The sequence below is a fragment of the Pedobacter gandavensis genome, from assembly GCF_014172405.1.
GTDB lineage: Bacteria > Bacteroidota > Bacteroidia > Sphingobacteriales > Sphingobacteriaceae > Pedobacter > Pedobacter gandavensis.
Genome location: NZ_WNXC01000002.1, coordinates 403,701 through 461,371, shown reverse-complemented (window position 1 = coordinate 461,371; position 57,671 = coordinate 403,701). Strand labels below are relative to the sequence as shown.

45 protein-coding genes and 3 tRNA genes (2 of these 48 cut by a window edge) are annotated in these 57,671 nt (G+C 38.9%); 27 read left to right on the top strand and 21 right to left on the bottom strand.

The genetic code is table 11. The features are described from left to right. Window positions 1-635 carry the 3' portion of a glucose-1-phosphate adenylyltransferase gene (locus tag GM920_RS09920; RefSeq protein ID WP_182956453.1) on the top strand. The gene continues 637 nt to the left of window position 1, outside the view, so 635 of the gene's 1,272 nt are visible here — the last part of the coding sequence; the start codon falls outside the window, past its left edge; its stop codon occupies window positions 633-635. 60 nt (window positions 636-695) lie between these two features. Here the strand turns inward: GM920_RS09920 and GM920_RS09915 are convergent, their stop codons facing one another. Next, window positions 696-2,057, bottom strand: a complete 1,362-nt coding sequence (locus GM920_RS09915; protein ID WP_182956450.1) for a sensor histidine kinase — start codon at window positions 2,055-2,057, stop codon at window positions 696-698. Further along, window positions 2,054-3,424 carry a sigma-54-dependent transcriptional regulator gene (locus GM920_RS09910; RefSeq protein WP_182956447.1) on the bottom strand — a complete coding sequence of 457 codons (1,371 nt, stop codon included), beginning with the start codon at window positions 3,422-3,424 and terminating at the stop codon, window positions 2,054-2,056. The genes GM920_RS09915 and GM920_RS09910 overlap by 4 nt, the downstream gene beginning before the upstream one ends. 241 nt (window positions 3,425-3,665) lie before the next feature. On the opposite strand from GM920_RS09910, the gene GM920_RS09905 reads away from it, so the two are divergent. The 15 genes from GM920_RS09905 (at window position 3,666) to GM920_RS09835 (ending at window position 24,931) form a co-directional block, all read left to right on the top strand. Next, window positions 3,666-4,910, top strand: coding sequence for an efflux RND transporter periplasmic adaptor subunit (locus tag GM920_RS09905; RefSeq protein WP_182956444.1), 1,245 nt, complete (start codon window positions 3,666-3,668; stop codon window positions 4,908-4,910). Between the two features lie 125 nt (window positions 4,911-5,035). Continuing rightward, window positions 5,036-5,734, top strand: a complete 699-nt coding sequence (locus GM920_RS09900; protein WP_062547310.1) for an ABC transporter ATP-binding protein — start codon at window positions 5,036-5,038, stop codon at window positions 5,732-5,734. Window positions 5,735-5,749: 15 nt separating this feature from the next. Beyond that, the gene (locus tag GM920_RS09895) at window positions 5,750-8,101 is read left to right on the top strand and encodes an ABC transporter permease (RefSeq protein ID WP_182956441.1); all 2,352 of its coding nucleotides are present in this window, start codon (window positions 5,750-5,752) and stop codon (window positions 8,099-8,101) included. Between the two features lie 17 nt (window positions 8,102-8,118). Next, complete coding sequence (locus GM920_RS09890; RefSeq protein ID WP_182956439.1) at window positions 8,119-10,482, top strand: ABC transporter permease; 2,364 nt, start codon at window positions 8,119-8,121, stop codon at window positions 10,480-10,482. An 18-nt stretch (window positions 10,483-10,500) separates the two neighbouring features. Further along, entirely contained in the window at window positions 10,501-12,927 is a 2,427-nt protein-coding gene (locus GM920_RS09885) for an ABC transporter permease (protein WP_182956436.1), read from the top strand. Window positions 12,928-12,941: 14 nt separating this feature from the next. Further along, window positions 12,942-15,401: an ABC transporter permease gene (locus tag GM920_RS09880; RefSeq protein ID WP_182956433.1), complete on the top strand. Its 2,460-nt coding sequence runs from the start codon at window positions 12,942-12,944 to the stop codon at window positions 15,399-15,401. A gap of 72 nt (window positions 15,402-15,473) precedes the next feature. Beyond that, window positions 15,474-16,163: an ABC transporter ATP-binding protein gene (locus GM920_RS09875; protein ID WP_182956430.1), complete on the top strand. Its 690-nt coding sequence runs from the start codon at window positions 15,474-15,476 to the stop codon at window positions 16,161-16,163. A gap of 51 nt (window positions 16,164-16,214) precedes the next feature. Further along, window positions 16,215-18,587, top strand: coding sequence for an ABC transporter permease (locus GM920_RS09870; RefSeq protein ID WP_182956427.1), 2,373 nt, complete (start codon window positions 16,215-16,217; stop codon window positions 18,585-18,587). 30 nt (window positions 18,588-18,617) lie between these two features. Then, a complete protein-coding gene (locus tag GM920_RS09865) occupies window positions 18,618-19,415 on the top strand; it encodes an ABC transporter substrate-binding protein (RefSeq protein WP_182956424.1) in 798 nt (265 codons plus the stop codon). Window positions 19,416-19,599: 184 nt separating this feature from the next. Continuing rightward, window positions 19,600-19,681 (top strand) — tRNA-Leu (locus tag GM920_RS09860). 332 nt (window positions 19,682-20,013) lie between these two features. Further along, window positions 20,014-20,095: transfer RNA gene (locus GM920_RS09855), tRNA-Leu, on the top strand. A 370-nt stretch (window positions 20,096-20,465) separates the two neighbouring features. After that, window positions 20,466-21,812: a trigger factor gene (tig, locus tag GM920_RS09850; protein ID WP_182956421.1), complete on the top strand. Its 1,347-nt coding sequence runs from the start codon at window positions 20,466-20,468 to the stop codon at window positions 21,810-21,812. Between the two features lie 227 nt (window positions 21,813-22,039). Then, window positions 22,040-22,750 (top strand): ATP-dependent Clp endopeptidase proteolytic subunit ClpP, encoded by a 711-nt coding sequence (clpP, locus tag GM920_RS09845; protein ID WP_182956418.1) that lies wholly within the window; start codon window positions 22,040-22,042, stop codon window positions 22,748-22,750. After that, on the top strand, window positions 22,734-23,975 hold the full coding sequence (gene clpX, locus GM920_RS09840; RefSeq protein ID WP_182956415.1) for an ATP-dependent Clp protease ATP-binding subunit ClpX: 1,242 nt from the start codon (window positions 22,734-22,736) through the stop codon (window positions 23,973-23,975). Before clpP ends, clpX begins: the two co-directional genes overlap by 17 nt. A gap of 92 nt (window positions 23,976-24,067) precedes the next feature. Continuing rightward, entirely contained in the window at window positions 24,068-24,931 is an 864-nt protein-coding gene (locus GM920_RS09835; RefSeq protein WP_182956412.1) for an AMP nucleosidase, read from the top strand. Here GM920_RS09835 and GM920_RS09830 read toward each other — a convergent pair. The 5 genes from GM920_RS09830 to sppA all read right to left on the bottom strand — a co-directional run bounded on the left by GM920_RS09830 (window position 24,928) and on the right by sppA (window position 30,738). Then, window positions 24,928-25,431: a SixA phosphatase family protein gene (locus GM920_RS09830; RefSeq protein WP_182956408.1), complete on the bottom strand. Its 504-nt coding sequence runs from the start codon at window positions 25,429-25,431 to the stop codon at window positions 24,928-24,930. The genes GM920_RS09835 and GM920_RS09830 overlap by 4 nt on opposite strands. Beyond that, the gene (locus GM920_RS09825) at window positions 25,391-26,455 is read right to left on the bottom strand and encodes a glycosyltransferase family 9 protein (protein WP_182956405.1); all 1,065 of its coding nucleotides are present in this window, start codon (window positions 26,453-26,455) and stop codon (window positions 25,391-25,393) included. The genes GM920_RS09830 and GM920_RS09825 overlap by 41 nt, the downstream gene beginning before the upstream one ends. Window positions 26,456-26,458: 3 nt before the next feature. Then, entirely contained in the window at window positions 26,459-27,061 is a 603-nt protein-coding gene (locus GM920_RS09820) for a DUF4254 domain-containing protein (RefSeq protein WP_182956402.1), read from the bottom strand. Window positions 27,062-27,080: 19 nt separating this feature from the next. After that, complete coding sequence (locus tag GM920_RS09815) at window positions 27,081-28,757, bottom strand: DNA polymerase/3'-5' exonuclease PolX (RefSeq protein WP_182956399.1); 1,677 nt, start codon at window positions 28,755-28,757, stop codon at window positions 27,081-27,083. A gap of 205 nt (window positions 28,758-28,962) precedes the next feature. Further along, window positions 28,963-30,738, bottom strand: a complete 1,776-nt coding sequence (sppA, locus tag GM920_RS09810; RefSeq protein ID WP_182956396.1) for a signal peptide peptidase SppA — start codon at window positions 30,736-30,738, stop codon at window positions 28,963-28,965. 58 nt (window positions 30,739-30,796) lie between these two features. On the opposite strand from sppA, the gene folK reads away from it, so the two are divergent. Beyond that, the gene (gene folK, locus GM920_RS09805) at window positions 30,797-31,291 is read left to right on the top strand and encodes a 2-amino-4-hydroxy-6-hydroxymethyldihydropteridine diphosphokinase (protein WP_182956393.1); all 495 of its coding nucleotides are present in this window, start codon (window positions 30,797-30,799) and stop codon (window positions 31,289-31,291) included. Between the two features lie 17 nt (window positions 31,292-31,308). After that, a complete protein-coding gene (locus GM920_RS09800) occupies window positions 31,309-31,686 on the top strand; it encodes an Hpt domain-containing protein (protein ID WP_182956390.1) in 378 nt (125 codons plus the stop codon). Here GM920_RS09800 and pssA read toward each other — a convergent pair. Both pssA and rho read right to left on the bottom strand, forming a co-directional pair. Further along, entirely contained in the window at window positions 31,670-32,386 is a 717-nt protein-coding gene (pssA, locus tag GM920_RS09795) for a CDP-diacylglycerol--serine O-phosphatidyltransferase (RefSeq protein ID WP_182956387.1), read from the bottom strand. The genes GM920_RS09800 and pssA overlap by 17 nt on opposite strands. A gap of 6 nt (window positions 32,387-32,392) precedes the next feature. Beyond that, window positions 32,393-34,057, bottom strand: a complete 1,665-nt coding sequence (gene rho, locus GM920_RS09790; RefSeq protein ID WP_182956385.1) for a transcription termination factor Rho — start codon at window positions 34,055-34,057, stop codon at window positions 32,393-32,395. Between the two features lie 272 nt (window positions 34,058-34,329). Here rho and pyrF point away from each other — a divergent pair, with 272 nt between their 5' ends. From pyrF to GM920_RS09770, 4 genes are read left to right on the top strand one after another with little or no spacing between them, the layout of a single operon-like run. Continuing rightward, entirely contained in the window at window positions 34,330-35,160 is an 831-nt protein-coding gene (pyrF, locus tag GM920_RS09785; protein WP_182956382.1) for an orotidine-5'-phosphate decarboxylase, read from the top strand. Next, window positions 35,157-36,047 carry a DMT family transporter gene (locus GM920_RS09780; RefSeq protein ID WP_182956380.1) on the top strand — a complete coding sequence of 297 codons (891 nt, stop codon included), beginning with the start codon at window positions 35,157-35,159 and terminating at the stop codon, window positions 36,045-36,047. The genes pyrF and GM920_RS09780 overlap by 4 nt, the downstream gene beginning before the upstream one ends. A 50-nt stretch (window positions 36,048-36,097) precedes the next feature. Next, entirely contained in the window at window positions 36,098-37,378 is a 1,281-nt protein-coding gene (locus tag GM920_RS09775; RefSeq protein WP_182956377.1) for a DUF2851 family protein, read from the top strand. 1 nt (window position 37,379) lies between these two features. Further along, window positions 37,380-37,601 (top strand): PspC domain-containing protein, encoded by a 222-nt coding sequence (locus GM920_RS09770; RefSeq protein ID WP_182956375.1) that lies wholly within the window; start codon window positions 37,380-37,382, stop codon window positions 37,599-37,601. A 61-nt stretch (window positions 37,602-37,662) separates the two neighbouring features. Here GM920_RS09770 and GM920_RS09765 read toward each other — a convergent pair whose 3' ends face one another. Continuing rightward, window positions 37,663-38,313 (bottom strand): ankyrin repeat domain-containing protein, encoded by a 651-nt coding sequence (locus GM920_RS09765; protein WP_182956372.1) that lies wholly within the window; start codon window positions 38,311-38,313, stop codon window positions 37,663-37,665. Window positions 38,314-38,632: 319 nt separating this feature from the next. Here GM920_RS09765 and GM920_RS09760 point away from each other — a divergent pair, with 319 nt between their 5' ends. The 5 genes from GM920_RS09760 (at window position 38,633) to GM920_RS09740 (ending at window position 44,248) form a co-directional block, all read left to right on the top strand. Beyond that, window positions 38,633-41,332, top strand: coding sequence for an FtsK/SpoIIIE family DNA translocase (locus GM920_RS09760; RefSeq protein WP_182956370.1), 2,700 nt, complete (start codon window positions 38,633-38,635; stop codon window positions 41,330-41,332). Window positions 41,333-41,349: 17 nt separating this feature from the next. Further along, window positions 41,350-42,000 carry a LolA family protein gene (locus GM920_RS09755; protein ID WP_182956367.1) on the top strand — a complete coding sequence of 217 codons (651 nt, stop codon included), beginning with the start codon at window positions 41,350-41,352 and terminating at the stop codon, window positions 41,998-42,000. Window positions 42,001-42,038: 38 nt separating this feature from the next. Beyond that, complete coding sequence (locus tag GM920_RS09750) at window positions 42,039-42,803, top strand: MBL fold metallo-hydrolase (RefSeq protein ID WP_182956364.1); 765 nt, start codon at window positions 42,039-42,041, stop codon at window positions 42,801-42,803. Between the two features lie 21 nt (window positions 42,804-42,824). After that, window positions 42,825-42,908, top strand: a tRNA-Leu gene (locus GM920_RS09745). A gap of 149 nt (window positions 42,909-43,057) precedes the next feature. Further along, window positions 43,058-44,248: a site-specific integrase gene (locus tag GM920_RS09740; protein ID WP_182956361.1), complete on the top strand. Its 1,191-nt coding sequence runs from the start codon at window positions 43,058-43,060 to the stop codon at window positions 44,246-44,248. Here the strand turns inward: GM920_RS09740 and GM920_RS09735 are convergent. The 11 genes from GM920_RS09735 to GM920_RS09685 all read right to left on the bottom strand — a co-directional run. Further along, on the bottom strand, window positions 44,245-44,736 hold the full coding sequence (locus tag GM920_RS09735) for a hypothetical protein (protein WP_182956359.1): 492 nt from the start codon (window positions 44,734-44,736) through the stop codon (window positions 44,245-44,247). The genes GM920_RS09740 and GM920_RS09735 overlap by 4 nt on opposite strands. 20 nt (window positions 44,737-44,756) lie before the next feature. Continuing rightward, window positions 44,757-45,203, bottom strand: coding sequence for a hypothetical protein (locus GM920_RS09730; protein WP_182956356.1), 447 nt, complete (start codon window positions 45,201-45,203; stop codon window positions 44,757-44,759). Between the two features lie 140 nt (window positions 45,204-45,343). Next, the gene (locus tag GM920_RS09725; protein WP_182956354.1) at window positions 45,344-45,766 is read right to left on the bottom strand and encodes a hypothetical protein; all 423 of its coding nucleotides are present in this window, start codon (window positions 45,764-45,766) and stop codon (window positions 45,344-45,346) included. A 2-nt stretch (window positions 45,767-45,768) separates the two neighbouring features. Continuing rightward, window positions 45,769-49,653: a phage tail tape measure protein gene (locus GM920_RS09720; RefSeq protein WP_182956351.1), complete on the bottom strand. Its 3,885-nt coding sequence runs from the start codon at window positions 49,651-49,653 to the stop codon at window positions 45,769-45,771. Window positions 49,654-49,715: 62 nt separating this feature from the next. After that, on the bottom strand, window positions 49,716-51,587 hold the full coding sequence (locus GM920_RS09715; protein WP_182956348.1) for a hypothetical protein: 1,872 nt from the start codon (window positions 51,585-51,587) through the stop codon (window positions 49,716-49,718). Window positions 51,588-51,598: 11 nt separating this feature from the next. After that, on the bottom strand, window positions 51,599-52,018 hold the full coding sequence (locus tag GM920_RS09710) for a hypothetical protein (RefSeq protein ID WP_182956345.1): 420 nt from the start codon (window positions 52,016-52,018) through the stop codon (window positions 51,599-51,601). Window positions 52,019-52,020: 2 nt separating this feature from the next. After that, a complete protein-coding gene (locus tag GM920_RS09705; RefSeq protein WP_182956343.1) occupies window positions 52,021-52,422 on the bottom strand; it encodes a hypothetical protein in 402 nt (133 codons plus the stop codon). Then, window positions 52,412-53,716 (bottom strand): hypothetical protein, encoded by a 1,305-nt coding sequence (locus GM920_RS09700; protein ID WP_182956340.1) that lies wholly within the window; start codon window positions 53,714-53,716, stop codon window positions 52,412-52,414. Before GM920_RS09700 ends, GM920_RS09705 begins: the two co-directional genes overlap by 11 nt. Further along, window positions 53,716-57,072: a hypothetical protein gene (locus GM920_RS09695; RefSeq protein WP_182956337.1), complete on the bottom strand. Its 3,357-nt coding sequence runs from the start codon at window positions 57,070-57,072 to the stop codon at window positions 53,716-53,718. Before GM920_RS09695 ends, GM920_RS09700 begins: the two co-directional genes overlap by 1 nt. A gap of 64 nt (window positions 57,073-57,136) precedes the next feature. Further along, the gene (locus GM920_RS09690) at window positions 57,137-57,628 is read right to left on the bottom strand and encodes a hypothetical protein (protein WP_182956335.1); all 492 of its coding nucleotides are present in this window, start codon (window positions 57,626-57,628) and stop codon (window positions 57,137-57,139) included. 3 nt (window positions 57,629-57,631) lie between these two features. Continuing rightward, window positions 57,632-57,671, bottom strand: partial view of a hypothetical protein gene (locus GM920_RS09685; protein WP_182956333.1) — the end only. 806 nt of this gene lie beyond the right edge of the window; 40 of the gene's 846 nt are visible here — the last part of the coding sequence; the start codon falls outside the window, past its right edge; it ends in the stop codon at window positions 57,632-57,634.

Here is a 57,671-nt window from a genome sequence, read left to right as displayed (position 1 = left end):
ACAGGGATCTGTTGATCAAAATCTTTGCAGAAAATGCAGATGAGAAGGATTTTGGGAAAGAAATTATCCCAAGGTTATTAAAGTCTAATCATGTATTGAGCTACCAGTATGAAGGATATTGGACAGATATCGGAAATATATCATCTTTCTTTGAAGCCAATCTGGGGCTCACAGATGACCTGCCTAAATTCAATCTTTTTGATAGTAAACACAGCATTTTTACCCGTGCACGTATGTTACCACCTTCTAAAATATTAGGTACCACACTGGATAAAACCATCATTGCCGAAGGCTGTATTTTACATGCCAAATGTATCAAACATTCAGTGATTGGTATTCGTGCAAGGATTGGTAAAGGAACCACGATAGACAGCTGTTATATCATGGGAAGTGATAAATATCAGGTACTGGAAGATTTGGAAAAAGACCTGGAGCATAAAAGACCATGGATTGGAATCGGAGACAATTGTACCATTACCAATGCCATTCTGGATAAGAATTGTAGGGTGGGTAATGAGGTACAGATCATCGGTGGAGCACATCTTCCAGACAGTGACCATTCCTTATATACCGTTAAGGATGGTATTGTAGTTGTGAAAAAAGGAGCAATAATTCCTGATGGTACTGTGATTTAGAATTTAAATAATCCAATAAAAAAAAGCTTTGCAAGGTTATGTTGCCTTACAAAGCTTTTTTTATTGATACCTGAAAACTAAAGAGAATACCGTCTTCTCAAAAGGAATCGAGTTGACTTCTAAGTTTCCATGGTGCATCTTCATGATGTTTCTAGTGATGGTAAGCCCAATGCCCGACCCGTTTTTTCTGGTGGTAAAGAAGGGAACAAAAATCTTTTCGATCAATTCACTATCAACTCCTTTTCCATTATCACTCACTTCGAGATAGAGTTTATTTTGATCCAATCGGTAGTTGATTTCTATGACTGGGTGTTCTACGCCTTCCAAAGCGTATATGCTATTGGTAACCAGGTTAATTAATGCCTGTTCTACCAATTTTAAATCTATTTGAATGGTGATTTTGGACGAAGTTTGTTCCACTTTAAGCATGATGTTTCTGCCATTGGCAAAAGGTTGCATCAATACTTTAATGTGTTGTAGGATTTCTCCGATGGTATGATATTCCAGATCTGGGGTGGGTAACTCTGCAATTAAACGGTAATCCTTTACAAAGTCTAACAATCCTTCAGATCTTCTTTTTATGGTCTTTATGGCAGGTTTTAAATCTTCAAGATCCTCAGAATTCAATGATTGTTTGTCAGCAATCATACTGTTTACCGTATCTGATAAAGAGCTGATTGGTGTAATAGAATTCAGGATCTCATGGGAGATTACGCCGATCAGGCGATTCCAGGCTTCAGATTCCTTTTGCTCAATCTCATCCTTGATGTTCTGGAAAGAAATGATGGTGTAATCCGTCAGATAAAGGTTTAAAGGGATTACTTCTGTAGAAAGTTGGATGAGTTTATCCTGGATTTTTAGCTCCATAAAACGCTTGCCACCCTTACCAATATTTTCTATTTCCTGAGCAAACTGTGGACTATGTTGCGCCAATCGGTGCCAATACTTATAGGATGGGATACCCAGTAAGCTGGTGGCAGCCTGATTGAAAAATACGATTTCAGCCTGTCTGGAATCTTGTTCATTATCTTTCACTACAATCACGCCCACTGGCACTTGCTCCAGAATAGTTTTGATGAGTTGGAACATAGAATCTTTTTCCAGTTGCATATCCTTTTGAGTTTGAATGATGTCGTTGAAAGATTCATAAAGCTCCGGAAAACTCCCTTTTGTGGCTTTATTACGGAAGTTTAAAGTACTATCCCTGGTTTTTACTGCCAGAATAAAGCGTTTGATGTCTTCCCGGATTTGGTTGATGTAGAAATACAGGTTCATCAACGCAGCAATTAAAAGAATAGCCAATCCCGAAATGGTAAACCAGAGCGCTGTGTTTTTGATCAAATAATATAATAAAATTCCCAGAATATTGATGATTACCAATCGGTAGAGAAGGCGGAAGGTAAAGCGGTTATAAAAGGTCATAGGTCAAACTTTTCTATGCGTCGGTAAAGCGCGGCCCGGGTAAGACCCAGTTCCAATGCAGCCCTGGATATATTTCCTTTGTGCTTATCGATTGCCTTTTGAACCATCAATTTTTCCATTTCTTCCAATCCCATTTCCGGTTGAATTACTGGAGTTCCGCCAAATTTCTGCGGACTTAACTGTAAATCATGGGCAGATATTTCCATCCCATCAGCCATAATTACCGCACGTTCAATTACGTGTTGTAGTTCACGCACATTTCCCGGCCAGTGGTATCCTAATAATAGGCTCTCTGCTTTTGGTTCAAACTTGTAAAGATTTTTATGGTATTTGGCGCTGAAGCTATGTAGAAAGTGATTGGCCAATAGTGTAATGTCCTCGCCTCGCTCTGACAATCCAGGTAGTAATAACTCTACGGTATTGATACGGAATAGTAAATCTTGTCGGAAAGTCCCCTTGGCTACCATTTCATTTAAAGGCATATTGGTAGCGGTAATTAGTCGGACGTTAACTTTCCTTTCTTTGCTTTCTCCAAGTCTGGTAACCGTTCTGTTTTGCAGTACGCTCAATAGTTTTGCCTGTAATGGCTGAGATAAATTCCCGATCTCATCGAGAAATATTGTTCCGCCTTCGGCGAGTTCAAATCTACCAGGTTTATCTTCTTTGGCATCTGTAAAAGCACCTTTCGCATAGCCAAAGAGTTCACTTTCAAAGAGGTTCTCATTGAGAGAGCCTAAGTCTACGTGCATAAAGATCGCGTTCTTTCTTAAGGAATGCTTATGAAGTTCGTAAGCGAATACTTGTTTTCCTGTTCCATTTTCGCCAAGTATCAAGACATTGGCATCAGTTGGTGCCACCTTTACTAAGGTATTCTGTAAATGTTTGATCGGTGTAGAATTGCCAACGATATGCTCGAATTGTCTAGCTTGGTCTTTTTGCAGCGAAGAATGAATCTTTTCCAGTTTCTTTACCTTTTTATTGGATTGCCTTAATCGGGAGGCAGAAGATAGGGTGGCAAACAGCTTCTCATTTTCCCATGGTTTAAGGATAAAATCAGTTGCACCTTTCTTGATGGCTTGGACAGCAAGTTCTACATTTCCATAGGCTGTCATCAGGATAACCACATAATCTTTATCTATAGATAGGATATGTTCCAGCCAATACAATCCTTCACGGCCATCACTGGCCCCTTTTTGATAATTCATGTCCAGCAAAATCAAATCTACTTCATTATGACTCAGTAGCACATTGATCTCTTTTGGAGATTTGCAGGTGATCACCTGGCTGAAATGTTGTTTTAAGAATAGTCTCGCACTTAGTAAGATGTCATCATCATCGTCAATCACTAAAACATTAGCATCTATCATTATGGTATGAATTTAAGCTTTTCTATATTTTTCTTGCCCTCCATTGGAATCCATAGATTCCTTTCCTACCTCTTTAGGAACAAAAATAAAAGAAACTGTTCGATGCTGTACAGCTACTGTCCGATTATGAACGGTTCTTAATGTTAAATAGAGTTAAGTTGTTGATTTGTAGGTGTATAAAATTGTTTTGGTAGATTGGCACAGCCTTCGCTTATGGCTGAACAATAAGCGTAATACAAAAATGGATAAGATCATAAAGAAAAAACGGTTCAATAAGAAAACGATATTAAGTATTGTAGGTGCGGTGGTTTTAGTGGGCTTGGTAGGTTACGGATATAGTTTGTCATTAAATAAGGTTTACAAAGCCGATGCGGAAAAACTGACTATTAGCCAGGTAACTTTCGGAGATTTTGAAGATGTGGTATTGTTAAATGCCAGTGTTGTTCCTTTGACTTCTGTAATTGTGAGTTCTCCAGAGGGCGGAACTGTAGCCGAGATCTTCACAGAAAACGGAGCATCGGTAGTAAAGGGGACACCTTTATTAAGAATCGCCAATCCAAATGCTTTATCAAGCTATACCTCTAGCGAAACGAGCATCACTGAGCAGATCAATCAATTGAGAAAATTGAGATTAGACCTGGAACAAAATCAACGTGTGATGGGACAGGATATGATGGAAATTGAAGATAAGTTGAGAACAGCAAGCCGTAAATACAAAATCGATAGTGCTTTGTTTAAGAAAAATGTGATCACCAGAGAGGAATTCAATACTTCAAATCAGGATTATGAATACTATCAGGGTAGGAGAGGGATTTTGCGACAAGCCATCAAACAGGAAAACCAGGGTAGGATTATGCAGTTGAAACAAATTGACATTTCTATCGGAAGAATGAATGAAAGTCTGGAAACAATCAGACAAAATATAGAAAATATGACTATTAAGGCGCCTGTAGCCGGTCGTCTCTCCTCTTACGATCCGGTTATAGGTAAGTCTTATAGTCCTAATGAAATGTTGGGGAAAATTGACGTACTGCAAGGGTATAAATTACAAGCCAGTGTAGACGAATATTATGTAAATAGGGTGAAAGAAGGACAGACTGCCAGTGTAGAATTCAATGGGAATACTTATAAATTGTTAGTGAGGAAAGTAATCCCTGAGGTTACTGCCGGCCAGTTTCAAGTGGAACTCGTATTTGATGGTAAATCACCTGAAGACCTGAGAAGAGGTTTATCTATGCAAGTGAAACTGACCCTTTCTGATAACAGTAAATCATTGTTGATCGCACAAGGACAGTTTTTCCAAAGCACCGGAGGTACCTGGGTATTCGTCTTGAAAGATGGTAAAGCCACTAAAAGAAATGTGAAAATTGGCCGTAAAAACCACAAGTATTATGAAGTACTGGAAGGATTACAAAAAGGGGAAGATGTCATCACTTCATCTTACGACCAGTTTAATCAATACGATATCGTTGAAGTAAGTAAATAAAAATGCTGGCTTAAGGCTGGCAGACAAAAGTATAAAAGATTTAAAATTAGGTTTTGTGCCCGTGGACATGCGTTTGCCCGGGTACGAACCTTCCTTGAAAAATGTTAAACTGAAAAAATATAGCCATGATAAAAATCGAAAACCTGGAAAAAGTTTACAAAACTGAAGAAATTGAAACTACTGCTTTAAATGGGATCAACCTGCATGTTAAAGAAGGTGAATTTGTGTCCATTATGGGGCCATCTGGATGTGGAAAATCTACCCTCCTAAATGTGATGGGCTTATTGGACAAACCAGAAAGTGGTAGCTACAAATTCATAGATACGGAATTGTTGAAGCTGAACGACAAAGAACGCTCTAACTTCAGGAAACGTAATATGGGATTCGTTTTTCAGAACTTTAATCTGATTGATGAATTGACAGTTTTCGAAAACATTGAGCTGCCATTAATTTATAATAAAGTAGCTGCACCAGAGCGCAAACGATTGGTGAATGAGATTATCGAAAGGATGAATATTGTGAACAGAAGCGGGCATTTTCCTCAACAACTTTCCGGCGGACAGCAGCAAAGGGTAGCTGTAGCCAGAGCATTGGTTACCAAACCTAAATTGGTACTTGCCGATGAGCCTACCGGGAACCTGGACAGTTCTCATGGTAATGAAGTCATGGAATTGCTTTGTGAACTCAATGAAACAGGAACTACTATTGTCATGGTGACGCACTCTTCTCATGACGCCAGTTTCTCTAACCGCATTATCAATTTAAAAGACGGTCATGTGATCTCGGAGAAAATCAACAAAACCCGTACAGAAGAATTGATTTAAAAATACGACAACCTCATGTTCCGACTCAATCTAAAAATAGCATTACGCAACCTTTGGAAAACCAAAGGCTATACCTTAATGAATATATTTGGCCTTTCCATTGGTCTTGCTGGTTTTCTCATTATCCTTTTATACGCCAATAACGAAAGGAGTTATGATACCTGGAATCCTAATGCAGAAAATGTCTACCGTCTATCTATTAAAGGAGGGCCAGATCAGGATGAATATGCTTCTAGTCCGGCAGAGTTGGCACCTGCATTAAAGGAGATGACTCCTGAAATTGAGGATTATGGCCGTTATTATGTATGGGATACTCGCCAACGTTTGTTGAGTTCAGGGCCAACTGAAATGTATGTTGACCATATCCTTGGGGTAGACAGCAATTGGTTTAATCTTTTTCCTTATAAATTTATTTATGGAGCTGCAAAATCATCGATTGTATCAAAAGATCAGATTGTACTCAGTCAACCAGTAAGTGAAAAGATTTTCGGAAAAACCAATCCAGTGGGGCAGACTTTATTAATCAATACCACTCAACGCTATATTGTCAGCGGAGTCTATGAACTGCCAAATACCCCTGAGCATATCGAAATTGAAGGTTTTGTAAAGAAAAGTTCGACAGGGGATGGTTGGAACAATGGGAATTTTTATACCTACTTAAAAGCCAAGCCTGGAACAGATCCTGTGGAATTTAATAAGAAGCTAAATGCTGCATTTCAAAAATTGCCTATGGTGAAAAAAGAGGCGAGTATGCAGAAAACCACGCTGATCGCTTTACCTGTAACGGAGGTATACCTGCATTCAACTAGCCTGATGGATCCTACTAAAAGAGGAAATCCTAAGATGGTTACTATTCTGGTACTGTTTTCTTCCCTATTACTCATTATTGCCTGTATCAATTTTACCAATTTATCAATTGCACAATCTGTTAAAAGAGCAAAAGAAACTGGCATCCGAAAAGTTTTGGGCGCTGCCAAAGGCAATTTGATCAGGTATTTTTTAACAGAAACTACCATTCAGTGTTTGGTCGCGTTATTGTTGGCCTTAGTTTTTGCAGAAGTATCCCTCCCAATAATGAACCGATTGATGGATATGGATTTGTCTTTATTTACTTACAACAATCCTGGACAACTGGGCCTTCAGATAGGGTTTGTTATGTTATTCGTAATTGTCATTTCTGGTGGATATGCTGCCTTCTTCCTGTCTAGTTATGAGCCTGTAAAGGTGTTGAAGGGGAATTTTTCCAGAGGAACCGGAAGCTTGTGGATGCGTAAAGTATTGATCTCTATCCAATTTATAGTAGCTATTGTTTTCATCATCGCATTGATCATTATTAAACAGCAGGTGAACTATATTAAAAATCAAGATGTGGGCTTTAATAAAGACCATGTGATGGTGTTTAAAATTAGAAAAGGGGAGACTAGATTGAATTTTCAACCGATAAAAGACCGCTTATTGAAAATAGACGGGGTAACTGAGGTGAGTAGGGTAAATTATTATCCGGGTGTTAAAGCGATGCAGGTGATCGGTCGTGAGTTCAACGGTCAGCCAGTACAAAACTTAAGTGTGGTAACTGTTGATTTTGATTATTTCGAAGTAATGGGGATGCCTGCGCTATCAGGTAGGTTGATTTCCAGTAAGTTTAAGACAGACAGTACCGCAGTCATGGTGAATGAGGCTGCAGTTAAAAAATATGGACTGAAGGACTTGATTGGGAAGAAATGGATCAATGACCAGGTCATTGTAGGTGTTGTAAAGGATCATGTTCAAAAGGGGATGGAATTTGCTGCTGAACCCACAGTCTTTATGGTAGAAACTAAAAATTCCAATACTGCTGATCAGGTGATACTGAAGGTTAATGGTCAACATACACAGGAAACAGTAGCTGAGATTAAAAACCTTTGGCAGTCCGTGGAACCTTTTCCATTTCAATATACCTGGCTGGATCAGAGTTTTGCCAATGTCTATATTCAGTATGTTAGGCTCGACAAGATTTTCAACGTGTTTACTTATGTGACACTTGCTTTGGCGATATTGGGTTTGTTTGCATTGGCATCTTTTACGGTACAAGAACGTACCAAAGAAATTGGCGTAAGAAAAGTATTGGGTGCAGAAACGAAAGACATCTTAAAGATGATCAATAAAACTTTTCTGATTCTGGTGCTGACCGCAAATCTGATCGCCATTCCGATCGCTTACATATTGGCAAGTTCCTGGTTGTCAAGTTTTGCCTATCGCAGCACAATGTCTATATGGCCATTCCTTGCCGCGGCATTTGTTTCTGTTTTGGTAACGGTGTTGACGGTTAGTATGCAGGCTTATAAAACGGCCAATGCTAAACCTGTAGATGCGCTTAAATATGAATAATACCTTAATCTAAAGATATGTTCAAGCTAAATTTAAAAATCGCCATACGTAACCTTTGGAAGAACAAAGGTTACACACTCATCAATGTGGGTGGCTTAGCAATTGGCCTCGCCAGCTGCATGCTTTTGTTATTGTATGTAGCCTACGAATGGAGTTATGATAAACATACTACGGGTTACGACCGCACGTATGTGGTGTACACCAACATGAAAAGTGGAGATGGCGCGGTCAGTTATGCCTGGACATCTGGGATTATGGCCCCCTATCTGAGCAGTACCATGCCAGATATCGCCTATGCTTCTCATTCTACCTATCCTCGTGAATATCTATTGAGTAATCAGGATAAGTCCTTTAAAAAATTCGGGGTGTATGCTGATCCATCCTTCCTTAAGATCTTCGATTATCAAATGATTAAGGGAAATAAAGATCAGGCACTGAAATCTCCAAATGGAATAATTCTAACGGAAAGGTTTGCTAAAGTGCTGTTTGGTAATGCAGATCCAATGAATAAAACTCTGAAATTTGGTGGTAAAGAATTGCTTACCGTAGAAGGGGTCATGGAAGATGTTCCCAGCAGTAGCAGTATTCAATTTGATTACCTGATGTCATGGGAGTTGTATAAAAAGATAAATCCTTGGGTGGCTGGAACAGGTTGGGGAAATGGCCATTGTTTAACCGTTATTCAATTGCGTGACAACAGTTCTTTTGAAAAGGTAAACGCTTCCATGAATACTATTTTCAAAAGAAATGATAAGGGGAGTACTGCTGTTGCATTGATTCACCCGCTTTCAAAATGGCATTTATACAGTCATTTTGAAAATGGAAAATCTGTTGGCGGACAGATCGATACCCTAAGAATTTTCTTTATCCTTGCTTTTTGTATTTTACTTATCGCCTGCATTAATTTCATGAACCTTTCTACCGCAAGGTCCGAAAAGAGAGCAAAGGAAGTTGGCGTGAGAAAAGCCATTGGTGCCGCAAGGAAATCATTGATCAGCCAGTTTATTCTGGAGTCCATGTTACTCGCCTTTTTGGGGATGATCGTCGCCTTTATACTCATAGAAATTAGTCTTCCTTATTTTAATGGATTACTAAATAGCTACCTAACCCTCAATTATGCCGACTGGAAATTTTGGGCTGTATTAGTTGGATTGACACTTTTTACCGGTTTTATTGCCGGTAGCTACCCTGCTTTTTACCTATCTTCTTTTGAACCAGTGAAGGTATTAAAGGGCTTTAGCAAGACTGGTGGTGCTTCGTTATCCATCAGGAAAGTATTGGTGATCTTCCAGTTTGTATTCGCCTCCAGTCTAATCATTTGCACCGCTGTCATTTATCAGCAGCTTACTTTTATCCAGAACAAGCCGGTTGGCTATGATAGAAATGGATTGGTGGAAATTCCACTAGAAGGTGTGTTAGAAGATTTCTCAAAAGCCACATTGCTACGCGATAGGTTACTGAAATCAGGAGCAGTTAGCAATGCCAGTCTTTTTAGCCTAAGCCTGACTAGTGGGGGGAACAATACCACTACAGTCGGCTGGCCAGGAAAAGGCCCGAACGAAAGCTTCATTTTCAATTATAGATATGCCAATTCTGATTTTGTAGCTACCCTAGGCTCAACTATGCAGAGCGGGAGGAATTTTTCTCCTCAGTTTAATGATTCAGCAAATACGGTAATCAATGAAGCCGCGGTTAAGGTCATGGGGCTTAAAAAACCAGTCGGTTCGGTGATTCAGATAGATGATCGTCAGTTGACGATAATCGGCGTGATGAAGAATTTTGTGATGGATAATCCTTATCAAACTGCCACACCACTGATCATTAGAAATGGCTTTGCTGGGGAAGGTGTATTGGCTATGCGCTTAAATCCTGCGCAAAATATCAGCACTTCTATAGCTCAAGTGCAGTCCATTATGAAAGAGATCAATCCTGAATACCCAACCTCAGTTACTTTTTTAAGTGATAGCTTTGAAGCGAAGTTTAATAGTGAAAAACTGCTGGGTACGCTGGCCAATTGGTTTGGTGGTTTTGCAGTGTTTATTTCTTGTCTGGGCTTACTTGGACTTACACTATTCATGGCCGAACAACGAAAAAAAGAAATCAGTATACGAAAAGTTTTGGGCGCGAATACCCTCCACATCCTTACTTTACTGAATAAAGATTTTATTAAACTCGTGGTCATTGCCAATCTAATTGCCTTCCCGGTAGCCTATATCGTCATTAATAAATGGCTTTCTAAATATGAATTTCGGGTGGAAATTTCTTTTATCCCATTTGCCATCGCCATCGTTTTATCCTTGCTGATTGCCTTGTTTACGGTTTCCATGCAATCGGTTAAAGTGGCCAAAGCAAACCCAGTTGATGCCCTTAAATACGAATAACTCCCTAATTGATAAGATATGTTCAGACTCAACTTAAAAATCGCGTTGCGCAACCTTTGGAAAAACAAGGTGTATACTGCTATAAATATTGGTGGGCTTGCCATTGCGCTGTCGGCTTTTATTTTGGTGGCAATCTACGTACGTTTTGAGACTAGCTTTGACCATAATGTTCCCAATCATGAGAATATTTACCTACTGGGGAGAACTTTACCGGATCGGAAGACAAATTACACTTCCTTATCCTTAGCTCAAGCGTTAAAAGAAGCGATACCAGAGATTGAAAATGTAGGCAGAAGCAAGAAGACGAATTTTGAGTTCGCGTTTAGCACTCCGGATGGACGTGTTTATGGAAAAGATGTGATTACTATCGATTACACATTGGCCAAAATGTTTCATATTAAACCAGAAGGGGGCCTGGTTAAACCGGAAGGGGAGGCACTCAATGTGTACCTGCCTCAGGAATTTATAACGGCTATGTTTCCGAAAAAAACACCTGTTTTTCCTGCCAAAGTGAGTATTGGACCTTTAGAGGTAAAACAATACGCTGACGTTTCGGGTATTGTCAATCATAACGTTGCACATTCAAATTTGGTTTTTGATGCACTGCTGATTACTGCAGATGTGGGGAAAAATCAGGAGCCAACCGCCTATAATTACTTTACCTATATCCAGGTTAAACCAGGTACGGATATGGCGCAGCTTCAGAAAAAGGTAGCTGCTGTTTATAAAGAAGAGCTGAAAAAGTCGGCAGTGACCGCTGTTGTTAACAGAGGATCTGTGGAGTCAAAGATTGCTAATGAGGTTAACCTGGTGACTAATACAAACAAAGCGGATCAATCAGGTGTATTCTTAGATCCATTGGATAATCTGCACCTAAGACCCATTGCGGGCAATAATACCAATTATAAAGTTGTGATGGCACTGTCGGCACTCACCGTATTGGTAATGGTGATTGCCTGTATCAATTTTACAAACCTGACGATTGCGCAAACGAATAAGAGAGCAAAAGAAGTAGGTGTGAAAAAGGTACTTGGCGCTTATCGTCTGAGCTTGGTTTTTCAGTTTTTAATCGAGATCCTCATGCAATGTCTGGTGGCCTTGATTCTCGCAATTATCCTTGCTGAAATTTCCTTGCCACTATTTAACGATGCCTTTAGTGTATCATTTTCACTCTGGAAAGATAACTATGAACTAGTCTGGCAACTCCCAATAGTGTTATTGATTATTACCCTCATTTCAGGTATTTACCCTGCATTAATCTTGTCAGGGTTTAGGCCAGTAGCAGTATTAAAGGGAAATCTTCAAACCAGCTATAAAACTTTATGGCTTAGGAATGCTTTATTGGTAACACAGTTTACAGTGGCCATTGTATTCATGGCCGGATTACTAATTGTGAGTAGTCAGCTGAAGTATATGCGTACGGAAGATACGGGTTTTAAAGCCGGACAAGTGGTTTACATCAAGAATATCGTGATGTTTGGCCGGCCATATTTTGAAAACTTGAAAGCCAGGATTCTGGAAATGCCAGGTGTTAATTCCTTTACAGTAGCTTCAGATATTCCTGATGGTTCTCGCCCGGGGAGAGTTGATTATGCGATGGAGGGTAAGGACTTAGGGATGGACATTGTTCATGTAGATTTTGATTATTTTGAAACCCTTCGTTTGAACCTTAAGGATGGTCGTTTTTTCTCCAAAACTTATCCCGCAGATGCTGAAAATGGAATCGTGCTCAATGAAGCTGCGGTAGCTGCCTATGGCGTTAAAAACCCTGTAGGAAAAATAATTAGAGGCTGTGATATGGATTACCGTATTGTAGGGGTAGTTAAGGATGCCAAAATGCAGGGCTTTGAAACGGCGGTAGAACCAACAGTTTATGCAATCAAAAGTGATTGTGCAAACGATAAAATGAAGTTTATGGTCAATGTAGATCCGGATCATATGGCAGGGGTATTGGCTGCCTTAAAATCAAACTGGAAGGACCTGAATAAGATGGACGGCGATGATTTTAGGTATGAATTCATGGATGAATTGTATGGTCGCCTGTTTAAAAAGCAAGAACAATTACAAGCTGTTTTTTATGGTGCTGCAATCCTAACGATATTCATCGCGACGCTTGGTCTTTTTGCCTTTTCTGCCTTTACCATTACCAGCAGAATGAAAGAGATCTCTATTAGAAAGGTATTAGGCGCTAGTGATTTTAATATCCTTAGTCTTTTAAATAGTTTCTTTATCAGAATTGTGCTGATTGCCAATCTTATCGGCTGGCCGATTGCTTACATCGCCGCACAAAGGTGGCTGGAAACGTTTGCCTATAGAATAGATCTTCCAATTTTACCATTTTTCATTGCCGGATCAATAAGTATTATTTTGACTTTACTAACCGTTAGTTTTCAGGCGAGAAACGCAGTGAAAACCAATCCTGTTGATGCTTTAAAATATGAATAATAAATCTTTCAACTATGTTTAAACTGAACCTTAAAATCGCGTTAAGAAACCTTTGGAAGTATAAAGGGTATACCGCTATTAATGTAATTGGATTGGCAATTGGGCTGGCCAGTTGTCTGCTGATCTTTCTCTTTTTAAGGTTTCAGACGAGCTTTGATACAAGTTATGAAAAGCAGGATCGTATCTATCGCGTGGTATCTTCCTGGACATATCCTGACGGAGATTTCTTTTCAAATGGGGTGCCTGTTCCTTTGGCCCCGGCCTTGCGTAATGACTTTTCGCAATTGGAACAAGTAGCAGCAGTTCGTAGTACCCGTGGGATAGTTTTAACAAAAGGCACGTATCCTATAGCAAGTTCTGCATCCTCAGGTCAAGGCGAAAAAAATCGTCAAGAAACAAATGGAGGACAAGGAAATACCGATGTCAAAAGAAAAGAACAGCTATTTTATGTGGAACCGCAGTTCTTCGATATTTTCAATATCACTTGGCTATCTGGGAAACCTGCCCAAGCTTTAACCGCTCCCGGAATGATGGTGATGTCTGAAAAGACAGCAGTCAAATATTTTGGGTCTTGGCAAAATGCGATTGGAAAAAGCATAACGTTTGATCAGAATACTGATTTTAAGATCACAGGTGTCTATAAAGATTTTCCTCAAAACAGTAATTTTCCATTTGAACTGGTCGCTTCCTATGCTTCCTTCCCTGGAAAAGATTCCAAGGCATGGGGTAGTGTAACGAACCGTTCGGAGTGTTATGCTTTGCTAAAACCAGGAGTTACCGTTACTGACCTTGACCAACCTTTGAAGCAATTCATTAAGAAATATTATGTCGATAATGGACCCGGAAAAGAGAACCATATTTTTCAGCCAATGTCTGAGGTTCACCATGATGGTCGCTTTAATAATTTTAAATTTACCACCATTTCTTATAAAGAGCTTGCAGGTTTAGCCGTGATTGGTGTTTTTCTATTGATCACTGCTTGTATCAATTTTATTAACCTCGCTACTGCGCAGGCAATTAGCCGTTCTAAAGAGGTAGGTGTGCGTAAAGTAATGGGGAGTAGACGCAGTCAATTGGTGTGGCAGTTTCTGAGTGAGACTACATTAATTACAATAATTGCACTGCTATTGGCTTGTGTGATCACAGAACTAGCCATTCCTGGAATGGAACATTTGATGAATGATAAAGCTGCTTTCCGCTTGTTTTCAGAGCCTGCTGTTTTTGTGTTTATGCTTCTTTTAGTTGTTTTTGTGAGCTTCATGGCTGGGTTTTATCCGGCATTGGTGATTTCTGGATTTAGTCCGGCATTAGCCATTAAAAATAAGATCAGCGCAGCAAGTGCCGGAGGTTTAGGACTGAGAAAAACATTAGTGGTGGTACAGTTTACTATCACTGGAATATTGATCATCACGACACTTGTTGTCGTTAAGCAAATGACCTTCATAAGGGAGAAATCTTTGGGTTTTGACCATACTTCAGTTGCAGTGGTGGATATTCCTTCAGATAGTTTAAACCTGACAAAATTAAATGGGTTTAGAGAACGAATCATGCAGCTGCCAGGGATCAAAGAAAGTAGTTATTTCATTGCCGCTCCAATGTCGAATGGGAATAGTGAGACCAATATGTCTTATGATCATCGCGGAAAAGATGAAGATTTTCAATTGAACATAAAAATGGCAGATGAACATTATCTAAAAACGTTCAACCTGAGGCTTCTCGCGGGAAGAGGTCTGTCAAAAAGTGATACCGTTAAGGAGTATGTTGTCAATGAAAAGTTATTAAAAATGTTGGGCGTGTTGCAGCCAGAGGATGTAATCGGTAAAACAATGAAGGTGAATGGCCGGGAAGCACCAATTGTTGGCGTGATTAAAGATTTCAATAACAACTCGCTAAAAGAGGCGATCTCTCCCTTGGCAATCTTTAGTAACCACAAAAATTATAGCGCTATGGGTTTGAAAATTAATCCTAAGGAGCTCAATAAAACAATGAGTCAGGTAGAGCAGCTGTGGAGCGAAACTTTTCCAAATCATGTTTATGAACAGGAGTTTTTAGACCATACCATTGAAAACTTTTATAGAACCGAACAAGTCATGGGGGTACTCTTCAAAGTATTCGCAGGTGTGATTATTTTTATCTCCTTTATTGGTTTGTTTGGATTAGTCTCTTTTATCGCTACGCAAAGAACAAGGGAAATTGCGATCCGTAAAGTGTTGGGTGCTTCCACAATAGAGCTGGTGAAAATGTTGAATCGTTCCTTTTTGTATATGGTGCTGATCGCGAACGTAGTGGCCTGGCCATTGGCTTATATCATTACTTCCAAATGGTTGAATGGTTTTGAATACCGGACTAACCTAAGCATTTGGCCATTCTTATTGGCCATGGTGTTGTCGGTATTGATTACTTTAATTACAGTAAGTTTAAGATCGCTAAAAGCTGCGAAGACTAACCCAATAGATGCCCTAAAATATGAATAATAATAGCGCTTAAATCCGCTTAAATTGAATCAATATTAACTGTAAATTTTTAAAAATATTAAACTGAATATCATGATCATACTGAAAAATATAGAGAAATACTACGCAAATAAAGGGGTTAAAAGTTATATCCTACGTCATGTGAGCACGGAAATTAAACAAGGTGAATTTGTATCTATCATGGGGCCTTCCGGTGCCGGGAAATCTACTTTGCTCAATATCCTTGGCATGCTGGAAGAACCGACTTATGGCGAATATGAATTCATGGGGGAAGATGTACTCTCCCTAAATGAACGCAAGCGTATTGAACTTTACAGGAACCATATTGGCTTTGTATTTCAAGCTTATCATTTGATTGATGAGATGACTGTAGCAGAAAATATTGAAGCCCCGTTATTGTATAAAAAAGTGAGTGGAGCAGAACGTAAAAGCAGAGTAGCAGATGTGTTGGATCGTTTCAATATGGTGGCTAAAAAAGATTTGTTTCCGAATCAGCTTTCCGGAGGTCAACAACAATTGGTGGGAATTGCCAGAGCTTTAGTGGCACAGCCTTCGATTATTTTAGCTGATGAGCCAACGGGAAATTTGCAATCTGCACAGGCACTTCAAATTATGGATTTGTTTAAGAAGCTGAATGAAGAAGAGGGGATTACGATTATTCAAGTAACACACTCGGAAGTTAATGCTGCTTATGGAAGCCGGATTTTGCATTTATTGGATGGTGTGATCAAAGAAGATATTGCAGTTGAACAAAGTGTTTAATTAGCAAATCAAGCCCCGATTTTTTGTTTCTCACCATTAATCTAAACTTTGATGTTTAAATTGAACTTTAAAATTGCGCTCAGAAATTTATTAAGAAATAAGACCGCGTCACTGATTAACATTAGTGGATTGGCAATTGGGCTCTCGGCTTGTTTGATGTTGTTATTATACGTGGCCTACGAGTGGAATTATGACCGTGGTTATAAAAATGAGATTTACCATCTGATGGTGAATTTTTCCGATAAAAATAAGCAGGTAGAGAATACTGGAGACCAGGTGCCCAATGTTCTGGCAAAAACTTTAAAACAAGAAATACCGGAGATTGAGCATATTGCCAGAATAGTATGGCCTTCAAAGCGGCTCTTGACAAATGGGGAAAATGCTTTTAAAGTGGAGGGGCGATCTGCCGATGCAGAAATTTTGAAGATCTTTGATTACCAATTTATCAGCGGCAGTCCAGATAAAGCTTTTGATGATCCAAACTCAGTTATCCTAACGGAAAGTGCAGCAAAACGATTGTTTGGAAGTACTGATGTGCTGAACAAGGTATTGAAATATGAAAATCAAGTCGATGTAAAGGTAACCGGGGTGATTAAAGACCATGCGGCCAATACCACGTATCAGTTTGATTGCCTGGTTCCCTGGACATTATATGAAAAACTAGATAATTGGGTGGGTAGACCTAATTGGGGGAATTATGCCTTTTATACTTTGCTGACTTTGAAGAATGACGTAAATGTAGCGCAGTTTAATCAAAAAATCGCCAATTTCATTGACAAACATGAACATAGTGATGTGACCGATCCAACTGTTTTTGCTTATCCATTGGTAAACCTTCATTTATACGGAGATTTTGAAAAGGGACATTCCTCCGGAGGAAAAATTGAGCAAGTACATTTTTTTGTGGCTCTGGCTTTAGGGATTTTGATTATCGCTTGTATCAATTTTATGAATCTGGCTACGGCTAGATCTCAAAAGAGAGCAAAAGAAGTAGGTATAAAAAAGACTATCGGTGCGTCCCGGAAATCGTTGATCTGGCAGTTTTTGTTAGAGTCTCTACTACTCACTTTTGTGAGTGTGATCCTCGCTGTGATATTGGTAGAATTGGCATTACCTAAGTTTAATCATTTGATGGATGTTCAATTGGAACTTAGTTACGGGAATCCAATAGCTTGGTTGGCGGCAATAGCTTTGATCTTGTTGACCGGTATATTGGCGGGTAGTTACCCTGCTTTTTTCCTTTCTTCTTTTAATCCGATACAAACGATGAAAAAGTCTGTAAATGGAACAAAAGGGTTCTCCTTAAACTTCAGACAAGTGTTGGTCGTGATTCAGTTTAGTTTTGCAGTGGTGTTAATTGTTGGAACATTAATCGTTTATCAGCAGTTGCAATACATTAAGAATAAACCATTGGGCTATAATGTAAATTCCTTGCTGGAAATGCCTCATGAGGGAAATCTATATCCGAAATATGACCTGTTAAAGGAACGTCTTTTAGCTTCTGGTGCGGTGACGAGCGTTTGTCAAGCCTCTGGAAGTATTTCTACACCTAATTCAAATGGTTCAGGAATGGAGTGGCCAGGGATGGCAGAAGATGGTAAACGAATGTCTTTTAATCAGATTTATACAGGCTATGATTTTTTTAAAACCAATCAGGTACAACTTCTGGAGGGGCGTGATTTTGATCCTAGAATAGCTTCAGATCATACCGCGGTATTGTTGAGCGAAACTGCAATTAAAACCATGGGTTTGAAAGATCCTGTCGGTCAGGTGATTAAACTTTGGGGTGGAGATCGGGCTATTATTGGTGTGTTTAAAGACATTACCTGGGGAGATCCTGCAAAAAGGAATCTACCCATGCTGATCGGTTTTAACCCACAGAATAGCGATGTGATCATTATGCGAATGAACACTAATAATGCTACAGCGGAAAATATGGAAGTGATTAGTCAGATTACTAAGGAAATTAATCCTCAATTTCCTGTAGACTTGAAATTTGTCGATGGTTTAATTGCCGCTAAATTTCAAAATGAGAAGATCCTAGGCATATTGTCTAATTTGTTCGGCGGACTGGCGATCTTTATTTCTTGTTTGGGCTTATTCGGCTTATCTGCTTTTTCTGCGGAACAGCGTACCAAAGAAATTGGTCTGCGTAAAGTACTAGGTGCCTCTGTAAGTGGGCTTGTGAAATTACTGTCGTTGAATTTTGTGAAAATGGTACTGGTCGCTTTGATTATTGCCATGCCAATTGCTTATCTGTTGATGGAAAAATGGTTGTCAAAATTTGATTACCATGTGGCTATAGGTTGGCCAGTTTTTATATTGACAGCAGTTTTGACATTAATGGTTGCTTTTTTAACGGTTAGTTGGCAAGCTTACAGGGCCGCAAAGACAAATCCAGTAGAAGCGTTGAAATACGAATAAATTTTACGGAATGGCGTGTATCTTTGTAGTATGCAGCGCAGTTTCAAAGATCAGCTTAATCGTACCATAAATATTAACTATCCTCCAAAAAGGATCATTTCTCTGGTTCCATCTCAAACAGAATTATTGTTTGAGTTGGGACTGGATCAAGAAGTGATTGGAATCACCAAATTTTGTATTCACCCGGAAGTAAAGTTCAAGGAAAAGACAAAGATTGGAGGTACAAAGAAATTGAATCTGGAGCTGATCAGGAGTCTGAAACCCGATCTGATTATCGGAAATAAAGAAGAAAATGAACAAGCTCAGGTGGAAGAGCTGATGAGCGAATTCCCGGTTTGGATGAGTGATATTCATGACCTGGATGGAGCAAAGCGAACCATTACCGAAATAGGTGAATTAGTAGATAGACAGCCCGAATCAGCCTACCTTAATCACCTCATTACTGCTGGTTTTAATGACTTGCAAACTTTGGCTCTGCAAAATGGACTTCATAAATCGGTGGCCTATCTGATCTGGAAGGGCCCCTATATGTTTGCTGGAAGAAATACTTTCATCAATCAAATGCTAGCCATGAACGGTCTTAATAATGTAGTCAGAGAAAATCGCTATCCCGAAATGGATTTGAAGGCACTAGCCACTTTGAATCCGGATCTGGTATTTTTATCCTCAGAACCTTATCCCTTTAAAGAAAAACATCTGGAAGAAATCCGACTGGCGCTGCCTGATGCGAAGGTCATGCTGGTAGATGGCGAAATGTTCTCCTGGTATGGCAGTAGACTGGTTAAAGCAGTCCAATACTTGTTCCAGTTGCAAAAGGAATTGTATTAATTTTTCAGTTTAGGGGTTAAATCTATTGATTTTTGCTCTTGTTTAAAGTGTATGAAAAAAAGATTTAAAATTAAATCCTGTAAGATCAATAGGTTAGCTAATGTGCCGCTGAATAATTGAAAAAGAGTTTTTAAGTATAAAAACAATATCTATATTTGCAATCCCGAAAGGGAACATCCTAACTGCGGAAGTGGCGTAATTGGTAGCCGCACCAGACTTAGGATCTGGCGCTTCACGGCGTGGGGGTTCGAGTCCCTTCTTCCGCACAAAAAATTAAAAATCAGCCCCGAAAGGGCTGTTTTTTTTTGTTCCAAAATTTGAGTTGTAATTTCAGTAGGGAGCCCTTGCCAGTTATTCTGTTACGGAAGGCCTTCGTGATCCAGAGGAGCTTGTTGCTTTTGAATTATGATATCTAATCGGTTTAATTATATTTTATTTATAGGTGATTGGTTTTTTTTGAGTGGTAAGTGGTTGATTATTTGAAGGTAAAAGAACTTTGTGCCGATGTTGACCAAAAAACATTCATTTTTATTCAAATTATTTAGGTGTTTTTGAAAAACTATTCTATCTTTGCAATCCCGAAAGGGTAATCCTAACTGCGGAAGTGGCGTAATTGGTAGCCGCACCAGACTTAGGATCTGGCGCTTCACGGCGTGGGGGTTCGAGTCCCTTCTTCCGCACAAAAAAGGTGATAAATTGAAAAATTTATCACCTTTTTTATTTTCTACCATATTTTACGATAACCTAAATTATCCTGATCAGTTCCCGTTGTTGATGCTCAAATAATTGCTGCGCAAAAAAAGCTGAGAATCCTGATCTTAAATTTATTTATTTTGCTGTTTTTTTTTGCCTTTGGAGTGCTGAAATTCAGATACTCAGTAGCGTAATATTTTTAATTATAGGCTTTGAAATCAACAAAAAAGAATATATTTGCGCCCTCGAAAGGGAAATTTGAGCGGTGGGTTGGAGTCAATTCTTCCGCAATAAAAGTTCCTCCGCAACACGGGGGATTTTTTGTATATAGACATTAATAATTATTGATTCAGAAAGATGAACATTACACAGGAAAAAATTAACGACTTAAACGCGGTTGTAAAAATTAAGATTTCACCTGAAGATTATACTGAAAAGGTTGATAAATCTATAAGAGAACAAGCTAAAAAATCAAACCTTCCAGGTTTTCGTAAAGGAATGGTTCCTGTTGCACATATTAAGAAAATGTTCGGCAGAAATATTTTAGTGGAAGAAATCAATACCCTATTGAGCGAAACTTTAAGTAAGCACCTTGCTGATAATAAAGTAGAAGTTCTTGGTCAGCCATTACCAATTATGGATGATACAAAAGAATACAAATGGGATGGTACTGATGAATTCGAGTTTGACTATGAAATCGGTCTTGCACCAGCAGTAGAGGTAAAAATCACAGCTAAAGATAAATTTACTCAATACGTAGTTAAAGCAGATGCTGAAACATTAGCTTCACGTATCAAAAATATCAGAAGAAGCTATGGCAAAATGACAAATCCGGAAGTTTCGGCAGAAGATGACGTCCTTTATGCTGATTTAGCACAACTTTCTGCTGATGGTTCAGTTTTTGAAGGTGGCATCACCAGTACAGGATCTATTCGTTTAGATCAGGTTACTGATAAAAAGATTTTAAAAACCTTAGTTGGTTTGAAAAAAGACGATGTAGTGGAATTAGATGTTCAGAAAGCGTTTGACAACAATGAGGTAATCATTGCTAAATTGTTAAACATTCCTGAAGAAGAAGCTAAAGAAGTGAAATCGAAATTCCAGGTAACGGTTAAAAATGTAAACCGTTTAGAGGAGTCTGATTTAAATCAGGAGTTCTTTGATAAATTATTTGGTGAAGGTGTAGTAACTGATGAGGCTGGTTTTACCGCTAAAATTACGGAAGAAATCGAAGGTATGTTCAAGCAAGATGCAGATCGCAAATTGCAAAATGACATTTACACGAAACTTACTGAAAGCGTGAAAATGGAATTACCTGATGAGTTTTTACGTAAGTGGTTAAAAGCAACTAACGAAAAATTAACTGACGCTGAATTGGCTGAGGGGTATGATGATTTCGCTAAAAACCTGAAATGGACTTTAATTGAAAACAAGTTAATTAAAGACAATAGCATTGAAATTAAATATGAGGACGTATTCCAAACTGCTAAACAACGTTTAGATGCACAGTTCAGAATGTACAGCCCAAGCCCAATGCCAGAAGATCAGTTGGCGCAATATACTGCGACTTTCTTGAAAGAGAAAGACAATGCAAACCGTATTTTTGATGAAGTAAAAGCGATTAAAGTTTTTGAATACATCAAATCGGTAGCTACAATTGAAGACAAAGAGATAGCTTATAATAAATTTATCGAAATGAAGTAATTCAGGGGAAACCCAGATACTTTTAAATAGATATTAGAATAAGGCGGCTTTATTAAGGCCGCCTTATTTATATAAAGAGATTATAGAATTTTACAATACCACAATAATTTACCAATTTAGTTTCATTAATTTGGTAACATTAGAAGGTGACAATTAAATATAAATAGACATACTGATGAAACCTGCGAAGCAAGCTTCATTACAATTAAATATAAATAGACATACTGATGAAAATAGACAAAGACGAATTTAGAAAATACGCTGTTAAACACCATCGTATTAATGGTTTAAACGTGGATCGTTTTATTGGTGCGACCAATAACTCTCCAAAAAGTATGACTCCTTATATTATTGAAGAGCGTCAGCTTAACGTGGCACAAATGGATGTTTTTTCACGTTTAATGATGGATCGTATCATATTTTTAGGTGATGCAATCTATGATGGTAACGCGAACATTATACAAGCACAATTACTGTTTTTACAGTCTACCGATAACAATAGAGATATTCAGATTTATATCAATTCACCAGGCGGTTCTGTATATGCAGGATTAGGTATTTATGATACAATGCAATACATCACACCAGATGTGGCTACAATCTGTACCGGTATGGCTGCTTCTATGGGCGCTGTATTATTAGTCGCAGGAGCTAAAGGGAAACGTGCAGCATTGCCACACTCACGTGTGATGATCCACCAACCATCAGGCGGTGCTCAAGGTGTAGCTTCAGATATGGAGATCAACCTGAGAGAAATGTTGAAATTGAAAAAAGAATTATATGATATCATTTCTAACCACTCCGGACAATCTTACGAATGGGTAGAAAAAGCTTCAGACCGTGATTACTGGATGAAAGCTGATGAAGCCAAAGGCTTTGGAATGATTGATGAAGTGCTGGGAGCGAATAACAAAGAAAAAAATGGCGAAACAAAATAAAGAATCCCGTTGCTCTTTTTGTGGATCAAGTAAGCAAGATACTTTAATGCTTATTGAAGGTCTTGATGCCTACATTTGCGATAAATGTGTGACTCAAGCCAATCAGTTACTGGCTCAGGAGCTAGGTAGCAAAAAAGGGAAACCAATGGATACCTCGATTACCTTATTGAAACCAATGGAAATCAAAGCACACATTGACCAATACGTAATTGGTCAGGATGATGCTAAGAAAGTACTTTCTGTAGCGGTGTATAACCACTATAAGAGATTGGGGCAAACGGTAGATCAGGCAGATGAGGTGGAGATTGAGAAATCAAACATCATGTTGGTAGGGGAAACCGGTACCGGAAAAACCTTATTAGCGAAAACCATCGCGAAGATCTTACACGTTCCTTTCTGTATTTGTGATGCTACGGTTTTGACCGAGGCAGGATACGTAGGGGAGGATGTGGAAAGTATCTTAACCCGTTTATTGCAAGCTGCAGATTATGATGTAGCTTCAGCTGAACGCGGTATCGTTTATATCGATGAGGTAGATAAAGTGGCGCGTAAAAGCGATAACCCTTCTATCACTAGAGATGTATCGGGAGAAGGCGTGCAACAGGCTTTATTGAAGATCTTAGAGGGGACAATTGTAAATGTTCCACCTCAGGGCGGACGTAAACATCCGGATCAGAAAATGATTCCTGTAAATACCAATAATATTCTGTTTATCTGTGGTGGTGCTTTCGATGGTATTGAACGTAAAATCGCAAACAGATTGCGTACACAGGCGGTAGGTTATAAAGTGAAAAAGGATGATGAAGAATTAGACTTGAATAACCTTTATAAATACATTACCCCTCAGGATTTAAAATCTTTCGGTTTGATTCCTGAACTAATTGGTCGTGTACCGGTATTGACACACTTGAATCCTTTAGATAAAGCAGCATTACGTAACATCCTGACTGAACCTAAGAATTCTTTGTTCCGTCAGTACGTGAAATTGTTTGAATTTGAAGGTGTAAAGTTGACTTTTGAAGATGATGTTTTAGATTTCATCGTCGATAAAGCAATGGAATATAAACTTGGTGCAAGGGGCTTACGCTCCATTTGCGAGGCAATTATGCTCGACGCCATGTTTGACATTCCTTCCGACCCTAGCATTAAGGAGTTGAGTATTACACTCCACTATGCCCAGGAGAAATTCGAAAAGGCTGATTTTAAAAAGCTGAAAGCTGCTTAAATAATTTAATCCCCGTTTTACGGGGATTTTTTTTAACTTGTTATTTTAGGAGCAATAAAAAATACTATACAACTATACTAGAAAAGAGCGCTATGAATGAAGAATTAGAAATAAACAAAGACGGAGAAGAAGGAAAAAAAGGAAAGAAAAATAAAGAGGTAGAAACTCCTGTGAAATCGGGTTTGAAATCTAAAGGGGATATTGTTAAAAACTGGCTTCCAAGATATACCGGAAGGGCATTGGAAGATTTTGGGCAGTATATTTTGTTGACGAATTTCAGTAAATACGTGCAAATGTTTTCTGAATGGCATGATGGTGCGCCTATTATGGGGCTCGATAAGCCAATGCAAAGTGTAACAGCAGATGGCATCACGATCATCAATTTCGGAATGGGCAGCCCGATGGCAGCCACAATGCTGGACTTACTAACTGCTATTGCGCCTAAAGCAGTGCTGTTTTTAGGGAAATGCGGTGGCTTGAAAAAGAAAAACCAATTGGGTGATTTGATCTTACCAATTGCTGCAATCAGAGGAGAAGGAACATCTAACGATTACCTGCCTGCTGAAGTACCTGCACTACCAGCCTTCGCCCTGCAAAAAGCAATCTCTACGACCATTCGTGATCATTCCAGAGATTATTGGACTGGAACTTGTTATACCACCAACCGCAGGGTTTGGGAGCATGATAAAGCCTTTAAAAAGTATTTGAAGACCTTACGTGCCATGGCAGTAGATATGGAAACGGCTACGATTTTTACGACCGGATTTGCCAATAAAATTCCTACCGGAGCATTGTTACTGGTTTCTGATCAGCCAATGATTCCTGAAGGTGTGAAAACTGCAGAAAGCGACACTTCGGTAACCAGCAATTATGTGGATACGCACTTAAGAATAGGAATTGATTCCTTAAAACAGTTGATTAATAATGGGTTGACAGTTAAACACTTGCATTTTTAGTCCTCATCAGCGCTTTTAGGGAAATCAAAAGCTAATAAATTACCCGTATGGTGGCTTATCTGTTCCCATTTTTCAAATGGAAACTCCATAAGCACTGTACCACAAGTCGGGATATTATAGATGTTCGCATTACTCAGGTAATTCGCGAATTCTGTAAGTCCCGGATTGTGACCAAATAAAGCCACACTATTGTGTTTGTCTGAGAGTTTATTTACCGTACTCAATAAGGCCATTACATTGGCTTCATAAATGGAACTTTCTTCCTGAATCTGGCCCAATGGTTTGTTCCATACTTCTGCAAAATTCCTTGCAGTGGTTAGGGCTCGGATAGCCGGACTACTGACCAAGAGTTGAGGAACAAGGTCTTTCTTTAATATTCTACCCGCCATTTCCGGCGCATTTCTAAGCCCGCGGGCATTTAATGGTCTCTCAAAATCAGAAATATGGCTATTTCCCCAATCAGATTTTCCGTGTCGTATCAATAGAAGTTGTTTGCCCATGAATTAGTTTATTTAAAACACTATTTATAACAGTTGATTCAGTCAAATTGTTCATGCAGGCGAAATCACCGCGGTAGCAAGGAATATTCCCATAAACCGAGCAGGGGCGACAATACAAATCGATTTGTACAGCGTCATTTATCGACTGCCCATAACCTAAAAAGCCAGCGTAAGGATGGGTTGCACCCCAAACAGAGACTACCGGGATGTTTTTCAAAGAAGCAAGATGCATCCCCGAAGAATCCATGCTGAGCATCACATCCAGGTTTGAAATGAAATCCAATTCTTCTTCCAGTTTGATTTTTCTAACCAGAGCCGTGATATTTTTGTGTTTCGCAGCCCAGCTATTGGCAGTTGCTTCTTCTTCCGCTGATCCACCAAAGATAAACAGGTGATGTCCTAGTTCTGCCAGTTCAATGACTACCTTTTCCATTTTGTGCAAAGGATAAACCTTTTGTAAATGTTGAGCAAAAGGGCTTACGCCAATCCATTTTTGTGTTTTCTCTGGAAATAAAATGTTGTTAAGTGGGGCTGGACTGGGTTCTTTTAACGTGTTGGAAAGCGGAAATGGAAAACCCAGTTTGCCGAATACTTTAGCGTAACGGGCAACCGTTAATTCCAAAGGAACCAGGACTTTATCAGCTTTACGCGTTAATGCTGCTTTCTCTTTTCTTCCTTTATCCACGGATACCGATTTGATCCCTTTTAACATAAAAAGAAAACAAAGAATTTTACTCCTCAGGTTACTGTGCAGATCTGCAATTGCGGTGATGTCCTGCTTACTCAATTCCCGGAAAAGCTTTAAAAGGCCGAAAAAGCCTTTATGCGTTCCTTTTGGATCAAAGGGCTGAAAGCTGAGACGTTCCACCTCATTAAAAAAAGGTTTAAAGAATGGTCGGCTTACGACAAGTAGCTGATGTGTGGGGTAGTGTGCTGTGAATTCTTTTAGAATGGGGGCAGTCATAGCGACATCCCCCATTGCTGAGAAACGGATTACTAAGATTTTAGCAGTTTCTTTTGGCATTAATTACTTGTTGTTATAAAGCACAGGGTTCATGCTCGGATCATTATACATTTTCATTTGCTTATAAACTTTCATGTATTTTGCGCCACTTTCAATATCAGCGATCAATTCATCTAAACTAGATGAAAGATCAGTCCTTTGGCTTAACAAAATATTAAGCTTTGTGGTACAGCTGATTTTATGTTCTTCAGAAGCATCGGTACGAAGTGTTTCTTCGTTCATATGATAAATCTTTAAGGCAAGGATTGATAACCTGTCGATTACCCATGCTGGACTTTCAGAATTGATCTTTGCATTTGCTGCTGGTGTGATGTTTTTATATTCTTCCAGAAAGTAGCTGTCGATGTATTCTACTACGTCTGTACGTTCCTGATTAGAAGCATCAATGCGACGTTTCCATTGCAAAGCCACTACCGGATCAATTTCCGGATTACGGATTACATCTTCCATGTGCCATTGGGCAGTATCGATCCAGCATTTCATGTATAACAAATGCGCTAGTGTACCAATAGCGTATGGATTTTCAATAGGTTGATCTATATTGTTGTGAACGTGATAATCATTGATCACGTCCTGAAATATTTTATTACAAAGCTGACTAATCATGGCTCAAAGGTAAGGATAACTATTTTTTATTGTTGAAGTATTCTGAGATATCTTGGAGCGTCATGGCGTTTAAACACTGTTTTGCTTCTAATCCACCTTTTCTACCAATCAGTACTCCATAATGCATGTCGTAAAAACCTTCCATTCTGTGTGCATCTGGATTGATAGCTAATAATACCCCCTTTTCCAGTGCATAGCGATGCCAGCGCCAATCTAAATCTAAACGTAAAGGGTTGGCATTGATCTCAATCACTACTTTATTTGCTGCACAAGCGTCGATCACTTTTGCGTAATCTATTGGATAACCTTTTCTGCTCAATAGTAGTCTGCCAGTAGGGTGTCCTAAAATCGTTGTGTAAGGGTTCTCTATCGCTTTAATCAGTCTGGCTGTGGCCTTCTCTTCATCCATTCTCAAATTGCTGTGTACAGAGGCTACCACAAAGTCGAATGTTTTCAAAATATCATCACTATAGTCTAAAGAACCATCGTTTAAGATGTCACTTTCAATGCCTTTAAAAATTTTGAAAGGGGCAAGTTTAGCATTTAAAGCGTCAATTTCCTGGTGTTGGGCATATAAACGTTGCTCGTTTAATCCGTTGGCATAAAATGCTGACTTTGAGTGGTCGCAAATTCCGAAGTATTCCATTTTCAGGTTGTCCTTACAGTAAGTGGCCATTTGTTCTAATGTATGTACACCGTCGCTCCAGGTGGAGTGGTTGTGTAAACTTCCTTTCAGGTCTTGGTAAGTGATTAGGGTCGGCAGTTTATTTTCTTTAGCCAGCGCTACTTCATTTAATCCTTCTCTAAGTTCCGGTGCTACAAATGACAATCCTGCGGCTTTATAAATGGCTTCTTCTGTTTCAAAAGGACCGTTTCCAGCTATCGAAAGTACTTCTTTAACATGTTGTTCATTCCCGGTCAGCTCAAACCATTTTTGATAGAAATCAGCTTTCGGGCAGATATGTAGTTGTATTTTTAATCCAGATAGCGTCGTAGCATAATAGATGCCATCGGCTTGTGCTTCAAAATTAAGGGTCTCAAAAGAGCCAATTTTCTCCTGAACTTCTTCAGGGGCTGTGGCACCAATCAGGAATGGAACGTATTCAATGATTTCCATGCATCGTCTGTATTCACCGGCAATGCCTAATAATGGTACTCCTGAAATCTGGTTTAACCAAAGCGCAAGGTCTGCAAATAGCTTGTTTACGGTGCTTTCTGCATGGGCATAGAGGAATTTACCCAAGCCGGCCATTCTGAATTCAATGATCTTTTTAATCTCTTCCTGAGTTTTTAATCCGAAACCTTTAGCTTCAATCAATCGGTTTTCATTGCAGGCATAATAAAGTTCGCCGATGTTTTCAATACCAAGGTCTTTCCAAATCACTAAGATTTTTTTTGGTCCGATTCCCTTGATGCCTAACATCTCGACAATACCTTCCGGTGTTTTTTCAAGAATATCTTGTAAATCGGTTATGGTACCTGTTTCCAGAAGTTCCCAGACTTTCGCAGAAATGCTCTTTCCAAGTCCGTCAATCTGTGCGATCTCTTCCAAAGTTTTGCCTTGAATTGCAAAAGGAAGTTTATCAACTTTTAAACCAGCATTGGCTACCGATTTGATTTTAAAAGGGTTCTCATTGTGTAGTTCCATCAATTGAGAAAGCAGTCGCAAGTTGCGTGAAATGGTCTTATTTTCCATGGGGATGCTAAATTAAATAAAAAGCCCCGATTTTCCGATTAAACTAACAATGTGAAGACTTTCTTGCTTTATAATGATCACAATTGTATGACTGAAGTCCTAAAAGTTTGCAAAAAAAAGAGGTCTGAATTTAAGCCTCCTATTTGGTAGCTTAAATTCAGACCTTTTAAACACGGTCAATTTTAACCTGATTGCCTTATCCCGATTAGTTTACGGTGATTTCAAATGGCATTCTGGCTTGTATACCAGATTTTGAGATGGCAGTTTTAATCTGCTGATAAATCAGGTAATTGGCACCAAATTCCTGTTTGGCATAATAGGTTTTTATTTTATCGGTAGAGTTTTCCAATAAGGCTTTGATCGGATCGATCATTTCTGGATATTCTACGATTCTATAGTCAGTGATTTTTGCCTTTTTAGCGGCAGCTTTAATGGCATCTTCGAAGCTACCAGTTCTGTCTGCCAAGCCAATTTTTACCGCATCGGTACCTATCCATACGCGTCCACCTGCAATGCCATCTATATAAGCTTTACTTTTCTTACGTCCATCTGCTACACGGGTAATAAAACTATCGTACACATGATTTACTCCATTCTGAACGATTAGTCTTTCACCAGCAGTCATAGGACGGACAGTACTCATGATATCTGCATATTGGCCGGTTTTCACACCGTCAAATGTAATTCCAAGCTCTGTGTTTAATAACTTCTGGAAGTTAGGAATGATTCCGAACACGCCAATTGAACCGGTAATGGTATTGGGTTGTACGAAGATAGAATCGGCAGCACAAGCGATATAATATCCACCAGATGCAGCGACATTACCAAAAGAAGCGATTACTGGCTTCACCTTTTTGCTCAGCACTACTTCTCTCCAGATCACATCCGAAGCAAGGGCACTACCTCCTGGTGAGTTTACTCTTAAAACAATGGCTTTAATGCTCGTGTCGGTTCTGGCTTTTCTGATTGCTCTTGAAATTCTTTCCGATCCGATCTGATCATTGCTACCTTCTCCGCCCATGATATCACCATTCGCATAGATTACGGCGATTTTTGTTCTATTGGTATTCCCTTTACTTCCCAGAATGACATTTTTTGCATAGTCATTGATCGTGACAGTGGTTAGATTACTGTTTTTACTGGTTCCGCTAAGCGATTTTAACTCATCAAGAATTTCATCCTTATACTTTAATCCATCTACCATTTTATACTTTTCAGCATCTTTTGGCTCTTGAATTTTATAATCGTTGGCAATCTGGAAAAGACTGTCTTTAGAAATGTTTCTGCTTTTTGATATGTCACCAAGGAAGGTGTCATATAACCCGTTTACATAAGCGGTTACTTGCTCACGATTTTTATCACTCATTTTGGTGTCAATGAATGGCTCTACTGCACTTTTATAAGTACCTACACGGATAATTTGTGCTTCAATGCCTAGCTTATCCAGCGCTCCTTTAAAAAAGGCTGTTTGTGAACTCAATCCTTTGAATTCTAATGCGCCTTGTGGATTTAAATATATTTTATCCGCCACTGAGGCTAAGTAATAAGCACCTTGTGTATAGACTTCACTATAGGCTATGATTTTCTTTTTACTGGTTTTAAAGTCGATCAGCGCTTCTCTAATTTCCCTCATATTGGCATAACCAGCATTTGGGGAAGAAACATTCAGGTAAATACATTTGATATTATCGTCATACTTAGCTGACTTAAGGGCTTTGATGACGTCCGTAAAACCGATACTTTTCTTTCCTTCTGAACCCACAATAGGTAAGTCGGATAGGGGATCGCTATAAGTACGTTCGGTAATGGCCTGATCCAGGTTAAGGTAGAGAACAGAATTATTATCGACAATCACCGATTTATCTTCACCGATAGAAGAGATAATACCTATGATAATTGCGATGAACAAGATGAAGAACACCCCTATCGATAAAATAACTCCTACAACAGTTGCAAAAACATACTTAAAAAATTCTTTCATTTGCTGGTTAAATATTTAATTTGTAAATAAAGGTAGAAAAAATGCCTGATGGTTTTATATGGAGTTGGACAGTAAAAGTGTTTATTTGTTACTTGGGAGTAACTTAGGGGATAGAGAAGAGCTACTCAATGATGCCGTTTTGCAGATTGGAAATAAGGTGGGAGAGGTGTTTGCCCAGTCGTCACTTTATGAGACTGCAGCTTGGGGGAAAACCGATCAGCCTTCCTTTATAAATATGGCCCTGGGGCTGAAAACCAAGCTAAGCCCGTTGGAAGTTTTGAACGCTGTATTGGCTATTGAAGCGGAATTAGGAAGGGTGAGGAAGGAGAAGTGGGGAGCTCGCCTGATTGATATTGATGTGATGTTTTACGCGGATGAAATTGTAGATATGGGAGCAGAACTCCAAATTCCGCATCCACAAATGCAGTATCGAAATTTCGTATTAGTTCCCTTAGCAGAGATTGCAGGAGGGTTAATTCATCCGGTTATTGGTAAACGTGTATCAGAAATATTAGCTATATTAGAGGATAATTTAACTGTAACAAAAATTTAATTTATTAGATTTGTTTGATGATCGATCCAAATAAGAACAACGAACCACTTGACTTGACCTATCTAAAAGATATGTCTGGGGATAGCGCCGAATTTATCATAGAAATGTTAGACCTTTTTAAGTCACAAACGCCTGCGTATGTGGCAGATCTGGGGAAGGCGATAGCGGATGAGGATTGGCCAAGAGCTTCAAGCTGCGCACATAAAATCAAACCCACCTTTGCTTATGTAGGACGCGAGGATGCAAAAGATCATATGCAGATGATGGAAAGAAATGCCAGGGAATTGAATAATATTGCAGAATTGCCATTGGCATTTGACGAGCTTTGCGATTTCGCCACAGTCTTATACAGACAATTGGATGAAGCTAAAGCCGATCTTAAGAAACGGCTTTAACTTTTGTCGTTCTATTCTCAATGATGGATAGAACGATATACAATACTAAAATAAGTGGGATCGCCACAAATTTAAAGATCACCAATAACAAGATAGAAGCGATAATAAGGGTATACCTGAAAGTGTTTTCAGAGAAGCCGAAGCTTTTAAATTTTAAAGCGATCAGGGTAATCTCACTAACCAATAAATAGCATGCCAGGGGAATAAAAGCCAGGTATAACAGTACGGTTGTGGTAGAACTGTCGAAATAAAACACATCACTTTCATAGATAAAAGGTACGGATGCGATCACTGCGGAGATGGCCGGAGTAGGTACACCTATAAATTTATCAGTTTGCCTGGTATCCAGGTTGAACTTTGCTAGCCTGTAAGCAGAAAATACCGCTACAAAAAAAGCTAAGTAAGAAAGGATAGGGAAGGCTTCATATCCGAAAAATGACTTTGGTGCCATGTGGAATAGGATCACGGATGGCAATACGCCAAAGCTCACCATATCTGCTAAAGAATCCAGTTCTTTACCCATTGGCCCGCTCACTTTTAACAGGCGTGCGGCAAAACCATCAAAAAAATCGATGAACAGGGAGATCAGGATACACAATGCAGCCGATCTTAGGTCCTGGTTAAATGCGAAAACAATGCCAATACATCCGGTAAACAAGTTCGCGGAGGTAATGGCATTGGGTATTTGTTTTATGATCATTTCCAATTAGCTATTCATAGAAATCAAAAACTCTTCATTGGTTTTCGTATTTCTGATTTGCTGTTGTACAAACTCCATGGCTTCCTGAGCATTCATGTCTGCCAGGTGATTACGTAAGATCCATACACGTTGTAAAGTGTCTCTATCGTGTAGTAAATCGTCTCTACGTGTACTTGATGCCGTGATGTCAATTGCAGGGAAGATACGTTTGTTAGATAATTTACGATCCAACTGTAATTCCATGTTACCGGTACCTTTAAATTCTTCAAAGATTACCTCGTCCATTTTCGAACCGGTATCTGTTAAAGCAGTAGCAAGGATGGTCAATGAACCACCTCTTTCAATGTTACGTGCAGCACCGAAGAAACGTTTAGGTTTGTGTAATGCATTGGCATCCACACCACCGGAAAGGATTTTTCCTGAAGCAGGAGCAGTCGTGTTGTAAGCTCTGGCCAATCTGGTGATTGAATCCAATAAGATCACCACATCATGACCACATTCTACCAGACGTTTTGCTTTTTCTAAAACAATGTTGGCAATTTTAACGTGTCTTTCTGCAGGCTCATCAAAAGTAGAAGCAATTACTTCCGCTCTTACGCTTCTTGCCATGTCCGTAACCTCTTCTGGGCGTTCATCGATCAATAAAATGATCAGGTAAACTTCCGGGTGGTTTTTAGCAATCGCATTTGCAACTTCTTTCAGTAAATTGGTTTTACCGGTTTTTGGTTGCGCTACAATCAGACCACGTTGTCCTTTACCAATTGGAGTAAATAAGTCGATGATTCTGGTTGAGTAGTTATTACTTTCTGTGAACAGATTTAATCTTTCTGTAGGGAATAGTGGTGTCAGGTAATCGAAAGGAACACGGTCCCTTACATCAGCAGGTAAACGTCCGTTGATGGTTTCTACCCTTACCAATGGGAAATATTTCTCGCCTTCCTTTGGAGGACGGATACTTCCTTTTACCGTATCACCAGTTTTCAAACCAAATAATTTGATCTGAGATTGAGATACATAAATATCATCCGGAGAAGATAGGTAATTGTAATCCGCAGATCTTAAGAAGCCATAACCATCAGGCATAATCTCTAATACACCTTCGTTGGTGATGGTATTGTCGAAATCCAGGTTAGAATAACTGTTTTCGCTTTGTTTCTGATTGGCGTGTTGGTTAGGTGCTTTCTGTGGCCTATTGTCTTCTCTTACCGGGCGTTGTTTTTTAACTTCCGTTTGAGGGGTTGCTGCCGTTTCAGTTTTTACTTCCGCAGTAACTGGTGTAGAAGCTTGTTCTGTAGCAGTTTCTGGAGCGTTAGTGATTTTCTCTTCTGCTACTACCGGGGCCGGAGCCTGAACCTGAGCCGGCTCATTGTCAAATAATGCAGCCCTGTTAAAGTTATTGTTCTTGCTTTCTTCTTCCTCTTTAGGCGTTATTCTGATCCTTTTTCTGGTAGATTTTTCAGCAGAGCTGTCTTTTACAGCTTTTACCTTTGGCGCTTTTGCAGGTACATCACTTTCAACAGATGCAACAGTTGGTTGTTGCTCCGTTATTTGGGAGATGATTTCAACCAGTTCAGCTTTACGCAACTCATCGGCATTTAGGATACCTTGAGTTTTAGCTATCTCCCGCAATTCAGCGGTGAGCTTTTCATTTAATTCTGTTTTGTTAAACATTATATGGGTGTAGAGAATATTTTAAATAAAAGTGTTTATCCAATTGAACAGAGCAAAAAATGCATTTATAAAAGATGGTATGGAACAATATTTTATGGGATTTTCTGGAATGATCAGATAAACTATAGAGAATTATGCCACAATTGTATGTATTTGTAAATTAATCTCCAAGAAAAACTTTCAAATGTTTATAAAAATTACATTGAAAAGTTTAAAAACACGACTGAAATCAGTACTAAATTTGGCATCTTTGCACTCAAAATTACGCATAGATGAATAAAAAACAGCTATTTGAGCAGATCCAGATAAAAAAATCTTTTTTGTGTGTTGGCCTTGATCCGGTATTAGAAAATATCCCTCCGCACCTTCTAAAATACGAAAATCCGGTTTTAGAATTCAATAAGCAGATTATTGATGCCACCAAAGATTTGTGCGTGGCTTATAAACCGAACACTGCTTTTTATGAGTGTATGGGATTGAAAGGTTGGGAGACATTGATTAAAACCTGGCAATATATGCCCGAAGATATTTTCAGTATCGCAGATGCGAAAAGAGGAGATATTGGCAATACTTCTGCGATGTATGCGGATGCTTTTTTTAATGAGGCAAAGTCGGATATGAGTTTTGACTCCGTTACCGTTGCCCCATATATGGGTAAAGATTCGGTTAGCCCATTCTTAAATTACAAAGATAAATGGGTGATTTTGTTAGCACTAACTTCAAATGCCGGTCATAGTGACTTTCAATTGCACAAAACTCCAGAAGGAAAATTATACGAAGAAGTGATTCGCATCTCTTCTCAATGGGCAGATAGCGAACAAATGATGTATGTAGTTGGTGCAACCAGAGGTCTGGAGTTTCAAAACATCAGGAGACTGGCACCAGATAATTTCTTATTGGTTCCAGGTGTTGGTGCACAAGGTGGAAGTTTAGCCGATGTCTGCGAGTTTGGTTTAAATAAAGAATGTGGGCTATTGGTAAATTCTTCCAGAGGAATTATTTATGCAAGTAAAGGCGAGGATTTTGCCGAACGTGCAAGGGAAGAGGCGTTGAAATTGCAGCAGGAAATGGAAGCAATTCTGTTGGCAGCTAAATTGATATGACCCAAAAAACAGATTTAAAGCTTATTGGAGCGTTATTGGTAGTCGCCATTGTTTGGGGGACTACCTATCTCAGTATTCGTGTAGCCGTTGAAACGATTCCTGCCTGGTTTGTAGCTGCAATGCGGCAAACTATGGCTTCTTTGATCCTAATGGTGATTTTAAGCTATAGAAAAGAATTGGCCTGGAAGGGTTGGGCCTACCTTAGAAGGCAAATTATGCTTTCTACTTTAATGGTAGTGATGGCGAATGGCATGGTAACCGTTGCTGAAGAAACAATTCCGAGCGGATTAACTTCCCTGCTGAATTCCCTGAATCCACTCGTTGTATTTTTGGCTTGTGTAGCGGTGGGCTTACAAAAACCTAGTTGGAAGGGTTTTTTAGGTGTGGTCATCGCTTTTCTTGGCGTCGTTTTCATCTTTAGAGATGGAATTAGTGAACTGCTCGATCCAAATTATAAAACGGGGATCATGTTTCTTTGCTTTGCGATTAGCGGCTGGACAATTGGAACCATCTATACCAAGAAAAATAGCCATAAATCTGATCATATCTTACTGGATTTGTTTTACCAGTTTGCATTTTCTGCAATTGCTCAGTTTGCCCTGGCTTTTCTTTTTTCAGGTCCAACCTCAGTTAGTAATTGGAGCTTTCATAGCTTGATGGCAGTAGCCTATCTGGCCATTTTCGGATCCGTATTTACCTTTTTCTGTTACCATTACGCACTGAAAAGGGTTTCTCCAACAGAAGTTTCCATCCTGACCTATTTCAATACTGTGATTGCCCTGTTTCTCGGCTGGCTGATTTTAGACGAGGTGATTACTGTAGATATCATCATCGCAACGATCTTGATTATTGCAGGGGTGTTTATTACGAATTACAGAAGAAAATAATTTAATGTTATATGATGACAATTTAACGCTTTATAGTTAAGTTAGACTTCGTGAGATTCCCCGAAAGTTTTCTTCATTTTATTTGGCAATTCCGACTGTTCAAGGCATTAAATCTCTTCTGTACCACAGGGGAGCCGCTTGTTATATTGGCAGTAGGAATGGCCAATAAGCATGCGGGACCGGATTTTAGTCAAGCCAAACTTAGTATCGGTGAACGTACCTGGATTGGAGATGTTGAAATTCACCTGAAGTCCTCCGACTGGTTTTCTCATGGTCATCAAGATGACCCTGGCTATGTCGCAGTGATCTTGCATGTGGTCTATGAACATGATCAACCGATTTATCGGAAGGATGGCAGCGAGATCCCTGTATTGATTCTGAAAGACTTATTCCCTGAAGGTCTTTTAACAAATTTTGAGGGTTTAGTCAATTCCATTCATACCTTTCCTTGTGAAAAACTTATTCATGGTATTGACCCAATCCTCGTGAACGGGGTGTTATCTCGGATGATGATAGAACGCCTGGCGCAAAAATCAGACTTGGTGTTTGATCAGCTTGCTAAAGTGAATGGAGACTGGGAAAGCACGTTTTATCATTTTCTAGCCAAGAGCTTTGGCTTCAAGGTGAATGAGATTCCTTTTGAGTTTTTAGCTGCTTCTTTGCCATTGGCAGTGATTAGAAAGCATTTGGACCATCCTTTGCAGGTAGAAGCATTGGTATTTGGACAAGCCGGTTTTTTATTTGGCACCTTCAAAGATGCTTATCCCCAGAAATTGAAAAGGGAATATCGTTTCTTGCAAAAGAAGTATGGGTTGATACCCATCGGTGTAGGAGCATGGAAGTTTCTAAGAATGCGTCCGCAAAATTTCCCAACGCTTAGACTGGCTCAGTTTTGCGCTTTACTATTGAAATCAGATCGTTTATTTTCAAAAGTGTTGGAAATTGAGCATTTACCAGAATTACAGCAAATGCTAAAAAATCTTCCAGTAAATCCTTATTGGAAGACACATTATCATTTTCAAAAAGAAGCAAAAAAAGTAGAGATCCAGCTGGGATCAGGTTCCGTTTTTCACTTGATTATTAACGCGATTTGTCTTTTTATATCCGCTTATGGTAAATATTCTGATCAGCCAGATTTGATAAATCGTGGCTTGCAATTATTAGAAAAGATCCCTGCTGAAAACAACGTGATTACCAAATCTTACCAGCAAGCAGGAGTCAGTATTGATAACGCATTTTTCTCACAGGCCTTGCTTCAAATTAATAAATACTATTGCGTTCAGAAAAAATGCTTAAATTGTGGTATCGGAATCAAGATATTAAACCAATAACATGTTCCAACGTATCATTACCTTTTTTGAAAAGCAAAGTTTTGGGGTCTGTACTTATCTTGCTGAAAGGCTAAATATGTCGATCAGTAAAATCAGACTGTTTTTCATTTACGCTTCTTTTTTGGCAGTTGGTTTTCCGATTATTTTTTACATCCTTGCAGCATTGGTATTAGATGTTAGACATTATGTGAAAAAGATCAGGTTAAGAATCTGGGATGTTTGATCCTCCTGTACTATCGAAAATCGTTCCCTCATTTCCAAACCTTCAAAGATTCCCTGAATACTTAAACCTTCAGAATAGCAGCAATTTCTGGAAATCCTTTCTCCTCAGCAAGATCTGTTGGTAATTTACCACCTTCCATTCTGATGTCTAAAGCGGCACCATGTTCCAGTAACAAGATGATAATTTCTATGTTTCCAATTTGTGCTGCAGCATGTAATGCGGTTAATCCAGCTTGTTGTTTAGCATTAACATCAGCCCCTGCTTCTAAAAGCATTTTGGTAATGGCAAAACTTTTCGCGGCAACAGCAGAGTGGATAGGAAAAACATTAAATCCATTACTCGCAGGGATATTAGCATCAGCACCTTTGAATAGTAACAACCTGATGATTTCCTCATGGCCGAAATAGGCCGCTAATCCTAAAGCTGTGAAACCGTCTTTTGAAGTGGAGTTCAAGAGCTCTGGTTGTTGCGTCAGTAAATCATCTGTTTCTTTAAATTTTCCTAATGCGCAAGCCTCAAAGAGGGAGATGTTTTTTGCAAACCCAGCGATTATTCCTGCTGTTGCCGGTTTTTTATAATAACAAGCGAGTAATAATGGAGATATTCCATGACTGGTTTCTTGGCTGGTCAGTTCCGGATGCTTATTCAGCAAATCTGAAATCTCTTGTTTTTTGTCTGTTTCTATTAGCGTTTCGAGCTGAGAGATGTCCATTGATAGATTTATAATCTTAAAATACGGGAATAAATTAACAAATTTTAAATGACAACAGGATAAAAAAAATCCCGCCAGATAAAAATATCCGACGGGATTAACCTTAAAACAAAACTTATCTCTAATTAAAACTCAATTGCTACAAGTATGACTATGATGCTGTTATAAGGTTTAATTGCGGTATAAAATCTGCTGATTTTTATTGTTTAAATAGCTTAGATTTTTTATTTAAGAACTATCGCTTTAAATGTATTTATAATAACTTAGTACATACAAGGATATGTTTTATATTTGTTGTGTATAATATTAGTCACGAAAAATGTCGGTAAGGGGAAATCAATTCAGGTCCAATTCGTTTAAAAATGAATCTGGCGATAAGCAAAGCTCGAAGTCTACAGCGTCCAGACCATCTACAGAAAGATTTAACATCATGCCTCGCCTGGATTTCCAGAATGGTAGGTTGTTTAAGATCATAGGGTTAGTGTTTGTGGTCTTGTCTTTATATTTTCTTATTGCCTTTACTTCGTACCTTTTTACCTGGCAGGAAGATCACAGTTATGTGATCGATGCAAATGGCGGATGGGGTAATCTTTTTAAAACAACGGAAGAGCTTCAACAAGTAAATATCAATCCGGTAGTGTCTAACTGGCTCGGTAAAATTGGCGCTTTATTGGCCCATCAGTTTATTTATGAATGGTTCGGTCTAGCTTCTTTCTTATTCATTTTTGTATTCTTTGTAATTGGATACCGCCTGCTCTTCAAGGTGAAAATATTTTCTATCGAAAAAACACTGGCTTATAGCCTATTCTTTTTATTGTTCATCTCACTCACCCTGGGCTTCGCTCATTCTTTTATCAGCGATGCACCTCATTTCCTAGAAGGTGAATTTGGCTATTGGACCAATAAACTACTGGCCGCTCAGATCGGAAAGGCCGGTGTAGCGGGATTGATTGGCTTTTTAGGCTTATCCATCTTAATTATTGCTTATAATATCGATTTTAAATTACCAGAACGTAAAAAGCCGGAAGCCATTATTCCTGATCTTCAAGAAGAGGAAGAAGCCGGAACTGAAAATGAAATGCGCTCAGAGCCGGTAGAATTCACCTTAAATGATCGCCTGGCAAGAGATAAAAAGAGAGAACAGAACGTCGGAATTTCCCCTTCTACCAGGTTTGAAGAACGCGAAGAAAGAGAATTAGAAAGAGATCCTATTCCAGATTATCGAGCTGGGAATTCCCCGGTAGTGACTCCAATGGCAAATATTCAACTGGAAACAACGCCTTTACCGCCAGTGCTACCACCAATCATCCCAGTAGCAGCACCGATCGTTTCAGCAGCTCCGGTAATTTCGGCAGCAGCTGAAATGCCAATGGAAATTATACCTGCTCAAGAACCTGAGCCGGAACCAGAATTAGAACTAGAGCCGGAACAAGAGCCAGAATTGGAATTGGTAATTGAAAAGTCGGAAGAAGAGAAAACATCTGATGAGCTGGTCAAACAGTTTGGAAATTATGACCCTACTTTAGACCTTGCCAGTTATAAGTACCCTGGACTTGATTTATTAGAGAATTATGGCTCCAATAAGATATCTGTTAACGCGGATGAATTAGAAGCGAATAAAAATAAAATTGTCAATACGCTGCTTCATTACAATATTGAAATTGATAAGATTAAAGCAACGATTGGTCCAACGGTAACTTTATATGAGATTATCCCGGCTCCAGGTGTAAGGATTTCCAAAATCAAGAATCTGGAAGATGATATTGCTTTAAGTTTAGCCGCTTTGGGAATCAGGATTATTGCACCAATGCCAGGAAAAGGTACAATCGGTATTGAGGTGCCTAATTTGCATCCGGAAATGGTGTCTATGAGAAGTATCCTGATGACAGAGAAGTTCCAGAATACCACAATGGAGCTGCCAATTGCAATGGGTAAAACCATTTCCAATGAGGTTTATATTGGTGATTTAGCCAAAATGCCTCACTTATTGGTGGCAGGGGCTACCGGTCAGGGTAAATCGGTTGGGATCAACTCTATTTTGGTTTCCCTGCTTTACAAGAAACATCCTTCACAACTTAAGTTTGTATTGGTCGATCCTAAAAAGGTGGAGTTGACCTTGTTTAATAAAATTGAGCGTCACTTCCTGGCTAAACTTCCTGGAGAAGCAGATGCGATTATCACCGACACAAAGAAGGTGATTAATACCCTGAATTCGCTTTGTATTGAAATGGATCAACGTTATGATTTGTTAAAAGATGCACAGGTAAGAAACTTGAAAGAGTACAATGAGAAGTTTATCAAAAGAAAATTAAATCCGAATAACTCCCACCGTTTCCTTCCTTATATCGTATTGATCGTGGATGAGTTTGCAGATTTAATGATGACCGCTGGTAAAGAGGTAGAAGCACCGATCGCCCGTTTGGCGCAATTGGCGCGTGCGATAGGTATTCACCTGGTTTTAGCCACGCAACGTCCTTCGGTAAACATTATCACAGGTACAATTAAAGCGAATTTCCCTGCCCGACTGGCCTTCAGGGTATTGTCGAAAATTGATTCCAGGACAATTCTTGACAGCGGCGGAGCTGATCAGTTGATTGGTAGAGGAGATATGTTATTGTCTACCGGTAATGACCTGATTCGTTTGCAGTGTGCTTTCGTAGATACACCTGAAGTAGATCGGATCTCTGAGTTTATTGGAAACCAAAGAGGTTATCCGGAGGCTTATCAGCTGCCTGAATACGTGGATGAAGCTGCCGAATCAGCTAAATTGGACTTCGATCCGAAAGACCGTGACTCGATGTTTGAAGACGCTGCTCGTTTAATTGTAATGCACCAGCAAGGTTCCACTTCACTGATTCAAAGGAAGTTGAAGTTGGGTTATAACAGGGCAGGTAGAATCATTGATCAGTTGGAAGCAACAGGCGTAGTAGGACCTTTTGAAGGGAGTAAAGCTAGAGAGGTGCTGATTCCTGACGATTATGCTTTGGAACAGTTCTTGAATGACCTGAAGAACAACTAACCCGAAAATAGAAATAGATGAAAAAGATAATATGCTCCTTACTGGTATTGACAGGTTTTGGATTTTCCGGTTATGCACAGCAAGATGCAAAGGCGAAAGCAATATTAGCAGAGGTAAGTAAGAAATATCGTTCTTTCGATGTGGTAAAGGCTGACTTTACCTTTACTTTAGACAATCCACAAGCGAAACTTAAAGAGACTCAACAAGGAACTTTAATCGTTAAAGCGAAAACAAACAAGTACCGCGTTGCCATGACGAATCAGGAATTGATTAGTGATGGTAAAACACAATGGACTTACCTCAAAGAAGATAAAGAGGTTCAAGTGACAGATGCTGATCATAGTGGTGATGCGCTGAATCCAGCTCAAATATTCACCATTTATGAAAAAGGCTTTAAATATGGCTATACCGGCGAAAGTAAGGTTGGGGGAAAAGTGTATCAAATGATTGATCTGGCTCCGATAGACGTTACGAAATCGTACTTTAAGATTCGTCTGGGAATAGATAAGACAGCAAAACAGATCGGTACCGTCGTTATTTTCGATAAAGGTGGAAATAAATACAGCTATACCCTGACAAAGACGGTGTCCAACCTAAAAGTTCCAGAGAGCACTTTTTCTTTTGATCCGAAGAAGTATCCAGGTGTAGAGGTTGTAGACTTAAGGTAATTTGTTATTTTTGAAGATATGGTCTCAATTCATCAATTTTGAAAGTTACATTTTTAGGAACAGGTACCTCCCAGGGTATTCCAGTAATTACTTGCAATTGCGCAGTCTGTCAATCATCTGACCATAAAAACAAGCGCCTAAGAGTTTCCGTATTGGTCGAAATGGGGGATAAGACGATCGTAATAGATAGCGGTCCCGATTTCCGGTACCAGATGTTACGTGCAAATGTGAAAGATCTGGATGCAATTCTCTATACACATGAACATAAAGATCATGTGGCTGGTTTAGATGACATCAGGCCCTTTAACTATCTTTTGAAGAAGAACATTGACATCTATGCAACAACGCGTGTTCAAGACGCTTTAAAAAGAGAGTTTTCCTATATTTTCGCAGAAACGCATTATCCGGGTTTACCGCAGATAGATCTGCACACGATTACTGATGAACCTTTCGAAATCGGAAAAACTACGGTTATTCCGTTAAAGATTATGCATTATAAATTGCCAATTTTGGGCTTTAGGATTCATGATTTTACTTACATTACAGATGCGAAGACGATTTCTGAAGAAACTATAGCAAAGGTGAAAGGAACTAAAATTCTGGTGATTAATGCTTTGCAGCATGAAGAACATATTTCCCATTTTACACTGAAAGAGGCCATTGATTTTGCTCAAAAGATTGGTGCAGAAATGACATATTTGACGCATATCAGCCATAATTTGGGCTTACATGAGGAGGTGGAAAAAGAATTACCAAAAAATATTAAATTAGCCTATGATGGCTTAAGTATATTCTCCGAATAAATATATATTTGCAAGAGAAATATCCAGGTGGCGAAATTGGTAGACGCACCACCTTGAGGGGGTGGCGCTTGCAAAGGCGTGGCAGTTCGAATCTGCTTCTGGATACATATCGGAAATAAGCATGCTAACTGTATTAGCGTAAAAGTGCCTTTCCGTGCAATTAGTAGGGTTTTTATCAGTTCGGACCCCGGATTGAAATGTGATTTTTTGCATTTCTACTCCGACATTATTCCGTCATGATAAAAACCCAAGCTATGTTTAGCTTTAGCAGTAAACTCTGGTACGATAAGCGCCGAGTAAATTCAGAAACAGGAGAAGTAAGTCTTTGCCTCCAGATAGTAATTGATAGTAAGCATAAAGCCATCCCATTAAAATTAAGGTGGCCAGCGGAACTTGTGGATTTGGTGAATGGGAAGTTACTGCCCAGGATAAAAAAAGATCCTGAAGTTTTAGATTATAATCTCATCATAGAGTCCGAAAGGGCAAAGCACACAGAAATCCATCGCATCTACAGAATAAAGCAGGAGCATCTGACACTGGAAAGGTTTGCCCATGAAATTCGCGTGTTTAATGCAAGAGAATGTTTTTCAGTTTACTTAGATACTGAACGCAAAAAGAGGTATGCAAGGAAGGAAATCGGACTGCATACCTGTCGAAATGAACATCCAGTAGTTATGAGAATACTAAAATTTGATAAACTATGCCTTTTTAGACAGATGGATGCCAGATGGATGAAGAGATTGAAATCATATCTTCTTGGAGAGGATTACAGTATGGGTACCGTATGGACTACTCTTAAAGTAATTAAAACTTATCTCCGACTAGCGAGTAAAGAACCTATGTATTACGTGAATCCAGAAGCAATGGATTACCCTAATCCAATGCCATTCTTCAAAACAACATTTTTAAATAAAGACGAAGTCCGGAATTTAATGAAATTGCAAAGAAGCGGGAAGCTGAATGATATAGAATTACGTGTTTTAAAGGCATTTTTATTTACCTGTTTTACCTCTTTACGAATATCGGATCTCTATGTGGCCAATGCATGTTGGAGAATTGATACTGATTATTTGCAGTTTATTCCATTTAAGAATAGAAAAGCACAAAGAGAATTACGGATCCCATTAATGGAAATGGCTAAATCATTTATATCCGATATTTCAGGAGTGTTTTTTAGTTTACCAACTTCTGTTGAGTACAATAGAACCCTAAAAGATATAGCACATAAAGCTGAGATTAAAAAACGCTTAACAAGTCACGTTGGGAGACATACATTTGGCTATTTATATATGACAAATGTTGGTAATTTAAAAGCTCTCCAAGAGATCATGGGGCATAAATACATTTATACAACAGAAAGGTATGCTCACCTGGATGATGCTTATAAATTGGAATCCCTCTCAAAAATTCAAGAGGGATTTAAAGATCTTGTGAATGATTTTTAATTATTTTTTAGTCTTTTGATTTCTTCCTGCAATAATTTGTTTTTCTCCTCCAGTTCCGAAATCTTTAGAAGCTCTGGTTCGCAATTTATTCCTGAGAGGTCGCCCATAAAGGTTTCACCATTACCCAGTTGCAAACTGTCACTTGAATTTACAAACTTTAAAAACCCTTTAATTTTGCATTCAGTTATAATTAATGCTATTGAAAAAGAAATAATTAAGACAATTGGTAAGTAAAATATTGTATTATTTGATAGGTGATCTTCAAATAGATTTATTTTGAACAAGGCAAATGCATAACCTAAAACTATTTCTGTAATACCTACATACATTGCCCATTTTTCTAATAGAATTTCATAGGCATCTTTTCTCAAGATTGGCTTTATTTTTATTAAAGATTTTGTCTGATTTCCAAAGTCAAATTTATTTTTTCTCAAAAATGAAATGAAGGAAAGTAAGGATCCACTGAACTGAAGGAGTATAGCTAACATTAATATAGTTATAAGAGTAATTATTTTTTAATTGCCATTCCAGTAATGGAGTAACCACCATTCCAATGGGTTATCTTAAGATTAATGATGCCATTTGCTCCAGATTTTTCAGACTGAAAATGGATTTCTTTTAATCCTCTATTTATGTCAAGTGGAATAAATTTAGAGCCAATTTTCAAAGTATTGAAATCTTCTGTCGATTTACCTCCGATAACATCATCCGAGTATACTTTTTGTTTCGTAGTATTCGACAATACTTCATAGCCAGCTTGCTGTTTAACATATACAGATCCAATAGGCTGATAATCGAAGTTTACTGAGTTAGATTCAGTTATAAAGAAGCCTTTTTTTGCAAAAGTGCTGTAATCTGTAATTCCAGAACTGAACTCTTCTGGAGTTCTGATAATTGGACTGCAGCTGCTCATAAGAAGTGCAGCTGCAGCAATGAGTACGTGTAATTTTTTCATTTTTTTTAGTTTATTGGACCAAAATAGAGAAAATTAATACATCAATCTGAAATTGTTACGCTTTTTGATTCTCCTTTGTGACGTCAATTAATAAGTAAAGCATTAAGAATTTTTTCATTTTTTTTAGCAAAAAAGCCAATCTATTTGATTTGTATAGATTTAATTGCTTGATCTGCTTTAAAACCTGCGACAACATCGGCAAGCTTTGGAAGCTGTTTATCAAGTACTGGATTCATAAATTCTTTTTTAACCCTAGACTGAGTATCCATTTTACCAAAGCTATTAGGGTTTGTCTTAACCCTTGCTCCATTATGGAACCAGGTAGAGCCTTTAGCCCCACCATGTCCTTTACTGGCTCCTTTGTGAATCCAAACTAGATATCTACTAAATCCAAAGATGAGTTGTTCTATTTCACCAAAATTTTTACGTGTTCTCAGCTTTAAACTCTTCTTTCCATCTCCAGACTTTCCACTAACTAATGAGTCATAGGAAGATTTAATTTCCTGAATGGTTTGGCCACCCCAGTTTTTAACTCCTGTGTTTAATTGTTCAATATTTTCCATGATTATGCCGATGCATTATTTCTTGCTTCCAAAATTTTATTCTGCTTTTCTTCGAATATCCTGTAGTTCCAAGCATCTTTTGCTAAATAAATAAATTGATCCATTTTATTTTCTAATGGTTTAGTATCAAAAGTTATTGATGGAGCAGGTTGCGCAGCCGGTGGTTTACTTATAGTTGAAGTAACAGTCTGGTTACTGTATCCACCCTGTTCGAATCGACGGACACCACGCATATCCTCAACTGTAGATACGAAATCTGCAATTACCGGATCTTTTAATTGTTCAGAGCTGATGATATATTCTGTTTTATATCCTTCTCCAGCAATAAATGGTCGGCCGCTACTGCTGTTACTAAATAGCGTAGGTCGACGAACAAATCCAGAAGGTGAGGATTTGTCTTCAGTGTCATAATCACCAGCAGAGTAACCACCATGCTCAAACTGAGGCATTTTTTGAGTTGCGATCAATGCGACCTCGGCAGCAGTACCAGCAACAATTGCAGGAATTGCAAAAGGAGAAAGAATCCCAGTTTGCGCTAATACTTTTGTGACTGCTAACGCACCATTGATCAGGGCCTGAGCTATCGAAGCTCGTTGATCATTCTTCCATGCTTTTTCCTTCTCCTTTTTTACTTTTTCATCATATTTTCTATTTATAGCCTCTTTTTGAGATTCAGTCAAGTTCTTATTGCTTAACTCAGTTTCTCGTTCTTTATCCAGTCGACTAATCGCAGCATCTGTTTCTGCATGCCTAGAATTTGCTAACATAGAAAAAACCGTATCAGAAGCTTTTTGAGCCATTTCGATGGCAAATTCATTTTGTTCTTTTATATGAGCCTCCTCTAGGGTTTTTCTTTCTGATCGATATCTTGCATTTATTTCTTCAACGGCCAATCCAGTTTCTTCCGCTTTTTCAACCTCGATTTGATGTTTAAAGTCCAGTAATGCAATTTGGGCATCGATTGATTTTTTACCATCTCCTTCACTATTTGCATTTACAACATCAGCTTCAAGTCCTGAAAGTCTTTTGTTACCTGCTGCAGTAGATTTTATCTCATTTTCCTTTTTAGTCTGACTTTTAAGATATTGTTCCCGAAGTTTTCCGCTCTTATCCAGGATATCAAGTTCACGGGCAACGGCCTCTTCTAAAATTAAAGCCTCATCATTTTTACCAGATTTTTTAAGAGCATCAATTGACGCTTTCTGTTTAGTGACCCTTTCTCTTACTTCGGTGTCTTCTTTATCAAGTTGAGCGATTTTCAGCCTGCTGGCTTCTTCCAATTCAGCTAATTGTCGATCGGTATCTCTTGATATTGCAGCGGTACTTAATTGGCTAATTTCGTTCTGTATACCAGTAAGAGTAGCAAGATCTTCTTTGCGGAATTTCTCATTCAGCTGTTGTAATTTTGAGATTCTCTCCTTTTCTATCTGAGCTACAGCCTGTGCGTTTGTGTGATGCTTTTTCTGTAATTGTCTAAAATGCTCATCGGTTTCAGATAGCTCTTTGGCATAACTATCCATAATTGCCTGGGCTGTTCTTTCTAAAGAGGAAATCCGCTCCAATTCAGCATCATCAAATAATTTCTCCGCTTTTTTTAAGGATTTATCCTTTTTAGGAGCTTTAGTTGATCCATTTAATTGCTCCAGCTGCTTTTCGAGCTCCCTGCGTTTTTTTATATTAGAAGTAATGCCTTTGGTATCGGTCGCATCTAATTTTTGATAAGCATTTTCTAAAATGCTTATCTGGTTTTTAAGCTCTTCAATTCTTTTACCTATTGAATTATCAGGTTTTTTATCTGTATTGGTTTCAGCAAGTCCAGTTTTGATACTGGAGTTCATTTTTTCCTTAATTAGTTTCCTCTGATTCTCCAGTCCTTCGATTTCTTCATTAAGGGATTTTCGAAATTTGTCACCAGAAAAATCAAGTTTATAAAAGTTCTTCATACCATCCATGAAGCCAGGCCCTTCCTCAATTCTCTGATTTAGTTCAATTTTTTTCTGATCGATTTCGGTCAATTTCTTTAATGAGGCCTCTTCAAGAGCACGTCTTTCCAGGGCATTTATGTATTTACCAATTGCTTCTGTTGCCTTACCAGCAAGAATTTCCTCATCAGAGTAATGCTGAAGATATCCAGGCATGATGGCTCTGAGCTCCTTAACTTTTGAAATTCTATCGGATTTTGCAATGTTCTCGTTTTTGATCACATCAATGAGAGAGTCAATTTTGTTTTTTTCTTCAGCAATACTGCTAGAGGCTTCAACCTGAATATCATTTAGGGTCTTTTGAGCTTTTTCGGCTTCTGTCAATCTACTTGAATAAAGGTAAAGCGCTGCGCCCAGGGCGACTACTCCTGCAATTACCAAAGCATAAGGGTTTGATCCCATAACGGCATTAAGTAACAGCCATTCTTGCTTAGCTTTCCTAAGATTTCCGGTTAAAACAGCCTTAGCCATGCTTAGTGCCGTAGTAGAAACAATGCTTAATTTCTCTAAGGTTTCGGCGGCAATTAACGTTTTTATATACTCTGCCTTGGCCTTTGTTGCTATTAGGACAGAGAGCGCATAAGTGCCCCAGGCAATACCAGCAATCATAAGTACTTTTATAAAGGACCCAATTGCATCAATATTGTTGAAGATAAGTTTGGTTACTGAAGTAATTGCTGAGAGGACCGAAGAGTCTGTCCATACGTTGGCCAGCTTCTTTCCCATTTTATCCAGTGTGGCAGCGAGATTGTCATTCTTTACATTGAATTCATTAGTTAGTGATGTTCCCTGTAAAAATTCCCAGTTTGCTAATGCTTGGCGTTTTTTCAAAAGATCGAGATTGTTTGATAAAGCACCTAATGCAGTAACGGCCCTGGCACCATCTTCACCAACCATACCCATATTGTCGGCTAAGTCCTGAATACCACCACCGGTAGACTTCACGTTCTCCAGCACAGCAATCATTGCGGCATTGGCATCTTTACCAAGTAGATCCTCGAAGGCAGACTTCGACATTTTAGCTATCTGGGCGAATTTCCCCGTATCCTTGCCAAGTCCTACAATAAATTGACCGATAGCAGTAGTGGAAGCTTCAACAGGTTGCGATAATTCATCCATTACGGCCCCTAATCCCAAAATATTTTCGACACTTATTTTTGCAGCTGGAGCTATACCAGCCATGCGGCTTGCAAAACTAACCAGGTATCCTTCATTAGCAGTACCAGCGGCCCCAAGTTCATTGATCGCAGAACCTACTTTTAGCAAGGATTGCTCTAGACCATATTCATCTTTGATTTTGAATATATCTGTTAGCTTACCCAAGGAGTTCACCGCTTCCTCTGCTCCTCCGAGATCTTCTCCTAAAGCAACACTGATCTGATCTGCTGCCTTAACAAATGCCAACACATCAGATTCTGCGCTAATACCTAATTTACCCGCTACTGTTGCCAGCCCTAAGAGATCTTCCTGGGCAGTTCTGGTATCAATTTTTTTTAAATCATCATTTAAGTGGATTACACTAGCCTGGGTAAGGCCAGTTGTTTTTTGAACATTCGAAAGACTGTCAGAAAGCTCAGCATTTTGCGCTATAACATCCCGAATTCCAGAAACTAAAGCATCAATACTAAAACCGGCTAATAAGAGGTTTTTTGCATCATCAATGCTATCCTTTAAACTACTAAATGATTCATTGACTCCATTTACCTCTTGTCTAATCCCACTCAGAATAGCATTGACCTGCCTCAATTCTTCCGCCTTCTTTCTGAAAGCCTCTGTTCCTGGGGTTAGTTGACCAAGTTCATTCTTTAGTTTATTAGCGCCACGGCCGAGCTCTTTAAATGTCAGCTCAGCCTCAGAGCCATTGATGTAGATCGATACCCTTCTTACTTCGTCTTTTGTAGCCATTATTGATGAGATTTTATAACTAATCTCACTGCAATTGGTTCTCTAAAAAACGACAATTGGTGTTAGAACACTATCCAAATAGGTTTATCGCCTTCCTCTGGCCATGGTACTCCAGCTATTCGATCAAAAGTATAATACCCAGATTTTTCAGTAAACGTCCCTTTTCTGCCCCATCGCAAGTAATATCTTGGTTTTACATCTGTATAAAGTCTAAACTCAGATCGATATTCAATGTCAATCCTATTACCAGCAGTGGCGAATGTGGTGCCAATTGACCCACCAGCTCCAGCCTCATCAGTAGGATATTTAATTGTCGTGTATCCGAAAACTCCAGTGCTACCTACCTCTGGGATCCTTTCTATTTTCAAAGATTGGAAATCATAAACTTCTGGATCCCAAAATGCTTTAAATTTAACCAAGAACATCTCCTGGACAAGCTGTTCAGGGATTACGGCCTCGATATCTACTTTGGTTTCATAGGAAGTAGTTACAATTCTGGCATCGATCTTTACTTTTTGTACAAATTCAGTAATTCCTGGAGTCAAATTGTAGCTGATTTTCTCAGGGATTACAAGGAAATGAATGCCCTGTTCAGATATGCATCGAAGTTTTATAGACGGCTTCATCTTGGCCAGAATCGATGGAGGGATGTTGGCGATAATTGTAACGGGTTTACTATCATTTAAAAACTGGTACCACTCAGCATCTGATAAATCTAGATTCAGAGGGGTGGCTTCAGGAAACACCTTACCTCCAGAGAGATTTTTCATTCCTTTATACCGCAATAATGTAAGTGGCCAATTATTATCAAAATAGGTTTGCTTTACCAGTTCCTTATTCATTGGATAGGTATAAAGTGTATCCTTTTTCATCCTTAAAGTGCCCACAGACATCTCAATTACATTTTCTTTTGACCCTACATTAAGAATATAAGGAGCTTGAAAAACCTTTTTATCTGAAGTTCCGGTATTCCATGAGTCGTCATTTTCATTAAGTTTTAAAGTGATTTTATAACCTTTTTTCTCCGGCACGGAGATTTCCTGGATACTTTCAATGTAATCACTAATGTCTATAAATTCTGGATCAGATAAAATGGATTGAGCTGTTTCAATCGTAACGGTATTTGTAAAACTATCAATATCAAAGGAGATCCTTTTGCGTTCAATAATTTGTTTAAGAAACTCATTAATCATCAAATCAGGAAGATGAGACGTACTCGAAAGTATGCCATTCCATCTTGGAAATACGCCTAGAAGCGTAAAAAGGTATATCTCCTGTTCAATAGGATCAGTGAAATAATTTCCTTCTACATTAAATTGCAGATACTCTATGATTTTTGAAATCACATATGACAACCGCCAGTATGGTACATTAACAGTCGTTCCAGAGAACTTCTGAAGATTATGATCCCATGCGTTCACGAATGGACTATTAGCTGCAACAACACTAGCACTATCAACCCAATTGTCATTCCATACAGGGAAAAACACATAAGGATAGTTATTCGGGTTCTTAGCTGTATCTAACATGAGGGGTAGAATTGTGCCAGAGCTTGTCCCAGGGAAATATGAGTCCTCGGTATAAATATCCCGTACGTTGGTTGTTTTCAGTTTATTGGCAATTGAGCCGAAATTCACTCGCAATTCAAATGAGATTTCGTTATTTGTTATGCGGTAAACCATGATTCCTGAGAAAAATGTTGAGCCTGATACTACAATTTTAACAGGTAAACTATAGGCATCATTTGATATTTCTACCAGGTGACCATTACCAATAAAAACTTTGTTGCTCTCAGTTAGGCCAGTTTTATCTGGATATATTGTATCCTGAAGTAATTTATCTGAGCTATTAAATAGGGAATTGTACCTCTCTACGCTTAGAGATGTACGGTCAGATAATTCAAGTATTTGGCCACGTTCATTAATAATCTCCATATTAAAAAGGATTAGACTTTCTCTTCAATGACCAAATATTTCTGCAGTAATGATCTTTCATGATAATTGAAAGCCAACCCATCAACAGAGTTGTTAAATTCTGATAATGTGAACTTTTGAATTTCTGTCAGAGCCAGGCTGCTTAGTCCTATGCTGAACTCTTCATTTATTTGCCTAAATAAAGGATGATTCGGATTAACATCTTCTTCTTTTGGAAGGTTATTCTGTTCATAAACTGAAATGATATGCGCTTGTTCTTCATCAAAAGTGGACTGGAATTTTTTCATAAGTCCGTCTATTCTTAACATATCGGCATAAGTAGGGGTCTTAAAGCCAGGTAATAAATTTGTTAGCACTTTAATTAGTCCAAACTGCAGCAAATTTTTTTCTTGTTTTTTTGTTTCTGAGTGACTCTTTTTAGTTCCGGACATAATTATGCTTGTGTTAAAGGATTATCTAATAAGTATTGTGCTTTCATTGCCGTAGTTAGGGCTGTTTGAAGCGATGTGTTGAATGTTTTCCAGATAGCGAGCTTCGCTATGGATTTAACTTTTTCCGGACCTTCAGCCATTTTTGAGATTAAAACCTCCAGTTCTTCCCCTCGGATCGCCATCTGCTTCAGCGGTCCGGAGACTAAGGTGCCATCACGCAATACCGACTCTTGATTCCCATCAACAGTAAAGCTCACTGTCGTCATGTTACCTTTAGCACGGGTATCCATGTTAATTACACCTTGAAAGTTTAAGGTGATTTCCGTTGCCTTCAAGACAGCTCCTTGAGCATCTGAGACTAATACTACTTCATAATTTTCCATATTTTTTTCTTTATGCAACATCCCAATTTAATGACTGAATAGATGCTGTTACGCCTGTGAATTCGTTAGGCTTCCCTATTGTGTGGTCAATTGTGCCGGATGCTTGTGTCGATCCTGCAGACAAAAACCAAGAGCCTAATGTGATCGCATGCCCATCATCAATTTTAAAGTTAACCCCAACATCGCCTGAATCGCCGCCATTGTCTAAGTTTCGTCTAACCGTGAATGATACTGATGCAATTCTTCCATTTCCACTTACATCAACTCTATCAACCTGAATTGAGAACCTTGAGATATCACGCGGTGGAACAATAACCACTGGTTGGCATAGGAATCTTTGCCCTTGAAGTCCGTTTTGCACCTCTACAACGTAATTATCCCATCCACCAAAAAACCACCCATTTGCTCGAACTGATAGGTTGGTGTCTGAGTAAAAAACTGTTGAATAATCATTGATATCCTGAGAACACCATACATATTGACCATTAGGCTCTCTGTATATAATACGTGGTGGATCTGGCAGGCCAGGTAATAATCTTACTCGTTCAATTTCAGTGAACAACGCTTTGCTTATCTCTGTTGACGTTTCACACCCACCTTGAGGACGTAGTTTTAATGAAAGAACGCTAACTGGTGCTGATAATGGGAAGTTCACTGTTTTAAGCTGCTCCTTGTAAAAAAGCTCATCACCCATGATGAATTTAAGATCATAGCTCATATTATCCAGAGCAGCGACATCTAAAGCCGGGCTTAGCTGTACTTTATATGCCCTTGCTCTGGTAATGTCCAATGCGGGAGAATAAGCTTCCAATGAGTCCCCAAAATCATAATTAGGTATAAAATTAGCCAGGTCCATGGTTATTGATGTGACCCTCGAGCCTCCTGCCCAAAATTCTATTTCGAAGCTGGTCACTGTACCATACCAAGGTTGTAATAGCGCCACGGTAAATTCGATATAGTTAACCGCGCTACCTTCTCTGGATACAAACTGAGGCAATCCAAATGTATTTAACCCGGCGTCATTTAGTATGGCGTATTTGGTAGACTCATCTTTTGCAAGCATCCCCTTGGATAACCTCGGTTTTGAATGCATAAACCAGTTTGCAGAGGCGTATTCGATCAGGCCTAAGAAAGCTTTGTCACCTTGTTCATTATCTATGACCAAAAGCGCGTCCAAAAAGAACCTTTGTTTAATATAATTCCCATGCTCAGCGAGAAATAAAGCCGGATAACAGTCCAGTTTTATTTCTCCCTCAATGTGCATCGGAAATGTGGCTGTACCACCAAATAAATATGCTGTGCTAGGTGCTGCCATTATTGATTTCGTTGAATGTAAATTTGCCAAAGAACCCCATTCGGTTGGCCTCCTGAATCTTTTTCCGGGATAAAAAGTTTGTTTGTTGCTTTAATGACAGGAGCGGTGACAGATCCGTCGAAATAGGCAGAACCATCACTCAATACTATTGACGCTTTGACATTCCCAGCTAACCTAAAAACTATCTGGTGAGCATTGCCATATTTTGTAGCATAAGAATACCCAATTCCATACATTGCGGTTACCTCATTCCAAGAATCGCCAATAGTCCAAATTATTTTATCAGTTGTTCCATTTGCATCGTAATCACCAGCTATTCCTTTATGGGTATAAGATTTAAATCCATCGGTAGAACGTGATTGACCGTTAACCTGGATTCCATTACCATCAATAGCTAACCTTTCAATGTTTTGATAAGTAAATTGAGTCCAGCCCGGCCTTCTATTTATTCCGAATCCGTCTTCTAGCTGATAGCCTTGCCCGTAATCACCAGAAATCAATATATTTCTAGTAAAAAGGCCACTTCCATTCACCGCAATATTGTAGCCCTGATCTGTTGAAAATCCGACCATCAAATTACCTCCATTAGGATTTATTGATATAGATTGCCATGCCACCCCATCATGAATCGATGAGATAAATCCAATATTGGATAATGGATTGTGACCTAATAGAATGCCTTTATCTAAAGCTCTTGAATCGGACACTCTTAAGCCGTAGGTGCTCTCATTTCCTTCATTAAATACACCGCCGTTAAATATACCTCTACCATTAACAGCCAAGGTATATCCTTTATCTGTTGTGTATCCTATACTTACAGTTCCGCCTGCTGGCTGTATTAACAACGGAACGCCAACGCTCCAATCAAAATCGTAAGAACCTACTGTCCCATATCCTCCACTCTGTTCTATATATACCGCTTTTCCTGAAATATTACCAGTAGGCCTTGAATTACCACCAAAAAAGGCTGTATTTGAAATCCCGGAACCTCTATTCATCACACTCTGCCAAGTTTCACCACCTGGTGGTGATCCGATAAAGCTTCTTAATGCAAAAGCATCAACATACCATGACTTTCCCCCCGGGTATGCTCCCAATAAATAATTAGGAGTGAGATTCGTGCTTCCTCCGCTAAACTCTTGACCTCCCCACATAGTCGCTGAATAGGCATTTCCTAAAATATTAATGTTCCAGTTGCCATTTACATTGCTTCCGTCGCGTTTAGCATAGGAACTTAAATCCACATCTACGTTGATCGTCTTATTCGTCCACCTTCCGGTTAATGCATCATAAGAAAGTACCTGGTTGTTTTGCTCAGATCCAGATCTTAAGGTATTGGTTAAATCCCATAGTGAGGAAACTACAGGAGGAGCAATAGCGCCACCACCACTTCCCTGCTCATCAACATAAATTTTCCATTTGCGAGTTCCGGTAGCTGGAATGAAAAGCTTATTTGTAGCCGTTATTTCGTTAAAATCTACTAAGTTTTGCGTGCTCAATCGCTGATTTTCCAAAGGCTGGTATAAACCGGCATGATTACCCCAACTAAATGAATTATCCCAATTTGATTTGTTGTATCCCTCAATTGCTGGGAATCCTGCATATAGATTCTTAATCTCCAACTTTGTATAATAATTTGAGAAATCACCACCTCCGCCACCAGAGCCGCCTGCATTCCACCTATCAATATCTGATTGGGTAATCGATTTCACCCAACGAGGTACAGTAGGGTCTTTTTCTGTTAGTCCATCGGCTGGGTTTCCAATTACTGGATCTGAGTTAAAAAAAAAATCCCCGGCACTTACTCCGGAATCTTCATTGTCACCTTCTGTGAAGTTATGATCTTCGAACTGGTAGGAGTAATCAAAGAGTTGGCTATATAGATTCTCACCATCTTTATTTTCCGAAATAGTTTTACTCTCTATTTTTATGGGCAGCATAAGCCCACCAGTGTAGCGATACTTAAAAGGGGAGAGGAAGAAATCTCTATTTAATAGCATTTCCCTTTTTGACATCCACCCGGTCGCCACCTTAAAGGAGCTTTTCAGCTTTAGATCAAATGAGATAGAATTTCCGTGCTTAATATCATACCCAAAAGGCAGTGTTTTTGTAGCATCCTTTTGAAATAGCTCAAATTCACTATTCCCTTTTCCGTAGCATAGATGAGAATCTAATGAACCAAAGCTTGACCAGGATAGAAAGTACCTGGCAAATTCCCGATATTCAAAGTTCATGAAATAGGTCCTGATTTCAGATCTTTTTTCTCCAGCAGCAGTCTCCAGCCAAACCTCATATTTTATGACTCTTTGACCTGCAAATTCGTTAGGAGTAGTGATGTCATCGAAACGTAGATTGAAAGCATATTTTCTCAATGTTTCCAAATCAAAAGTTCCCAATGACTTTAATACTTCTGTGCCATCTTTTAAATGAAATTTGGCCCTGATAACTGCACCGGGAGCTGATGCTCTAGTGTTAAAAAAATAAAGGTACTGTGGTTGATTCGTCCTGGTGTATACCGTTACATTTCCCTGTTTTAAAAAGCGATCGGTATCAGCGGCACCAGGCGCAATTAAGCTTAACATAGTGCTATTGAATTGCGCTACATAAGATAAGCCCCCATGCAACACGGTAAACTCTGGTGATTTTTGAATTTTCTTGACTTCTTCTACATCACCAAAACTCTCAGCAAATTCAAAATAATACTTTCGGCATGACGCTTTACACAACAATGGGTGATCCTGTGGGATATCTGAAAAATCAGATCTAAGATCCATCATGATCTCATTATGTAATTTATCACCTATGCTGATCTCAGTTTGCCCATTTCCACCGAGAATAGGAAGCTTTGTTGTATAGAATAGGTTAAAACCGGTGTTATCCTTATTTTCTATATAAAGCCTGAAAAAGACTGCATACTTCGGTCTTAAAATCTGTACTGTGCCTGGTGTCCGATTAATTAATGAGAAGTATGCAGAAGTATTGCCAGTAAAATTATATCCAAGTTTTTTAGTTCGAGCTGTAAAACGAATCTTGTTTGAAGCTGGAGCAGTAATTTCAAAATCTCTACTTAAAGAATAATTAGATTTAAAATAAGGTAACAAGGCCTGGGAAGAACTTGTACCCGACAAGAACTCTTTGCCGGTATCATCAGGATTAGGACTTGCCATCATGCTGATATCAACACCAGAGTATCTTATTCTCAACGAAGTTCCAGGAATCATTGGTTGTAAAACATCCAGTTCATTTACTGAAAAATCACCCAACTGCTGAATGTAATTTGTGCAAGTGAATTTTGCAAAGATTTGATCAGCACTGAATGCTATTGCAGCTGGAGATGTAGTAAGGGATACAGACATAAGTTATAATTTCCTATGCAACCAATATCCGTAAGAATTCTAATCATAAAAACGACATCCGATGCTAGAGTTGCCAGCGGTTTGGATCCACATAATGATTAAAGGAATCTACTACATTAAACATACATATATAACCATAATGTTCGTTTACAACTGGTCCAATTGGGCTCATCGTTATTGATCCTGAAACAAGGCTTGTTAATTTTGTAGTTCGATCGGCAATCATTACGGTGCAAAAATCATCAGCAATAACCTCACACTGACTTTGAGCCTCAATTATTGAATCATTATCATTAATGTCACAACGCTTCAAAATAAAAAAGCACATGCTTTTATCCCAGTTGTAGTTTTCTCCTGAAGGTGGTGTTTGCGCTTTATCGTATGGCATTAAAAGCATTACCAGATCCATCGGAGCACTTCGGATATAATCATTAGCCTTATCCTCAGTATTCAAGCAATAAAATGTTATTTTCTGATCATCAGTAGGATCATGCCTAAGTTCGACGTGTTTTTTTGCATAATCCTCAAAATAGTCTTTTAGCTGCAGTAGTGTCATAGCTTAAATTTTGTATTTAGACTTTAAATCCTTCATGGTCTTT

Coding starts and splice junctions, on each gene's coding strand:
- pssA (WP_182956387.1), bottom strand. CDS start 32,386: ATGATCATAAAACAAATACCCAATGCCATTACCTCCGCGAACTTGTTT.
- GM920_RS09885 (WP_182956436.1), top strand. CDS start 10,501: ATGTTCAGACTCAACTTAAAAATCGCGTTGCGCAACCTTTGGAAAAAC.
- GM920_RS09820 (WP_182956402.1), bottom strand. CDS start 27,061: ATGATTAGTCAGCTTTGTAATAAAATATTTCAGGACGTGATCAATGAT.
- GM920_RS09905 (WP_182956444.1), top strand. CDS start 3,666: ATGGATAAGATCATAAAGAAAAAACGGTTCAATAAGAAAACGATATTA.
- GM920_RS09835 (WP_182956412.1), top strand. CDS start 24,068: ATGAATGAAGAATTAGAAATAAACAAAGACGGAGAAGAAGGAAAAAAA.
- GM920_RS09735 (WP_182956359.1), bottom strand. CDS start 44,736: ATGTTAGCTATACTCCTTCAGTTCAGTGGATCCTTACTTTCCTTCATT.
- GM920_RS09690 (WP_182956335.1), bottom strand. CDS start 57,628: ATGACACTACTGCAGCTAAAAGACTATTTTGAGGATTATGCAAAAAAA.
- GM920_RS09770 (WP_182956375.1), top strand. CDS start 37,380: ATGTTCCAACGTATCATTACCTTTTTTGAAAAGCAAAGTTTTGGGGTC.
- GM920_RS09800 (WP_182956390.1), top strand. CDS start 31,309: ATGATCGATCCAAATAAGAACAACGAACCACTTGACTTGACCTATCTA.
- GM920_RS09880 (WP_182956433.1), top strand. CDS start 12,942: ATGTTTAAACTGAACCTTAAAATCGCGTTAAGAAACCTTTGGAAGTAT.
- GM920_RS09870 (WP_182956427.1), top strand. CDS start 16,215: ATGTTTAAATTGAACTTTAAAATTGCGCTCAGAAATTTATTAAGAAAT.
- GM920_RS09890 (WP_182956439.1), top strand. CDS start 8,119: ATGTTCAAGCTAAATTTAAAAATCGCCATACGTAACCTTTGGAAGAAC.
- GM920_RS09910 (WP_182956447.1), bottom strand. CDS start 3,424: ATGATAGATGCTAATGTTTTAGTGATTGACGATGATGATGACATCTTA.
- clpX (WP_182956415.1), top strand. CDS start 22,734: ATGGCGAAACAAAATAAAGAATCCCGTTGCTCTTTTTGTGGATCAAGT.
- GM920_RS09720 (WP_182956351.1), bottom strand. CDS start 49,653: ATGGCTACAAAAGACGAAGTAAGAAGGGTATCGATCTACATCAATGGC.
- GM920_RS09725 (WP_182956354.1), bottom strand. CDS start 45,766: ATGGAAAATATTGAACAATTAAACACAGGAGTTAAAAACTGGGGTGGC.
- GM920_RS09700 (WP_182956340.1), bottom strand. CDS start 53,716: ATGGCAGCACCTAGCACAGCATATTTATTTGGTGGTACAGCCACATTT.
- clpP (WP_182956418.1), top strand. CDS start 22,040: ATGAAAATAGACAAAGACGAATTTAGAAAATACGCTGTTAAACACCAT.
- GM920_RS09705 (WP_182956343.1), bottom strand. CDS start 52,422: ATGTTGCATAAAGAAAAAAATATGGAAAATTATGAAGTAGTATTAGTC.
- GM920_RS09830 (WP_182956408.1), bottom strand. CDS start 25,431: ATGGGCAAACAACTTCTATTGATACGACACGGAAAATCTGATTGGGGA.
- pyrF (WP_182956382.1), top strand. CDS start 34,330: ATGAATAAAAAACAGCTATTTGAGCAGATCCAGATAAAAAAATCTTTT.
- GM920_RS09875 (WP_182956430.1), top strand. CDS start 15,474: ATGATCATACTGAAAAATATAGAGAAATACTACGCAAATAAAGGGGTT.
- GM920_RS09900 (WP_062547310.1), top strand. CDS start 5,036: ATGATAAAAATCGAAAACCTGGAAAAAGTTTACAAAACTGAAGAAATT.
- GM920_RS09780 (WP_182956380.1), top strand. CDS start 35,157: ATGACCCAAAAAACAGATTTAAAGCTTATTGGAGCGTTATTGGTAGTC.
- tig (WP_182956421.1), top strand. CDS start 20,466: ATGAACATTACACAGGAAAAAATTAACGACTTAAACGCGGTTGTAAAA.
- GM920_RS09760 (WP_182956370.1), top strand. CDS start 38,633: ATGTCGGTAAGGGGAAATCAATTCAGGTCCAATTCGTTTAAAAATGAA.
- folK (WP_182956393.1), top strand. CDS start 30,797: ATGGAGTTGGACAGTAAAAGTGTTTATTTGTTACTTGGGAGTAACTTA.
- rho (WP_182956385.1), bottom strand. CDS start 34,057: ATGTTTAACAAAACAGAATTAAATGAAAAGCTCACCGCTGAATTGCGG.
- GM920_RS09710 (WP_182956345.1), bottom strand. CDS start 52,018: ATGTCCGGAACTAAAAAGAGTCACTCAGAAACAAAAAAACAAGAAAAA.
- GM920_RS09765 (WP_182956372.1), bottom strand. CDS start 38,313: ATGGACATCTCTCAGCTCGAAACGCTAATAGAAACAGACAAAAAACAA.
- GM920_RS09825 (WP_182956405.1), bottom strand. CDS start 26,455: ATGCCAAAAGAAACTGCTAAAATCTTAGTAATCCGTTTCTCAGCAATG.
- GM920_RS09755 (WP_182956367.1), top strand. CDS start 41,350: ATGAAAAAGATAATATGCTCCTTACTGGTATTGACAGGTTTTGGATTT.
- GM920_RS09715 (WP_182956348.1), bottom strand. CDS start 51,587: ATGGAGATTATTAATGAACGTGGCCAAATACTTGAATTATCTGACCGT.
- sppA (WP_182956396.1), bottom strand. CDS start 30,738: ATGAAAGAATTTTTTAAGTATGTTTTTGCAACTGTTGTAGGAGTTATT.
- GM920_RS09915 (WP_182956450.1), bottom strand. CDS start 2,057: ATGACCTTTTATAACCGCTTTACCTTCCGCCTTCTCTACCGATTGGTA.
- GM920_RS09740 (WP_182956361.1), top strand. CDS start 43,058: ATGTTTAGCTTTAGCAGTAAACTCTGGTACGATAAGCGCCGAGTAAAT.
- GM920_RS09730 (WP_182956356.1), bottom strand. CDS start 45,203: ATGAAAAAATTACACGTACTCATTGCTGCAGCTGCACTTCTTATGAGC.
- GM920_RS09895 (WP_182956441.1), top strand. CDS start 5,750: ATGTTCCGACTCAATCTAAAAATAGCATTACGCAACCTTTGGAAAACC.
- GM920_RS09815 (WP_182956399.1), bottom strand. CDS start 28,757: ATGGAAAATAAGACCATTTCACGCAACTTGCGACTGCTTTCTCAATTG.
- GM920_RS09865 (WP_182956424.1), top strand. CDS start 18,618: ATGCAGCGCAGTTTCAAAGATCAGCTTAATCGTACCATAAATATTAAC.
- GM920_RS09695 (WP_182956337.1), bottom strand. CDS start 57,072: ATGTCTGTATCCCTTACTACATCTCCAGCTGCAATAGCATTCAGTGCT.